Origin of the sequence: Phytoamicus setariae (assembly GCF_016722925.1) — a bacterium.
GTDB lineage: Bacteria > Pseudomonadota > Alphaproteobacteria > Rhizobiales > Rhizobiaceae > Rhizobium_E > Rhizobium_E setariae.
On record NZ_JAEQNC010000008.1, the window covers coordinates 56767 to 113358 of the forward strand.

The window sequence follows — 56592 nt, forward strand, 5'->3', positions numbered from 1 at the left end:
CCCGGGCGAGCAGCCGCTCCTGATAGGCGAGGTCGTCGCCGGAACCGTCCTGGTGGCAGAGAACGAGCTTGTCGATCTCGCCGCCCTCCTCAAGGTAGATGGCGATCAACTCGTCGGTGAGCGGGCGGAACGACGGCAGGATGCCGGACATAACGTGGAGGAAACAGGGCGCCGATGTGCGCGACTGGGCACGGGCGGCGGCGCGCAGGCATTTCAACTCGAGGTCCGTGGCGGTCTCGATGGCTATCTCGCCGATCGCGCCGCGTCGGATACCTTCACGCCCGCCGCGCATGATGTCATCGACCAGATGCTGTGCAAGCTCCTCGGTGCTGGCCTCTCGAACCCAATCCGGCAGGGATGCGTCGATGTAAAGCCCAGTGGCTGCGATGACGTTTACCCCGCTGCGATCGGCCACTTCCTTGAGGCCACTGGCATCGGCGCCCAAACCGACACCAGTGAGATCGACGATGGTGCGCCCGCCGGACTTCTTGAACCAAAGTGCCTCTGCAGCAGACTGGTCGAGATCCGTGCCCTCCAGATTGACCTTGTATCCGGCCGGTGTCCTGAGCAGGCGCCAGCGATCCGCCAGCGCCGGCTGTTGTGCGGACAGCTCGCCTTCATCGGCTGCGGCGACATAGCGGCAGCTGAAGTCGATCAGCAGATGTTCGTGCGGAAGGGTAATGCCCATCTCCGCAGGTCGGATCAATCCGTTCACGGTGATCGCGCATTTTCCACACATGGCAGGCCTCCACCGACGACAATCTGAACTTGCCGCTTGATTATATATAATGTACTGCATTATGCATAGTGCGAAAGCAGACGCAATGGCGATATGCAAATGGACGAGTGCAAAGGAGCAGTAATGCGAATGACGAGGGCCGACGTTCAGGCACTGGACAGGGAAGATCTTTTCGCGCCGTTGCGCAACGCGTTCGAAATACCCGAAGGCGTCATCTATCTCGATGGCAACTCGCTGGGGCCGATGCAGGGCGCCACCCGGCGGCATGTCGCAGATGTGGTCTCGCAACAGTGGGGGGAAGGCCTGATCCGCAGCTGGAACACGCATGATTGGATCGACCTGCCGACCAAGATCGCGGGAAAAATCGAAGGGTTGATCGGTGTGCCCAAGGGGACAGTCGCGGTCTGCGATTCCACATCGATCAATCTTTTCAAGGTTCTTGCCGCGGCCCTTCACGCTCGGCCATCACGGCGTGTTATCCTCTCCGAGCGCAACAACTTCCCGACCGACCTGCATATTGCACAGGGCCTGATCGATTTGCTGGCGGACGGCTACGAGCTGAGGACCGTGGCTACCGACGAGCTGGCGGATGCAATCAACGACGAGGTTGCCGTAGTTTTGCTGACGGAGGTCAATTATCGCACCGGTCGGCGTCTGGATATGGCAGAATTGACACGTCTGGCCCATGCCGGCGGGGCTCTCACGATCTGGGACCTCGCACACAGCGCGGGCGCCTTCAAGGTCGAACTTGCCGCGGCCAACGTCGATTTTGCTGTCGGCTGCGGCTACAAGTTCCTGAATGGCGGCCCCGGCGCTCCGGCCTTTGCCTATGTGGCGCCCCAACATATCAAGGATCTTCGGCAACCAATCACCGGCTGGTTCGGTCATGCGACGCCGTTCAACTTTGTCGACGACTATGCGCCGGCCCCCTCGATCGAGCGGATGCGGGTAGGCACGCCGCCGATTCTGTCGTTGGCAGCGCTGGATTCGGCACTCGATATTTTCGACGGCGTCGACATGCTTGCCTTGCGCGCCAAGGCTGATCGGCTGTTCGAGATTTTTTCGTCGGTCGTGGTGCCGGAATGCCCGGAACTCGAACTGGTAACGCCGCTCGCTCCCAATCAACGTGGCAGCCAGATCGCCTTCCGCTTCGAGGAAGCTTACGCGGGAGTGCAGGCACTGATCGCCCAAAACGTCATCGGCGATTTTCGTACCCCCGACATCATGCGCTTCGGTTTGACGCCGCTTTATCTCAGCCATGAGGATGTCTGGCAGGCAGCCCACGTGCTGGTGAAGGTGATGCGGGACAGGCTTTGGGACCAGCCGGCCTACAGGGTCAGGGCAAAAGTCGTTTGAATGGGAGTGACAACGATGACAACAACCGAAGAAGCTGACGATCGCACATCCGAAACTACCCGCATGCTGGCCTGGGAGCTTCGCCGGTTCGAGGGTCGAACCGCCTTTGTAACCGGTGGCGCCTCGGGAATCGGCCGCGCTACTGCACTGCGTCTCGCTGCGGAGGGTGCAAGCGTCTGGATCGTCGACCGCAACGCTCCGCCTGCAGATGATGCCGTGCTTCAGGTCGCCCGTTACCTGCCGCTTGATGTATCCGACGAAGCGATGGTGGCCAGCACGATCGACAATGTCATCGCAACCGATGGGCGGCTCGATGTGGTGGTCAACGCCGCCGGCATCGCCATTGCCGGCACCACCCAGGAGACGTTGGTTGCCGACTGGAACAAGACCGTTCTGGTTAACCTCAATGGTACGTTCCACGTCACGGCGGCGGCAATGCGGGCCATGCGGGGTCACGGTGGTTCGGTGGTCAACATCGCCTCCGACGCCGGTCTCGTCGGCCAGCACGGGCAGGCGGCCTATTGCGCGAGCAAGGGCGGGGTCGTGCAGTTCACCCGCGCCGCGGCGTTGGACGGTGCAGCCGATGCGATCCGGGTCAACTGCGTCTGCCCTTGTTTTGTGGAAACTCGGCTGGTCCAGGACTGGATCGCCGCGCAGCCGGATCCGGCAGCGGCACGGGCGGCGGCGGAGGCAGACCAGCCGATCGGGCGCATGGGCAAGCCCTACGAAATAGCTGCGGCCGTGGCATTCCTCGCCTCGGACGAAGCCAACTTCATCACCGGCATCGCGCTCGCCGTCGATGGCGGCACGACGGCGCGATAGAACGGAGAAGACGAAAATGGCCAGACGTCTGCAAAATAGAACAGCCTTCGTGACCGGCGCCGGCCGCGGCATCGGACAGGCAATCGCCGAAAGACTGGCGCAGGAAGGCGCCTTCATCATCTGTGCCGACATCGACGGAAGCGCCGCGGCGGCCGTCGCGGCAAGCCTGCCGAATGGCGGAGTGGGGATCAAGGTGGACGTCGCCGACGAGCAGTCCGTCGAGGCCGCGATGGCCGAGGCGGTTGCTCGTCGCGGCGGCCTCGACATCCTCGTCAACAATGCCGGCATTGCCGGGCCGCAAGAGCCGGCAGGCACGACCACGCTCGATGGCTGGCGCCAAACCATAGAGGTCAACCTCACCGGACCGTTCCTTTGCTCGCGGGCGGCACTGCCACATCTCGACAAGAGCGGCGGGGCGATTGTCAACATCGCCTCGGCACTGGCGCTGGTGGGCTGGACGAACGAATGCGCCTATGGACCAACCAAGGCCGGCGTGGTGCAGCTTACGAAGGGGATGGCGCTGGATTATGCAGGCCGGATTCGCGTCAATTGCGTCTGCCCCGGCGCGGTGCGGACGCCGATGATCGTCTCAGTGCTGCCAGACAATTCGGATCTCGAGCCGACGCTGGCTGAGTATGGCAAAATCCACCCCCTGCACCAGCGTCTTGCCAAGCCGCGCGAGATCGCCGACGCCGTTCTCTTCCTGGCATCTGATGATGCGTCGCTGATAACCGGCGCCGTACTGGCAGTCGACGCAGGTTTTACGGCCGGTTAAAGCCGCTGCGCATGGAAACTGTTCATACAGCCCTGCCCAGTCCGGCTTCAACGTCAACAAAATGGCCTTTGCAAAGCGCAAAGGCCATTTCAGTGCGAAGTGGAGCACATTGTTGATAAAGCCCGGAAGGCTTCCAGCGACATCAGCGCCATGGACGCATCACCCCAATGCCAAGACTACTTCGCAGCCCTTGGCTTCAAATCTAGGTTCGGCTTCGACGCTTGTAGATGCGGTCGAGAAAGCCGAGAATTGCATAGTTTACAACCTCGGCGTTTTCGAGGTTCGAGGTGTGTCCGGATTTGGGCACTTTGACCAGCGTGGCATCCGGCAGCTTTTCCAGCATGGAGTAGGCGCGCTCGATGGGAACCGGCATGTCGCCCGCGGCATGGATGATCAGCACCGGCTTGTCGATCTCGCGCAGGCGTTCTGTCAAGTCGGGCTTATGCACCCAGGATGCGCCTTGCGCCCAGACGGCGCGGGACGGGATTTTTGTCGTCCAGTGATCGATCCAGTGGTCAACCAGGCCGGGATTGTTGGCATAGGTATATTCGCCGAAGCAGAATGGCGCGGCCCATTCCGCACGTTCGCGGGATACCATTCCGTCGACGTTGAACTTCTCGAATTCGGCGTCAAAGGCGATCTGCGCATCCTCGGGATAGGCACAAGCCTGGCCCTCGATAATGATGAAGCCATCGGCGCGATCCAGATATTTCAGCCCAAAATCCACAGCCATGAACGCGCCGGTCGACATGCCCGCGACGACGTAGCTGGAAAGGCCGAGCTTTTCACCGAGGGCCGCCGTATCGTCGGCGAGATCAACCAGCGTGTGCGGCGTCGCCTTTCCGAGCAGCACGCGGCTGTTCTGGGAGATCGCCCGGTAGCCGTTGGCGGCAAGGAAGGCGAGCTGCGGATCGAACATCGTGTAGTCCATCAGCGTGCCGTGATTGAAAATCACCGCCGGGCCGGCACCACTTTCCTTGTATTGTTCTGACGTCATCGGCTTTCGTCTCCCTGCTTCTTGCCGTCCAGTCGCGATGCCGGTTTTCCGAGCATCAGTTCGAGCGCCCCGAGCAAACCGCCGGGCCGCAGATAGAGCGTCAGCACCAACACCACGCCCAGAGTCAGCTGCGAGGTGCCAAGCGGCACCGAAAACCCCAGGCCGCCACTTTCCAACCCACGCATGAGCTGTTCCCAGAACGTCAGCAGGATGGTGCCGACGATAGCGCCGGCCACACTGTTGAGGCCGCCCAATACCGCCATGACCATCATCGGGATGACCAGTGCGGTGTAGAAAGATTTGGGCGAGAACGCGGTGAGGAAAAACGCCATCAGCGCGCCGCCGCAGCCCATGACGAAGGCGGACAGCACCCACGGCCATAGTCGCGCGGTCACGAGATTGATGCCGGCCGTCTCTGCCGCAAGCGCATCTTCGCGCACCGCCCGCGCACGTAAGCCTGGCCGGGAGAACTTGAACGCTGCTGCGAGCGCCGCCACCAGGATCACCGCTGTGTACACGCTCCAGAAATCGGCAAGCTTCGGCACGCCGAAAAAGGTCTGGTTGCCGCGCGTCAGGGCGTCGGCATTGCGCAGGAGCTCGTTCATGATCACCAAAAAGCCGAACGTCATGATGCCCGCGGCGGCGCCGGCAAGCCGCATGACGATCGGTCCGATGAGCAGCGCCACGAGTGCCGCCGCCAACCCTCCGAGCAGGATGGCCGGAACCATTCCCAGCTGCGCGGTAGCCAGAAAGGCCGGTAGATGCGGCAGCGTAGCGGCCTTCATGCCGGCAGGCACCGAGACGAGCCCGGCTGCATAGGCACCGACCGCGACGAAACCGGGATGTCCGAATGAAACAATGCCAGTGCTGCCGGCGAATATCTGGTAGCCCATGGTCAGCACGATCGAGATGCCGAGGCTGACGATAAGCGCGCTGTACTGACCAGCGGTTACGATATCCAATACCGCGAGCAGCCCGACAAAGACCCCGGAAAGCAGAACCGCGCCGCCGACTGCGGCGCCATAGCCGGTGCGACCAAGCGGCTTGTCAATTGACAGGAACGGCATCATTTCGACACCTCCAGCGTCTTGCCGGCTATGCCCTGTGGGCGCAGAAGCAGAATGAGAATAACCAGCACGAAGGCCAGCGTCTGTTGGTAGTTGATCAGCGGCGCATCGAGCGTTGCGGACAGAACGCTTTCGAGCATGCCGAGCGCAAGCCCGCCGATGACGGCGCCGCGCACGGTCCCTAGACCGCCGAGCACGACGGCGATGAACGCCTTCAGCGTCGGGTTGAAGTCTGCGCGTGGCGTCACAGTACCCGTTTGCGCGAACCAGACGAACGCCACAATCGCTGCGATGAAGCCGCTGAGCGCGAATACCAGCATCAGCACCCGGGAGGAGCGCACTGCCATCAATCGCGCAGTGGCCGCATCCTCGGCGGCGGCGCGGATCTCGATGCCGTAGCGGGTCTTGTGGATCAGGAAATCAAGTCCGATCAGCACGGCCGCCCCGAGAGCCAAGGCCACCAGTTGGAGGACAGAGACGCGCACGATACCGAGGTCGAGCGAGGTGATCAGCGCCGATGGCGTTGGCACGACGCGGGGACCCTCGCCGAACACCATGACGGCGAGCGCCTGCAGCGCCATCGCGACACCGAACGAAGCGAGCAGCAACGTCGCGCCTGGCGCGCCGACAAACGGCAGGAAGGCGATCCGGCCCACCGCCATCGACAGCAGCATCGCAAACACAACCGAACCTGCAAGGCTGATTGGGTAGGGCAGACCCATCGCGTCAAGCAGGTAGAGCGCATAGCCCGACCAGACGATCAGGCCGCCATAGGCGAAATTGATAAGCCCCATGACGCTGAAGACCAGACTCAGCCCTAGCGCAAGCAGTACATAGAGTGTCCCGCTGCTGAGGCCGTCGACAAACATTTGCAAGAGGTTCATGCAGTTTCCACTCCGAGATAGGCCGAAGCAAGGTTGCCCGATTGCCGAAGTTTTTCGGCACTGTCGCGGCGAACGATGCAGCCGTTGCGCATGACGATCGCATCGTCGGCGAGCGCCAGCGGCCGTCCCGCCGCTTCCTCGACGACGATGATCGTCAGCCCCTGCTTTTTGAGCAGGTGGAGCGTCGCATAGACATCGTCGGCCATTTTTGGTGACAGGCCTAGCGAAGGCTCGTCGAGCAAAAGGAGCTTCGGTCGGGCCATAAGCGCGCGGGCAATTGCCAGCATCTGTTGCTGGCCGCCGGACAGCGCGCCGCCAGAATTTTGCCGACGCTCCTTGAGGATGGGAAAAATCGAGTAGGCGCGCTCAAGGCCGTCCTTGACTGCCCCGGCGAAGCTTCGGCCGAGCTGGCCGCGCAACGGCGTTGCGCCGAGCATCAGATTTTCCTCGATCGACAGTGATGAGAAGATGCGCCGTCCTTCGGGGCAGAGGATAAGTCCGCGCTCGCTGCGTGCTTCGGCCGAAAGCCGTGTGATGTCCGTGCCTTCGTAGAGCACTTGCCCATCCCACAGCGGGACCGAACCGCACATCGCCCGCATCAAGGTTGATTTTCCGGCGCCGTTGGGGCCGATCACCGCCAGCACCCTGCCTTCGCCGAGTTCAAGCGCCAAGCTGTCCAGCACGCGGATGCGACCGTAACCGGTTGCGGCATTTTCAAGTCGCAGCATGCGCGTCTCCCAGATATATCCGTGCGACCTCACTGTTGGCGAGCACATGCTGCGGCTCGCCGCTCAGGATCACCCGGCCATTGGCCAGCACTGTCAAAGTGTCGGCAAGCGCGGTGACGAAAGCAACGTTGTGATCGATGAGCAGCATTGCAAAACCCATCTGCTGCCGCGCGACTTTCAACGATTCAACAAGGCTTTGCCAGTCGCCGGCGCCGAGACCCGCCGCAGGTTCGTCGAGCAGAAGGACACGCGGATGCGATATCAGCGCACGGGCGATTTCGGTCCGTTTCTGGAGTCCGTAAGGCAGCGTGCTGACCGCCTTGTGTGCATGGGGCCGCAATCCCTGAAGGTCGAGCGCTTCGTCGATCAGCTGTCGCCTTGCCTTGCCGCCCAGCGCAGGATCGGCAGCGAACAGACCTGTCTCGACGTTCTCGGCAACCGAGAGCGCCGGAAACAGTCGCAGGTTTTGATAGGTCCGCACCAGGCCCAAACGGGCGCGGCGTTCGCGCGCCAGGTTCTCTATGCGAGTTCCGCCCAGTCCTATGGTGCCCTTGGTCGGTGTCAACACACCGGAGAGGCAATTGACCAGAGTCGTCTTGCCGGAGCCATTCGGGCCGAAGAGGCCGGTCACGCGTCCCGGCTCCAGGGCAATGTCGACGCCGTCGAGAGCCACGACTCCCTGGAAGTGCTTGACGATGCCGGCGGCAACGAGTGTCGTCCCGCCAGCCATATCACCATGCCGCATCGCAGCCACGCTCATTTGAAAGAACGGGGATCGAGCAGTTCGACTTCCTTGAACGCGCCACTCGCGTCAAAGCCGACGACTGTAGCGCTGACCGATGGGTAACGGTCGGCCCAACCATAGTAGATCGCCCCCGGCAGCTTGAGATCCTTCTGTGCAAGCACGGCCTTGGTCAGGGCACTGGCATCGGTTGAACCCGCTGTCTTCAACGCGTCCGCGAGAATATAAGCGGCATAATAGGAAACGATGGCGTTGGTGTTCTCCGGGAAAGTGCCGAATTTGGTTTGATAGGCATCAATCATCCTCTTGAGAGCGGGATTGATGTCCTTGCCTTCATAATAGGCGGAGGCGACATAGTAGACGTCCTGCAAGCCATCGGCGCCAACAACCTGTGGCAGCGTCGTCGAGGAGAAAGTGCCGTTGCCTACCACTGCTGCCTTGATGCCGGCAGCCCGTGCCTGCTTGAGGAAAGTGCCGACATGCGGGAAATAGTCATTGAGAAAGATAACCTTGACCTCGTCACCTGCCGAACGGATCTTGGACACAACGGCGGAATAATCCGACGTGTCCTCATTGACTGCATCCTGGCCGACTATCTTGCCTTTATAGACAGTGCGGAAGACTTTTTCCTGCTCGGTGAAAAAGCTGTAGGCCGTATTGGTGACGATATAGGCGCCTTCCCAGCCCTTCTTATTGGCGAAGCCCCCGATGGTGGCTCCAAGGTCGCCCTCGGTCATGCCGCCGACGAAGAAATTAGGCTGTACGGCCTGGGTCCAGGCCACGGATGACGCTTCCGGTGAAATTGAAAACAAGCCGGACGCCTGCGCAGCGATAGAGGCGCCAACGCCTGCATCGAAATCAGACGGCGCAATGATGAGCTGCGCACCCTGTTTGATAAGCTCGTCCGCCACTTGGCCAGTCATCGCGGGATTGGACTGCGTGTCGCCCTGGATGAGTTTGATCTCGCACCCTTCGATGCCGCCAGCCGCATTGATCTCGTCGATGCCGACTTCCAGCCCGCGCGCGCCCGCAACGTCGAAGAATGCAAATCCACCCGTCTTGGCGCGCGCCACACCAATGGTGACGGCGCCGTCCTTGCAATCGAAAGCCGCATGAGAGGTCGTCGCGTAAGATCCCGCGCAAAATACTGCGGCCAAGACAAAGAGCTTCTTCATATCCGTTCCCCGCTTTTGTTTGCTCCGGAGTGCCTACTGTAGGGCGGCCCGGTTAGCGTTTGAATCTATTTGCCGGCGTGTCATGTCGGGTCGAAACTCCCTTGCGGATCGATGCCAGCGAGATAAAGCTAGCAGCGCTTTGCAAACTGCGCAACAATTATGTATAATCTGCGCGGTTAAATATAATGAGGACGATATGACCGAAGTGTCCACCATGCGCAGCGGGGAAATTTCCAAGGCGGAAAAGGCGTACGAACTGCTACGACGAGACATTCTCGACGCCCATCTCGCACCGGAAACTCCGCTGACTATATCTTCGCTCAAGGAGCGTTATGAGCTCGGCTGGACGCCGCTGCGAGAGGCCCTGTCCAGGCTCGAGACCGAAAGGCTGGTCACCTTCTCGCCGAACCGAGGCTACCGCGTCGCTGGCGTGTCGCGAAGCGAGTTGCTCGATCTGCAGAGGGCCCGTGTGACGATCGAGTCTGATTTGTTGCGCGAGGCGATCCACGCCGGCGATGAAACCTGGGAACAGCAACTGGTCGCCGCCCACTATGCGCTGAAGCAGGCAAAGCCTCTCAGGGCGAACATGCCCGAGACCGAACTGATACGCTGGGAACAGCGACACGATGCTTTTCACAACGCGCTGCTCAACGGCAGTCCTTCGATCTGGCTAAAGCGTTTCGCCGAGCAGATCAGCACCCAACTTCATCGTCACCATCGCAATCTCGTATTCTCCCCCACATTGATAGCCGGCGGCGGCGCCGATCTGATGGGCGAGGAACACTACAACGCGCTTCTGGAACGTGCGTCGAATGTCGATCACCACACGGCGCTGATGGAAGCGACCCTGCAAAGAGACGAGAAGCGGGCTATAGAATTGCTGGTGGAGCACATCGGGCTGACATTGCTTACCTATGAGGGGGTGCAACCGAGGTAGCGGTGGAACGGAGCCGTGAGATTTGTCGCAAATCTCTGTGCTTAGCTGTCTGTTGACCATCGGCAGGGAAATTCCCGCTCCAGATGGTGTGGAGCTTAACGATGATTCTAAATGCCTTTGCCGAAAACCCGGCATGCCCGTCGTTCGGACACACCCAATCCAAGTGACATGATTCACGATAGCTCGGGGGCACCGTAACGTTCACCGAGTATGGATCAAGATGTGGGATCTGCGTCGCCACCGATATCCTGTGGAAGTGACTGCCCATGCCGTTTGGCTCTATTTCCGTTTTCCGCTCAGTCTGCGCACGGTCAAGGATATGCTTGCGGCGCGTGGAGTCATCGTCTCCCACCAGACCGTCAGGCTCTGGGCGGAGAAGTTCGGCCGGCATTTCGCCAATGTTATTCGGAAGCGATCAGCCGGCAGGCTCGGTGACAAATGGCACCTCGATGAGGTTGTCATCACTATCGCCGGCAAGAAACACTGGCTCTGGCGTGGCGTGAGAGAATCATGAAACGCTTCAAGTCAGCGAGGCAGCTTCAGCGCTTTGCTTCCATCCACGATCCGATCGCCAACCTCTTTCATATCCCCCGCCACGACATACCATCCGCTCACCATCGCGAACTGGGAGCAACAGCCATGCAGATGTGGAACGAGATCGCTCATATCGCAGCCTGAGCAGGCATCTTCTCCTCCTTTTCCGTAAAAAGAACTTTTAAGTTTAGTGCTGTGACAAGCCCGAGCTAATCCTAGTCACATCTGGCTAGAAAGAGTATTCTCTAATACGCCGCCACCCCCGGCCACGACATTGGGTTTATGCGCGCCCGAACCGTGGAGTGTAGAGGCTCGTGGCAGAACTGGTCGCCTGGAGAACGCTGTAGTGAGGGGCGTAAGGTGGAGGAAACAAGCGTCAGTCTCTGTCGTCAGGTCGAGTTGCTGAAGCGGGAGCTCGGCGAGGCGATCGAACAGCAGACGGCAACAAGCGAGATACTTCGCGTCATCTCGTCTTCGCCCACCGATGTACAGCCGGTGTTCGACACGATCGCGCAGCGTGCCGCCCGACTTTGCGGCGCTCAATATTGCCACGTGTTTCGCTATGATGGCGAATTGTTGCATTTCGTGGCGCATCACCGGCTGGAACCCGAAGGCGCAGTGCCTGCAGCCCCACCGCATCGAGGCAGTGCCGCCGGGCGTTCGATCCTTAGCCGATCGGTGGAGCAGATAGAGGACTGGCTCATCGATCCCGAATACACGGCCCATACCGTCATCGGTGCCCAATCCTCGAACTACAGAAGCTTGGTAGCTGTACCGATCATGCGCGAGGGTGTTCCGATCGGAACCATTGTGGTCGCACGTCCCGATCCGGGGTTGTTCCCCGACCGACAGGTCGCACTTCTTCAGACATTCGCCGACCAGGCAGGGATCGCCATCGAGAATGCTCGGCTGTTTACCGAACTCGAGACGAGCAATCTCGAACTGAAAAATTCGCTGCAACAGCAGACGGCAACGGCGGATGTTCTCAAAGTCATCAGCCGGTCGGCCTTTGACCTTCAAGCCGTGCTCGACACCCTTGTCGAGTCCGCGGCACGACTCTGCGAAGGTTACGATGCGGTCATATTCTTGAAGGACGGAGACACTCTTTACCGGAGGGCGCATCACGGGCCGATTCCAATCGATTTTCCTGGCTGGCCAATATCGCGGAGCTGGGTTACCGGGCGAGCCGTGGTGGACCGAAAACCTGTCCATGTTCCTGATCTGACCGTCACGCCCGACGAGTTTCCTGATGGCCACAGCATGGCCATCAGGATGGGTCACCGCTCAATCGTGGCAGTTCCTTTGCTGCGGCAGCAGGAAGCAATTGGGGGACTCGCCATTCGCCGGACGGAAGTCAGGCCGTTCACCGAAACGCAGATCGAACTCGTCCAGACCTTTGCCGATCAGGCCGTCATAGCGATCGAGAACGTGCGCCTTTTCGATGAAGTGAAGGCGCGGACTAGCGAACTGACGGAAGCGCTTGAGCAGCAGACCGCGACGGCTGAGGTGCTGAAGGTCATCAGCCGGTCAGCATTCGACTTGCAAGGGGTTCTTGACACTCTCGTAACGTCTGCTGCCCGCCTTTGCGAGGCGGACATGGCAACAATGACCCGTCCCATGGGAGACGCGCACTATCCTGTCGCAAGCTACGGCTTCTCGCAAGAATTCGGCCAGTATCTTCGAGCTCTCCCGCTGGAGCCGGGACGCGGCACCATAGTTGGGCGAACCCTGCTCGAGATGCGGCCGGTCCAGGTCGCCGACGTTCTCGATGATCCGGAGTACGAGAGGCGCGAGGGGCAAAGACTTGGCGGGTTTCGGACGGTACTCGGGGTGCCACTGTTACGCGAAGGCAGCCCGATCGGCGTGCTCGCACTAACCCGCTCGACCGTGCGTCCCTTCGCCGAAAAACAGGTCGAGTTGGCGTCTACCTTCGCCGACCAGGCAGTGATCGCCATCGAAAATGTGCGTCTGTTTGAGGAGGTGCAGGCGAGAACCGAGGAGCTGTCGCGCTCGCTCGATGATCTGAGAACTGCGCAGGACCGTTTGATCCAAACGGAGAAGCTCGCTTCGCTCGGGCAGCTGACAGCAGGGATCGCGCACGAGATTAAGAACCCCTTGAACTTCGTCAACAATTTCTCGGCGCTTTCTGTGGAGTTGATCGAAGAGTTGCAGCAGGCGCTCGACGGCGCACTCGGCGATGGCGTGACGCGCGCCCAGATCGAGGAGCTAGCTTTGATGCTCAAGGGCAATCTCGAAAAGATCGTCCAGCACGGCAAGCGCGCCGACTCGATCGTCAAGAACATGCTTCTGCACTCGCGCCAGGGGGCTGGCGAGCATCGGTTGGCCGATATCAACGCCATCGTCGAGGAAAGTCTCAATCTAGCCTATCATGGTGCCCGCGCTGAGAATCAAGGATTCAACGTCACGCTCGAGAAGTCGCTCGACCCGACGGCCGGGGAGGTTGACCTATACCCGCAGGAGATCACGCGCGCGCTTCTCAACCTCATCTCCAACGGCTTCCATGCGACGAGCAAGCGTGCGTCTTCAGAGCCCGGCGACCGTTATGAGCCGACGTTGGCCGCAGTAACTAGGAACCTCGGCGACAGCGTTGAGATCATTATCCGCGACAATGGACCCGGCATCCCGCCGGAGGTGAAGGAGAAGATGTTCAACCCATTCTTCACCACCAAGCCTGCAGGCGAGGGAACAGGTCTCGGCCTTTCCCTCAGCCACGACATCATAGTTAAGCAGCATGCCGGTTCGATCGAGGTGGACACAGAACTCGGTCACTATACCGAGTTTCGCATCCAATTGCCGCGCATGGCCGCTTTAGTCTCAAAGACGGAGGGCCGACTATGAGCCTTCTTATCCTGGTAGTCGACGACGAGCCGGATATCGAGCTTCTTTTTCGACAGCAATTCCGCCATGACCTGCGCGCTGGCCGCTTCGTGATGGAGTTCGAACATTCGGCACCGGCCGCACTCGAACGTATCGCCGATGCGGCCGGCGTCACGCTCATTCTCATACTGTCGGATGTCAACATGCCAGGGATGAGCGGACTCGAACTCCTCCCGAAGGCGAGGAGCATTCGGCCTGACGTGCCAGTAATCATGATTACCGCCTATTGTGATGCGGAAACGAAGCGGAGAGCTATGGAAAGCGGCGCGGAAGCGTTGCTCACCAAGCCGATCGACTTCGTCGCGCTGCGAGAAGTAATCGACATGCGAGTTGGGGGCACCGCATGAGCACCAGTATACTCGTTGTCGACGATGAAACGGACCTGGAAATCCTTCTCGTCCAGAAATTCCGCAAGCAAATCCGCGAGGGCACACTGCGTTTTCTGTTTGCCCATGACGGGATCGAGGCTTTGGCCATGCTTGCGGCCAACCAAGACGTGGACATGGTGCTGAGCGACATCAACATGCCGCGCATGGACGGTTTGTCGCTGCTGGCAAAGCTCCAGGAGAAAGACCAGGACCTGTCCACGATTATCGTCTCCGCCTACAGCGATATGGCCAATATTCGCACGGCGATGAACCGAGGCGCCTATGATTTTGTGACGAAGCCGATCGATTTTCCCGATCTGGAGGCGACGATCGTCAAGACGATTCACCACATGGAGGCGCTACGCGAAGCGCAGCGCCGGCAGGCGGCGGCCGAGCAGGCGCGCGCGTCGCTTTCCCGTTATTTTTCGCCCAATCTCGCCGAACGCTTAGCCAGCAGTGCCAATGTCCTCGACCTTGGTGGCACGCGGCGAGAGGTTGCCTCGCTCTTTACCGATCTGGCGGGTTTCACTTCGCTGGTGGAGACGATCGAGCCGAAGGTTCTCGGGCCGCTCCTCAACGATTACATCGTTGGCATGACCGACATTGTATTTGCTCATGAGGGTACGGTCGCAAAGATCATCGGTGATGCGCTCCACGTGCTTTTCGGGGCGCCTTCCGATCAACCGGACCATGCCAGTCGCGCGATCGCCTGCTCGCTTGCGCTTGACGCGTTCGCGGAGTCTTTCCGTGAACACTGGAGCAGGAAGGGGATACCTCTCGGCCACACCCGGATCGGCGCGCATGCCGGCACGGCTGTGGTCGGCAATTTCGGGGGAATAAGATTTTTTGACTACAGCGCCTATGGCGACACTATCAATGTTGCCGCGCGTCTGGAAGCAGCCAACAAAACGTTGGGCACCCGCATTTGCGTGAGTGGCTGCGTGGCTGGGAAAGTTCAGGGGTTCTGCGGTCGACCCGTGGGCGACCTCCTCCTCAGAGGCCGTACCGAGCCGATCCGCGCATTCGAGCCGCTTGATGCCAGCAGATGTGCCAGCCCAGAGACACAGGCCTACATTGAGGCCTTCGAAAAACTGGAAGCCTGCGATCCTGGTGCGATTGCTTCGTTCGCCGCGCTGGTTGGTCGCAATGCGGAGGACCGGCTTGCCAGTTTTCATCTGAAGCGACTGCTAAACGGCGAAACGACCATGACAGTCATCCTGTAAAATGGGCAGCCCGATTTTCCCGCTGTCATTGCCCATGCGGTCTGGCTGTACGTTCGATTTCCGCTGAGAAAACGGGAACGCCAGATGCAAGGGTGCCGATCAGCCAGAGGACTGCAACGGTTCATCTCGATCTTTTCGGCGCTTCGCAATCTATTTGTTGCACCGCTCGCCACTCACATTCATCGCGTCCGCACCATGGCGCACTGGAAAGTCGTGACCGGCGCCGTAGCCTGATCTCGGGAAACGGCCGAATTGATCGCTCTCAGCCCGATAATGTGACAACTCCCTTCAATCTCGTCTTCCGCTAACAAGGTGACAACGTCACTGAATCGCATTTGAAGAGTTGTGGTATTTATCTACTGCCGCAATCACAGAAACGCATCTACAGGTTTGCTAAGTAGAAAACGGAGGGCGACACTATGGCGAAGACAATTCACTCGATGATCCGGGTTCTCGATGAACTGCAGTCGGTCGAATTCTATCGTCAGGCCTTCGGTCTGACTGTCGCCGATCGAATTGACTTCGAGACATTCACCCTCCTGTATCTGAGCAATCCAGAGACCACATTCGAACTGGAATTGACCGTCAACAAGGATCGCGCCGAACCTTATGCGCTCGGCGATGGCTATGGACATCTGGCGGTTTCGGTTGAAGATATCGACGCCGAGCACCAGCGTCTGACCTCGCTCGGGCTCGCCCCCGGCAAGCTGGTGGATTTCAAACACGATGGCAAAACGCTGGCCCGGTTTTTCTTCATAAGCGATCCCGACGGCTACAAGATCGAAGTTCTACAGCGCGCGGGGCGCTACCTTTAGGATGTATCGCGGACGTGTTTGTAAACGGTGGTTCGGGAGAGCCCGAGCTCGCGTGCCGTCCGTGATATGTTTTCGTCCGTTCTATGGTAGAGCAACCGGATTTCCTGGCATTTCGCCCGACTGAGGGGCCGGCTGCGGCAATCGTCGCAGCAATCCGACGAAAGTTGGACGACTGGGGTGTCGTCGTCAAAGCAGCCTTCATCAATGTATTCCGCGCGTCTGCGCGCCAGTGCGCGTTGCAGCACTGTTCTCAGCTCGCGGATATTGCCGGGCCATTTCCTTTGCGCAAGCGCTGATATCGCCGCATCTGTCACAGGGGTGCCGGGCGCCATTTTCTCCATCAGATGGCGGACGACACTGGCGAAATCGGTACGGCTGCGCAATGGCGGCAGGCGGATCAGGAATGCGTTCAGCCGATAATAGAGATCGGCGCGGAACAGTCTTTGCGCCACCATGTCTTCGAGATCGCGATTGGTTGCCGAGACGATTTGCACATCGACCTTCTGTGCCTTCTGGCCACCGATGGCACGGATTTCCATACTGTCGAGAAAGCGTAGCAAAGATGTCTGCGCTGCCAGAGGAATGTCGGCCACCTCGTCGAGGAACAGCGTGCCGCGGTCGGCCGCACGTGCCAGCCCCGGTGAACCTTCCGCGCGGGCGTTGGTGAATGCCCCGCGCTCGTGGCCGAATATTTCGGCGATGAACAACTCCTCCGGCACCGCGCCGCAATTGACCGGCACGAATTCGCCCTTTCTGCCGCTCAGTCGATGGACGTGGCGCGCCATCAGTTCCTTTCCGGTGCCGGTTTCGCCGGTGACGTGCACCGGCATGCAGAGCGCGGCAGCCTCGGCCAGATCGTTGAGCGATCGCTTGATCGCCGGATCGTCCGAGACGAAATCCGGTGCGTCCTCTTTCCTGACCAGCGCCGGAAGGGAAGGCGAGGAGCGCTTTGGCAACACTGTCCGGCGCTCGCCGATCTGGCGGCAGACCATGAAGACGCTACTACCGGCACGATCGCGAATGCGGACGACGCCGCCTTTGAGCAGACCGTCGACGGCTGGCCCGAAACCCGCCTCAAACAGGCTGTCGAAATGATTGCCGGATACCAGAGGCAGCCCCTGCAGCAAGGCCTTGCCCGGACGGTTGACCGACAACACTGCGCCATCGAGCGAAACCGAAATAAGCCCCGCCGACAGCGTGTCGAGATATTCGACGCGCGGATGAAAGGCGAACACAAAGCTCTTGGATGCATCTTGGTAGATCAGGCCGTTCTCGATCTGGGCGGCGGCCATCCGCACCAATGCATGCGTGTGTTCCTGGCGCGCCTCATGGGCGCAGGATGCGTCGAGGAGCCCGAGAACCTCACCGTCTGAATTGAAGATCGGCGCCGCCATGCAGCTGAGATGCCCATGGCAGGCGAAATAATGTTCCCTGCCATAGATCGCCACCGGCTTACCGGCCATGGCAGCGAGGCCTAGCGCATTGGTGCCGCGCTCGCTCTCATTCCACATGCTGCCGGGAATGATCGACCGGCCGGCGTCGCTGTCGGCGAAATGCTGGTCGCTGATCGTGTCGAGCACGATGCCCTCGGCATCGCCGAGCGCGATCATGAAATTCGAACCGGCGATCTGCGAATGAAGCAATTGCATCTCGGCCAAAGCCAGCAGCCGCATTGCGGCATTGGCTTCGCGTCGGCGCTTGACATCGGAAAATGCGACGACGCTGTGGCGCGGCGTTCCGCGCGGATCGAGATCGATATCGCGACAACGCTGCCAGCTGTCGGCCACGATCGGCTGCAAGGCGCCGACAGGAAACCTGTCGCCTTTTTCCAGCGCATTGCGGGCGCGGACTATTCCGGAAAGATGCTGCATGTCTCCTCCTCATGCATCATTTTCCTCACAGTACCAGCATTGGATTAACGCGTGCAATAGACAGAAACTGAACAGTCCGGCTGTACATATCGTCCAGTGGGTGAACGGTTTGGATCAATTCCATTTTGTCTATCGTGTTGATTCGACGACGTATTCCTGTCTGGCACAGTGCTTGCCTCTTTCTATCGTAACGGGCTGGTTCCCGCCGATGGAGGAGACTGAACATGAAGGCGCAAGTGCTAACGAAATACGACGACAGCCTGACGGCGGATCTGTGGGTGTCGCAGCAGGAGGTCGCCGATCCGGTGATCAGCAAATCGACCGACGTCATCGTGAGGATCGGTGGAGCCGGGGTCTGCCGGACGGATCTCCACATCATCGAAGGCGTCTGGCGGCCGCACATGGACCCTGCCGGCAACAATCTCCTGCCGCTGATCATGGGCCATGAGAATGCCGGCTGGGTGGAGGCGATCGGCAAGGAGGTCGAAGGCATCAAGGTCGGCGATCCGGTCATTGTCCATCCCAAGATTTCCGGAGGGACGTGCCTGGCCTGCCGGCGCGGCTTCGACATGCACGGGCCGGGCAAGTTTCCAGGTCTGGACAGCAATGGCGGTTACTCGGAATATCTCTGCACGTCCGAGCGCAATATCGTGCCGCTGCCCAAGACCCTGTCGCCCAAGGAAGTCGCGCCGTATGCCGATGCCGGCTTGACCGCCTATAGGGCGGTCAAGAAAGCCACGCGGCACCTGCTGCCCGGCGAAACCTGCGTGGTCATTGGTGCCGGCGGGCTGGGCCATATCGGCGTGCAGTGCCTGAAAGCCATGTGCGCCGCCGACGTGATCGTAGTCGACAAATCCGAAGCGTCGCTGGCGCTGGCCGGCAAGAACGGCGCCGACAAGCTGGTCAAGGCCGATGGCAACGAAGTCGAAGCGGTGCTGCAGCTGACCAATGGCCAGGGCGCGGAAGCAGTGATCGATTTTGTCGGCGAACGCGGCACGACGACCAAGGGCCTCGCCATGACCCGGCCGATGGGCAGCTATTATATTGTCGGCTACGGCGAGGACATCCGTATTCCGACCGTCGACATGGTGATCAGCGAGAAGAACATCATCGGCAACCTGGTTGGCACCTGGGCCGAGCTGGTTGAACTAATGGCGCTCGCCGATCGTGGTCTCGTCGACCTGACGACTGTCGAATACAAGCTGGCCGATGCCAACCAGGCGCTCAAGGACCTGCATAATGGCAAGATCCACGGCCGCGCGGTGCTTATCCCCTGAGGCGAGCGACGCGCATCGCCATGGTGGCTGAGAGAACATTTGCTCCCCGCGACGACGCGCAGCGGGGAGCATTCGGCGTGAATCTGACAAACCACGGGAGGAGAGGAGAGATGATGTGCAGGGTTTTGACCGCGCAGAGCACGCAACGGTTTAACAAAGTCAGCCGTTCGGTGAGGATATCGGGGCATTCGACCAGTGTCCGGCTGGAGGCGGCCTTCTGGCAGGTGCTCGAGGACATCGCAAGAATGGAGGGGCTTTCGACCTCCAAGCTGATTTCGGAACTTTATGACGAAGCGCTGGAACTGCATGGCGGCATGTCCAACCTCGCATCCATGCTACGCACCGTCTGTCTTATCTATCAGGAAGAGTGCCGCGCAGTCGTCGCTTTGCCGCGTGCGGGCTGATACGAACATCGGCCGTAGTTATGAGGCTGCGGCCGATATCTTCGCTTCTCAGTTAACCTTTCGGTCGGGCACGGCGTCGGCGCGGCCTTCAGCAATCCAGCGCGCGCCGAGCACCAGTGCGCCCGCGCTGAATTCCTTGCCATGCGCGGCGACCATCTCCTCGGACAGTTTCGCTATTTTCTCGAAGAAGGCGTCCTTGCTCTTGTCTTCGGCGGTAAGTTCGGTCTCCATTCTATCCTCCATTGTCGGCTACGATGATTGCTATTTGAAGATCTGTTCGGGGAAGGTGATGACGGCGGCGCTGCCGAGTACATCACCGGCGGCGAGATGGCGGCCATCGGCCGACCAGCGAAGCACGGTCACCGGCCCGCCCGCGTTGCGGATCGTCAGTTCCTCGGATGAACCGATTCTGGCGACGGCGATCCGGCCGTTCGCATAGCCCGCCGCCACCAGTGGCTTTTGCGGGTGGGCGGCGATTGCGTTGGCGATCACGAAGCCGGCGCGGCCAGCCGCCAAAGCGCCGGTAGCGCTATTCTCGAATGGCGGCGTCTGCATCGACCATCCGGCGATACGGTAGGCGCCCGAGGCGAAAAATCCGCTGGATGGCGGGCTCCAGCCCAGCGAGGCGACCGGGCCGGGAAAGTCACCGAGCATCACCTGGCGCCCGGTCTCCGTGTCCATCAGGCAGAACCCGCCGCTCAGCAATCCGCACGCCAGCCATCTGCCATCCGCACTCCAGGTCAGTGATAGCGGTCTGGCGGAGAGCTGGATCGCATGAAGCCGCTGGCAATCGCTATCCGTGCGGCGGACGGCTAGCATGTCCGTTCCGGCCAGCGCGATGCGTGCACCGTCATCGGAGATGGCGATGATCTCGGCGGTCGTGACGCCAAGGTCCACTTCATTGATCTGGCCGCTTTCAATGGATTGCAATCTCAGTCGGTCATGGACGATGGCTGCCGTCAGATCAGTTCGCAGACAATGGTCGAAGGCAGAGATCGGGGTTTTGTCCGCCAGTACCTTCGCATCGATCTCGCCGGAGCGGTTGATGCGCAGCAATTCGCCGTTGGCAGTGAGGATCATGAAGTCCCCGTTGCCACCTGCCGAAAGGCCCTGGCCACCTTCTATGCGGGTCTTGATCAGCGGCGACGGCCGACCCTCGCGCGGCCTGATCGTCGTCTGGCGGTCGTCGACCACGATCCGCGAATCCGGCGGCTCGTTGTCGGCCAGGCGTGCCAGCGCCACGCTGCCGTCGGCAGACGATATCGCCAGCAGCGTATCGTCGCTGTTGAAGAAGAGCCGCTCGATGGCTGCGCGGCTCTGCCAGGTGCGCGCCAGGAGATCGAACAGGGTTATGTTGGGTATGGTCTGCTGGTTCATTCTATCCTCCACGTGCCGCCGCGATCAACCTGTCGAGCACCGCGACATCTTCTTCCGCTGCCGCGATTTCCTCTGCGCAAGCGGCCTGGGCCTCCCGCATCGTCTCGACACTGTCCTCGATCTGATGCAATTCCTGCGCCAGTTGCGCATTGCCAGGATTTCGGCCGATCTCGAGTTCGATCCGCAGCACGTCCATCTCCATCCCGGAGGTGGCCTGACTAAGCTTCATGGCCTTGGCGGTGAGGGCGGAAACTTCCGCGACGCGCTCGACGCGGCGACGCAGCAGATCCAGAGCATCTAGGTCCGGGGCGCTCATGACCAGCCCTCCGGAGACTTCCAGGCTTCCAGAATCTGAGGGAGTTCAGGCAGTTGCGTCCGGAACTGGCTTTCGGCCATGCTGATATGGTTGCGGAGCTGGTCCCAGACATCGACCCGGATCATCGTGTCTCCGGTCAGCTGTTCGATGTCCTCGACGCGAAACTGCCGCGACAGCGACACGCCGGAGAACACGAATTCGCGCAGCATCAGCGCGTGTTTTTCCGCGAAGGCATGCAGCAACGGGTGGGTCTCGGGCGTTGCCCCCGTGATCGCCAGTTCTTTCAGGATGAATTGCTGAAAATGGTTCTGCATCAGGTGCTGGCTTTCGCCGATGAAGCGCATCACGAACACCAGGTCGCGCTGCATGAGTCTGGCCAGCACCGTGGTGACGTCACCCTCCACTCCGCCAAGGGGGATCGGATTTTCCTTGCTGTCTGTCATGATGTCTTCCAGATTCAGTATGCGGCTCGATTGAGCGATTGAGAAAATATAATTCAAGAATAAAAAATGTCTATCGTGATTTATTCATAATTCTCAATCAAGTACTTCTGAAGTTTCAAGGTATATGTAATGTTGCATTTGTAAATTACGATTGTAACGTAAATTTACACTCACGGAATTTCGACTGTTGTCAAATGCCGGAAGTAACGTGCTTTCAAACTGGCACGCCCCTTGCATCGTCTCTGGCATAAGAAGCCATCGCGTTGAAGCGACGCTAGAAGAACGAAGGAGTGGGAGAGCCGTTTCGATAATCCGGGCCGAGGAGTGCCCGGCTGCTTTTCCAGATTACCTTTGCCGTGATCCACTTGAATGGTCCGACCATCGTCGCGCCCTGGCGCAACCCTTTGTCGTGCCGTTCCAACTTTCGCTCGCGGTGCGCACGGCGCCGTTCCAGCCGGGGCCGGGAGGCCCGCGGTTCAAACACAGTGGAGGCTGATGACGATGTCGTCTTTGACACTCAACAAGATCACCTCGCAGCGCGGTATTTCCGTTGGCGAGGCAACCAAGAAGATCTCCGACCTCGGTTGGAATCCCACCTATGTCCAGGAAGCGATGACGTTTCCGACCGACTACAAGATCACCAAGGCGCCGCGCGATCCGATGAAACAGGTGCTGCGCTCCTATTTCCCCATGCAGGAGGAAAAGGACAACCGTGTTTATGGTGCGCTCGATGCTGCCCTGCGCGGCGACATGTTCCGCAATGTCGAACCCCGCTGGGTCGAGTGGATGAAGCTGTTTCTGGCGATCATTCCGTTCCCGGAAATCTCGGCCGCCCGCTCCATGGCCATGGTGGCGCGTATCGCGCCTGGCGAAGACCTGCGTACAGGTTTCACCATGCAGATGGTGGACGAGTTCCGTCATTCGACCATCCAGATGAACCTGAAAAAATGGTACATGGAAAACTATATCGACCCGGCAGGCTTCGATATCACCGAGGAAGCGTTCGGCAAGTGCTATGCCACGACGATCGGCCGGCAATTCGGCGAAGGCTTCATCACCGGCGATGTGATGACCTCCGCCTGCATGTACCTGACTGTCGTTGCTGAAACCGCGTTCACCAACACGCTGTTCGTCGCCATGCCCTCTGAAGCCGCTCGCAATGGCGACTATGCGCTGCCGACCGTATTCCTGTCGGTTCAATCCGACGAAAGCCGTCACATCGGCAATGGCCACTCGCTGCTGATGGCGGCGCTGAAAGAGCCGGAGAACCACCTGCTTCTCGAGCGTGACCTGCGTTACTCCTTCTGGCAGAACCACGCGATCGTCGATGCCGCCATCGGTACATTCATCGAATACGGCACCACCAATCGCGACAAGAACAAGGAATCCTATGCGGAAATGTGGCACCGCTGGATCTTTGAGGATTACTACCGCACCTACATGCTGCCGCTCGAAAAATACGGCATCAAGGTTCATCATGACGATGTTCATGAAGCCTGGAACCGCATCACCAAGAAGCACTATGTCCATAAGGTCGCACAGTTCTTCGCGGTCGGCTGGCCAGTCAATTTCTGGCGCATCGAAGCCCAGCGCGACGCCGATTTCGAATGGTTCGAGCACAAGTATCCGGGCTGGTATGCCGAGTTCGGCGATTTCTGGAAATGGTATGACAAGCTCAGCCATCGCGGCGAGAAGATCATCACCTTCAACGAGGAAACCGGCTACGTCTACCCGCATCGATGCTGGAGCTGCCTCGTTCCCTGCCTGATCCGCGAGGACATGGTGGTCGACGAGATCGACGGACAGCTGCACACCTTCGCCCATGAGCTCGACCGCTGGACCGCCGTCGAGGCCTTCGCCGACGAATATCAGGGCCGTCCGACACCGGCGATGGGCCGCTTTAGCGGCAAGCGCGAGTGGGAAACCCTCTATCACGGTTGGGATCTCGCCGATGCCATCAAGGATCTCAACTTCGTGCGTTCCGACGGCAAGACGCTCGTGCCACAGCCGCATCTGCGTTTCGACGGCAAGGACATGTGGACGCTGGACGACGTGCGTGGCCACACGCTGCAATCGCCGCTGAAGATCCTGCGCGACATGTCGCCGGACGCGCGTGAAAAGCACCTCGCCGAATACCGCGCGGGCTTCACCATCACGCCTTTCAATTGAGGCGTCGATCCGCGGAGGCCGGTTCCGGCCTCCGCGACATCAAGGGAAGAGGCCGTTTTCTTCCAACGAGGGGAACGCGCAGCAATTGGGAGATTGCGTACATGGCTGACGCACAAAAAGCACATCAGCACGCGCACAAGGTGCGCCTCGAACCGGTCGGCGTCGAATTCGAGGTCGAGAACGGCGAAACGGTTCTGAACGCCGCATTCCGCCAGGGCATCGCTTTGCCGCATGGCTGCAAGGAGGGACAGTGTTCTGCCTGCAAATGCGTGCTGCTCGATGGCGAGGTCGACTTGCTGAAATACTCGACTTTCGCGCTCAGCGAAATGGAAAAAGATTCCGGACATATTCTGCTCTGCCGAGCCATCGCCTTTTCCGACATGGAAGTGGAACTTCTCAACTACGATGAGGAGCTGCTGGCAAAGGCGATTGCCGTCAAGAGTTACAACGGCCGGATCTCTCGTTTCGAGAAGCTGACCCACGATATCAGAGGCATCGAAATCGAACTCGGTTCCCCAATCAAATTTTGGGCGGGACAGTATGTCGACATCACGGTCACCACGGAAGAAGGGGAGACGATTACGCGCTCGTTCTCCATGGCAAATACGCCGAGCGAAACCCAGAAACTCTCGTTCATCATCAAGAAATACCCAGAAGGAAAGTTCTCCGGCGAACTTGATTCCGGAGGTATTCGGGTCGGAGCCGAGGTCTCCGTCGTCGGACCCTACGGAACCTGCTTTCGACGGGAAGACCGACAGGGACCATTAGTATTGGTGGGTGCCGGCTCGGGCATGTCGCCGGTCTGGTCGATCCTCAATGATCACCTCGCCAGCGGCGAAGAGCGTCCGGTCTATTTCTTCTATGGCGCCAAGACGGAGGACGATCTTTTCCACCTCGACAGGATCGCGGACCTGATCGCTCGCTATCCCGACGTGACCTTCATCCCGGTCCTTTCGCATGCCGACGAGAATGGTGGCTGGACCGGCGAGCGCGGCTTCGTGCACCAGAGCGTCGACGCCAAGCTCAAGGAGTTGGCGGTGGATGGCGAGGGCGACGTCTATGCCTGCGGCCCGCCGCCGATGATCGATGCGCTGCAGCCGGTGCTATTCATGAACGGCTTCGAATCCGAGCGCATCTTCTTCGACAAATTCACGACTTCGTCCGGTGGAGGAACGCCGGGTCACTAGGTCAAGGTCACCAGATCGGGACCATTGGGGCTGGACGAAGCACGGACAGCAACATCAGCAACTGCAACAAGGGAGTGAGAACTATGGCAGCAATATCGAGTTCGGTCGGGTCGGGTGCGGCCGGGGCCGCCATCTTCGCCGATTCCGACAGCCGGAAATACCGATATTTCGACCCGAAGGGTCAGCGGGCCACCCATTATGAAGACGTTACCGTCGATGTCCAACCGGACCCGGAACGCTATCTGATCCAGAACTGGATCATCTCCTTCGCCAACGGCAAAGGTGCCTATGTCAAGGAGAACACAGCGGCCCAGAGCTCCAACTGGCACGCCTTCCGCGCGCCGGATCAGGAGTGGGAACGCACCCACTATCAGCGCCAGTCGAAGATCGAGACCATGGTGCAGAGCGTCATCACCAATGCCCGCCGCGCTGGCGCGCCAAAAGCCTTCGACAAGGTCTGGATCAAGATACTGCAGGCCCATCTTGGCGCATGGAAACACGCCGAATTCGGCCTCGGCACCTCGCTGATGCAGGCGCAGCGCTATGGCTATACCCAGATGATCAACAACGCCACGCTGACCAACTCGTCCTATAAGCTGCGCCTTGCCCAGGATATCACGCTCTATCTCGCCGAAATTGGCATGGATATTCCGGGCTGGGACGACGAACTCGGCAAGAAGCATTGGCTCGAGGACGGCATCTGGCAAGGCACGCGCGAAGCCATCGAGACGATCATGGGCACCACCGATTATCTCGAACAGTATTTCGCCATCAATATCATCTTCGAACCGATGGTCGGCGAACTGTTCCGCTCCGGCTTCTTGATGCAGGCGGCGGCGGCGAACCACGACTTCATCACCCCGCCGGTGATTTCGGCTGCCGAGGCCGACTACGAGCGCAATCTCGCCAACACGATCGACCTCATCTACCTGCTTGCTAACGACGAAAAGCATGGCGCCGCCAATCGAAAACTTTTCCAGGGCTGGGTCAGCAAGCATGCCGCACTCGCGGACAAGGCGGCGCTCGGCCTTCAGCCGATATGGTCGATGCCGCATTCCAAGCCGATTTCGTTTCCCGATGTTCGTGCCCAGTCCGAAGAGCGGGTTGGCCAGATTCTCGGCGAACTCGGCCTCAAGCGTTAAATCCAGGAGATATCAACATGTCATCAGTCGCACGCGACGCGTCGCAGTCTAACATCTTCAAGTCGATGAAGGAAATCACTTTCGAGCAGACGATTTCCCACCAGTGTGGCGTCACCATGAGCGACTCGGTCGAGGCTCGCGCCATCGCCGAATTCATGGGCACGAAGCCGGGGGTCACCGTTACCTACGCGCCGGCAATGATCCGCATCGACGGCAACGGCAAGCTGATCTTCCGGATGGACGAGATCAGCGAATATCTCGGCCGTGAGATGACCGCCGAGATCTTCGAGGTCAACACGTCCACCCACTATGGCCGCATGGTCCGGATCGACGACAACGAGGTCATCCTGTTCGGCGATATGGACGAGGTCTTCGAATATATTTGAGGACGTCGGGAGGGCGGCGCGCCGATAGAGCGGCGCGCCGGAAATTTCAATCATTGCAGCGGAGGCAACAATGTTCATCACACCAGAAGGCAAGGAAATATTCATCGTCGACGGCCACACCCATTTCTGGGACGGCAGTCCGGAGAACCAGCGCAATATTCACGGCAAGCAGTTCGTCGAGTGCTTCTACGGCTACCACACATCGCTGAGCCCCAAGGAACAGCTATGGGAAAAGAGCAAGTTCGAGAAATACAGCGCCGACGATCTTTATCGCGACCTGTTCATCGACGGCCCAGATGACGTGGCCATCATCCAGTCGACATACCTCAAGGACTTCTACAAGAACGGCTTCAACACGATCGAGCGCAATGCCGAGGTGGCCAAGCGCTACCCTGAACGCTTCATCGTCAATGGCTCGTTTGATCCGCGCGACGGCGACAAGGCGCTGGAATACATCCACTGGATGAAGGAGACCTACGACATCAAGGGCGTGAAGATGTACACGGCCGAATGGAACGGCGCTTCGAAGGGATGGCGGCTCAATGATCCCGCCGCCTACAGGTGTTTCGAGCTTTGCGAAAAGCTGGGTATCAAGAACGTCCATGTCCACAAGGGGCCGACGATCATCCCGCTCAACAAGGATGCGTTCGATGTTCATGATGTCGACTACGTAGCCACCGATTTCCAGAACCTCAACTGGATCGTCGAACATTGCGGATTGCCACGGCTGGATGACTTCTGTTGGATCGCCGTGCAGGAAACCAATGTCTATGGCGGCCTGGCAGTAGCGCTGCCGTTCATCCATTCAAGGCCGCGCTACTTCGCCGAAATCATTTCCGAACTGTTGTTCTGGGTCGGTCCGGAAAAGATCCTGTTCGGGTCTGATTATGCGATCTGGACACCGCGCTGGCTGGTGGAAAAGTTCTGGGCCTTCGAATTGCCTGAGGACATCAAGCAGGAGAGGGGCGTCGATCTGACGCCGGAAATCAAGGAGAAGATCCTGGGTCTCAATGCGGCGCGTCTCTACGACATCGATATCGCCGCGAAGAAGGCCGCACTCGCCGGTTCATCCTTCAACGTTGCGGCGGAGTAAGGGTGATGAACGCCGTCAATCTGTCAGAAAGCCGCCAGGGGGAACTCTGGCGGCGCCTCGAAGGGGTCAATGATCCCGAGCTGGATGAGCCGGTGACGGATATGGGTTTCATCGAGCGCGCCGAGATTGCCGCCGATGGCCGGGTCGATGTCGGGTTCCGGCTGCCCACATACTGGTGCTCGCCGAATTTCGCCTTTCTGATGCTCGATGATGTCAGGAATGCGCTCGACGCCCTCAGCTGGTCGCCGGCCTATCGTCTCACCCTGCATGACCACATGTTTGCCGAAGAGGTGAACTCGGGCATTGCCGAGGGCAGGAGCTTCGCGGAGATTTTTGCGGGACTTGCGGAGAACACCGACCTTGAGGATTTACGGGAGAAGTTTCGGCTCAAGGCGTTCAAGCGTCGGCAGGAAGCGGTCATCCTCGACCTCAAAAAACTCGGGATCGCAGACAGCGAGATCGTCAGGGTGACGTTTTCAGTTTTTGACGCGATCATCGCCGGCAGCGACGAGGCCAGAAAACGCAAGGCACGCTATCGCCAGGCTCTGCTTCAGCGGTGGCCCGATTTACGCGCACAGGATACCGCAATCGTCGATTACGACGGCGAGCGCATCGCCGCTGCGGGGCTTTCCGCCCATCTTGCCGATCTCCGCAGCGTCCGGATCAACATGGAGTTCAACGGCGCGCTTTGCCGGGGGCTCAAGCAGACGCGCTACAAGGAAATGGAAATGGTCGATGGTGAGCCGACGCTGGTCGATTTCATCCTGGACCGGGTTCCTGCATCCGGCGAGCGGGCGCAGTCAAGCAGCAACTAATCACAACAGCCTTCTCAGCATAAGGCCCCAAATCAACAAACCGCCCGTCAGGCGGAAGGAGGAGTCATGCCCAAACTGATGTTACACAATTCCGAAGCGCGTCGCGCGCTTGCCCGGGGCGTCGCGAAGCTGGCCGCCGCGGTGGAGCCCACTCTCGGCCCGAAAGGGATGAACGCGATGATCGACCGACCGCTCGGGACACCGATGGTGACCCGCGACGGCGTCTCCATCGCCTCGGAAATCGAACTGCATGACCGCTTCGAGAATATGGGTGCGCAGGTGGTGCGCGAGGTCTCCATGCAAACCAACGAGATCGCCGGCGACGGCACGACGACAGCCATCGTGCTTGCCAATGCGCTGGTACAGAAGGGCATCGAAGCCAATGAGCGCGGCGTTAAATCCGTCGATCTCTGCAAGGGGATCGACCTTGCCGTGGACAGGGTGGTGAAAGCACTGAAGGCCGGTGCCAAACCCGCGAAAGGCAATGGCGCGCTTGCAGCCGTCGCCAACATCGCCGCCACCGACCCGAAGCTGGGTGCCTTGGTGGCGGAAGCCTACGAACGGGTCGGTGCCGATGGCATCATCACCACCGATTTCAGCGTGACGATCGAGACGACGCTGGATGTGGTCGAGGGCATGTCCTTCGAACGCGGCTATCTCTCGCATCACATGGTCACCAACCAGGAGAAGATGGAGGCCGTGCTCGAACGCCCCCTGATCCTGATGACGGATCTCAAGATCAGGGAGCCGTCGGCTCTCGATGCGGTACGCCGCATTGCCGACAAGGCCGGTCGGCCGCTGCTGATCGTGGCGGAGGAAGTGTCGCCCGAGGTGGTCGTCACATTGCTCGGCAAGCAGGGACCGGGGAAATACCTGGTCGTGCATCCGCCGGAATATGGCCATTGGCGAAAGGCGATGCTGGAGGATCTGGCGATCCTGACCGGCGGCCGGGTGATCGCCCGCGATCTCGGCGGTCAGATCGAGGATGTCACGGCAGAAGATCTCGGCTCCGCTGAGCGCGTTCGGACGAGTTCGACCTATACCACGATCGTTCGCGGCGGTGGTGATCCCGCAGCCATCATCGCACGCAGGGCACAGGTGCAACGGCAGTTCGAGGTCGCCCCGCCCAATATCGAGCAAGACAAGCTGCGCGAACGCCTGGCCAAGCTTTCGGGCGGCACGGCGGTGCTCTATGCCGGCGGGGTGACGCCGGTCGAACAGAAGCGGACGATCCAGCTGATCGAGGATTCGCTGCACGCGGTCCGAGCGGCTGCGGAGGAAGGCGTGGTGGCCGGTGGCGGCTCCGCCCTTGCCCAGATCGCGCCGGTGCTCGATGCCTTGATTGCCACTGCGGATCATGATGTGGCGGAGGGCATCCGCCTCGTGCAGTCAGTGCTGACGCGGCCGCTCTGGCGGATCGCCACCAATGCCGGCGGCGATCCCGAAGCGATCATCGCCGAAGTCACGCGCGTCAACAGCGGCCATGGCTTCAACGCATCGATCGGAAAGTACGAAAACATGATCAATGCCGGCATTATCGATCCGGTGCGCGTGACCTACACCGCGCTGTGCAATGCAGCTTCGGTCGCCAAGCTCATTCTGACAACCGAGACGCTGATCGGCGATCTCGCGGAGAACGAGGATCCGACTGCAGGCCCCGCACTCGGTGGCGGCGCGGAGAGGCTTGGCCGCGCGTGAACCTTTTTGGAGCGCCGTGGGTCCCTTTGGACGCATGGCGCCCCAAGTCTTTGAATCTACGCATCGTGCTTTCCGAGAATAGTTTCCGATTTTCGGGCCGATGCTGTAATGCCTGATCGACAAAACCCATGGCGCGAATGCCATGGGTTTTCCATATCTGCTCCGATGGGGTAAGGCCTGTGGGATCAGACGAAGCTGCGTTTGATACCGAATTGCTCCAGCTTGCGGTACAGTGTCGGGCGCGAGACGCCGAGACGCTGGGCGACCTTGCTGAGATTGCCGCGCTCGGCTGCAAGCGCATTCCTGATTGCGTGCCGTTCCGCATCATCGAAACTGAAGATTGGAATTTCCGCTTCGGCGACTGCATTCGGCGAAGCCGGGATGGCAACACGGTTCTCAGGCGGGTCGATCATATCCGCCGGCAAGTCATGAATGCCGACGACACCATTGTGCGAGAGGACATGTAGCCGTTCGACGAGGTTTCGCAGTTCACGGACATTGCCCGGCCAGTGATAGGCAAGCAGCGTGTCGAGCGCCTCGTTCGAGAAATGCAGCGGCACGCCTCCTTTGCGAGACGCCAGCTTTCGATTGAAATGTTCGACCAGCAACAGGCTGTCGCTGCCGCGCTCCCTGAGCGGGGGAACATGGATCGACACCGTGCTGATCCGGTAGAAAAGGTCCCGACGGAAGCGACCGGCCGCCACTTCTGCCTTGAGTTCGCGGTTGGTGGAAGCGACGAGCCGGACATCGACCGGCCGCGAACGGCTGTCGCCGAGGCGGTGGACCACCCGCTCCTCAAGCACGCGCAACAGAAACGGCTGGATATCCAGCGGCATCTCCCCGATTTCATCGAGACTGAGGACGCCACCACTGGCGAGCTCGAAGACACCGGGCTTGCCTTCCCTGGAGGCGCCAGTGAAGGCGCCGCTGACATGGCCGAACAGTTCGCTGCCAAACAGCTCCTTGGTGATGGCGCCGCAGTTGAGGGCGATAAAGGGGCTGCTGGCGGATTTCTGGCTTGCGACGTGAATGAGTCGAGCGAACAGCTCCTTGCCGACGCCGGTTTCGCCTTCGATCAGCAACGATGTCACATCTTCGGTCTCGCCGACCCGGCAGGCGATATCGATGGCCGAGCGAAGAGCCTCGCTCTCGCCGACGATCAGCGCACATTCATCCTTCAGGCGTTGCGATGTGCTGCTGATGCCGGAGGAAGCCACCCTGCCGCTGCTGGTCTTGGGGAAAACCAGCGCCGCGCCGCGCACGTCTCCATCCAGCTCCAGCGGGCAGACGTCACAGGACTGCATGTCCTGGGGCAACGCTGTCGTGACACTGTCGAGAAAGCCGGAGTTGGTCAACTCCGGCAATCGACAGCTGCGGGTTCCCTGGCGGATCGTGTCACCGAACCGCTTTCTTGCGGCGATCGGCACATTGTTGCTGTAGATCGCGCGGCCGTGCCGGTCGATGATCATGACACCATCGCTCGAACGGTAGTTGCGTGCCGATGCGATAAAGGCCTCCAGCAGCCGCATCCGCTCTTCGTTCTGTGAATCGGCCAGCGCCCGCTCGATTTCCCGCGCTGCTGCGGCGACGAGCGCGATATTATGCGGCCTGAAAATGTCCGGGTGTCCGGAAAGATCGACGACCCCGATGACCTTGCCGTCGAACGGGTCGCGGATCGGAGCACCGGCGCATGTCCACGTCTTAATGCCCGCGCAAAAATGCTCTGCGGCGTGGACAATCACGGGTTCGCCCGTCCAGAGAGCCGTGCCGATACCATTGGTTCCGACAACGTCCTCGGTCCATTTCCCGCCGACCCCCAGATGGATGTCCATGCCGTCATAGATCGTCTTCTTGTCACCGATCACGTTGATCAGCACGCCTTCGCTATCGGCGAGAGCCAGCATTGCCCCAGTGCCGTCGAGCAGTTGTCCGATGGCCGCGAAGGGTCGGGTGGCGGCGGCCAAAAGTTCCCAATTGCTTCTGGCAAGCGCAGCGACGGCGTCCTTGTCGGTTTCGAGCGGTGCCTCGTTTCGCTGGGCATCTATGCCGCCATTCGCGCAGCGATGCCAGGAATCATGAATTGTCGATCTCACCGGCAACGACGACCGAGCAGGCTCCGTCTTGCCTTCCAGCAGGGTTTCCCACGCGCGCATGGTTATCAGTTCATCATAGGCCGAGTGTAACGTGAGATCGCCGGACATGAAGCCGCCAATCTGCGGCGGTCGAACCGGAGCAGGACTTCCCGGCGTATATGAACCTTGTTTCATACGGCTATCACATCCACGCTCGAGGGAACTGACGTCAAACATCGTATTCTGCAAGTGAGAGGCGCTGTGCTTATCGCGCTTACGTCTCGGGAGGAATATCGAGCCGGAGACCGATGTCGGTCGCCAGGTCTGCGCCTGAGTAGGACGGGCCCAGCACGACACCGTCAATATCGGCCAGCGCCTCGGTCTTCGCCTCGTCCAACGGTGCGATGAAGCCGTTGGCCGTCGTCGCCAGAACGAAAATCTTCAGGCCTCGCCGGTCGCGGATGTCGCCGAAATGCTGCAACTGGCGCCCGGAGGGAACATCGACGGCGATGACGCGGCCATTGGTGGTGAGCCGGATTTTCGGCTCCGGTTCGGGAGCCGGTTTAGCAGAACCGCCTATATGGATGATCAGCCCTTCGGCTTGGGGCAATTGCTTCGGTTTCTTCGATTCCGAATAGCGGCCGCCACTGAACTGGTCCGCGAGCTGCGTGATCACGCCCCGGTTCTGCTGCAGTAAGCGCCTGACTTGCGCGTCCTCCCGACGCGGGCCGTCATGCTTAGAAAAAATCTCGACCATGAACCCTCCCAGATCCTGTTCGCATCAAACATGCATCAGCTGTAAGAGGCAGCCTAGCATATTTAGCCACATTCACTAGGGATAACATAACATCAGATATCGCGGGGCTGGTGGTATATCATAGCGACGGTCGCATAATCTGAAACGATGCTTCGGACGGTTGTGGTGGCCCCACGCGGCAATGCGACGAGCACGAGACAGGGTTGATGTCTACCAGGCTGCTGCAGAACGACTTGATTGGTTGTTCTTTGGGTTTTGCGGTTGTGGATTGTCGGTGATGCGAATTCGTTGAAGTGACAACTCCCTGAACATCAGTCTTGCTCCCGTGTCTCGGAGGAATCGGTGCCTTCGCCTGGCTTTGCCTGCGTCATCGCCAGCAGGCGCTTCAGAAAAGCCTTGCGATCGTCGGGTTTAAACTGAGGCAGCCCAATGGCCTCACTGAAGTAGAGACCGTCAACTGCGAGGCGTATCACTTGAGCATAGAAATAATCCAACCCGTCAGCTTCCAGTCGGCTAGACCACTTGGCGTTTTCCATTCCGTAGTCCTCAAGCAAATCGCGATCTGTCGCGATGCCAGCAATCATCGCGGCGGCGATGTCGTCGGCGCCTTCGGCAGGAAAGCTCGTCGTAATATAGGCACGAAGATAGGAGCCAGGCGTCGGGTCCGTGGCCACCATCGCCATCGTCTTCTCCTCGAACGAATCCAGGCCGGCCGTGATCATGGCCCGGATCAGATCATCCTTTGAGCCAAAGTAATGCAACAATCCCCCTTTGCTGATACCGGCTTCCGTAGCAACGTCAGCCAGCGTCATTCGCGCGGCTCCACGTTCCATCACGATGCGGGTGGCGGCACCGACAATCAGCGCTCTGATTTCGTTGCCGCTTTTGCGAACCTTTCGTGCCAGTTTCACTTGATTCATTGTCTTTTCTAGCTCCGTAAGCCCGCGCCCATGGCGAGACATAGCAAATCACCCGCAAGATAAAACCCTACAGATGAAAAATTTCGACCGGCTGGACGGTTTGTTATAGACCGGCTGGACGGTTTGAATTACATATACCATCAAAAGCGGGAACACAAAGGAGATTGCCATGAAGAGCGTTCGATCCATTTGCTTTGCGACAGCTGCGTTAGTGACTGTGGCTTTCGGGCCAACCCTGGGTGCGGCGGCGCCGCTTGGCGATGCAGACGCCCCTATTCGAATTGCATTGAACGAATGGACCGGGCAGAATATTACCGCCCATCTCGCTGGCCAACTCCTCGAAAAGCTCGGATACAAGGTTCAATACCAGACCGCCGGCGCGTTCCCGCAGTGGATCGGCATGCAGGACGGCTCGATCGACATGACGCCGGAACTGTGGACCAATAACCTCGGCGATATCTATCCCAAGATGCTTGCGGCAAAAGAGGTCGAAGTCGTTGGCGATCTCGGCCTCAATGCGCGCGACGGCTGGGGTTACACGGATGCGACCAAGGAGGCTTGCCCGGGCCTGCCGGATTGGAAGGCCTTGCTGGAACCTTCTTGCGCCGCTGCATTGGCAACAGCCGAAACGCTTCCCAACGGTCGCCTCCTCGACTATCCGGCCGATTGGGGTACGGCCTCAGCCAATGAGATTGCAGATTTCAAGCTCCCAATGACGGCTGTACCGGCTGGTTCGGAAGGTGCCCTTGTCGCCGAACTCCAAGCGGCTGCTGCGGCCAACAAGCCTCTGCTGATGCGGTTCTGGGCTCCGCATTGGATTCTGACAAAGGTCAAACTCAACTGGCTCGACATGCCGCCGTGCGACGCGAAAGACGGCGCACGCTGCATCCTGCCGTCGCCGGTGATCAAGGTGGTTCGTGCAGACTTCGGCAAGAAATGGCCCGCCGCCTATGATTTCATGAAGCTCTACCAGCTCGGCGCCGACGATCAGCAAAAAATGATTGCAGAGGTCGACCAAGACAAGAAAGAGATCGGCGCCGTTGTCGCGGCATGGATCGGTGCGAATTCTGCTCGTTGGTCCCCCTCGATTGATGCTGCGAAAAAGTAAGCCGATCGCAATCATCGGAGAGCCGCTATGAAATCCGCGCATATACCGGCAGGCCCCGTGAAGCTTGCCTGCCAAGACCTTTGGAAAATCTACGGAGTAAAGCCTCGGGAGGCCGCGGAAATCGCGCGCGCCTCTCGGGATAGCCAGGGAAAGCCGGGAGCGGATCGGGCGGCGCACCAGCATATCGCAGCTGTCGCTGGCGCTACACTCGATATCCACGAGGCGGAGATCTTCGTGCTGATGGGCTTGTCCGGATCGGGTAAGTCCACGCTCCTGCGCTGCTTGACACGATTGATCGAACCGTCCTTCGGCAGTGTAACGTTGGATGGAGAGGACCTGCTGATGGCCGACCGCCGACGGATGACGGAAGTCCGTCGTAAGGCCATGGGGATGGTCTTTCAGAACTTTGGCCTTCTGCCCCACCTCACCGTTCTCGACAACGTTGCCTTTCCGCTGCGGGTTCAGGGCATCGATAGGGCGACACGAGAAGCTCGGGCCCGGGAAATGACTGAGCTGGTCGGGTTGAGGGGCCGTGAGGCTCAATACCCAAGCCAGCTTTCCGGCGGACAACAACAGCGCGTCGGAATTGCCCGGTCGCTTGCTGCCGAGCCGGAAATCTGGTTTCTCGACGAGCCGTTTTCGGCTCTGGATCCACTGATCCGTCGGCAAATGCAGGACGAGTTCATCCGCCTGCAGAAGATTCTGAGAAAGACGATCGTCTTCGTCACGCATGACGTGCAGGAGGCATTCCGGCTAGCTGACCGGATCGCCATCATGCGTGACGGCGCGATTGTCCAGATCGGTACGCCGGCTGAAATCGCCCTTGCCCCCGCCAACGACTATATTGCCGAGTTCCTGCGCGACGTACCGCTTCTGAAGGTAATCCGGGCCGGCGAACTGATGACGCCCTCCTCCGACAGCGAGCGGCCGTTGAGCGTATTTTCGGTCGATGACACCTTGGAGGAGCTCCTTCCGGACTTGCTTGGCGGGTCGGGCACCGTGGGCATACGCGACGCAGCGGATAAAATTGTAGGGAGGATATCCGCGTCCGATATTACCCGCCTGTTGCGTGGCGATCGAGCGGCATTGGCATGAGGCGTTCCAATATGACCTTCAATGGACCCGCCTTTTTTAAGGTGGCGGCAATGCCTGCCCTTGTCCTGTTATGCTTGGCCGCCGGAAAGATGTCGCCGGAAGTCGCCGCCTTTCCACAGGCTTGGGCCATTCCTGTGCCGGCGGCCGTCAATGCCATGCTCGGCTGGTTTGTCCCAGCGATATTGCCCCTTACCTCCGTTGCGAGCAAGGTGGCGTCAGCTCTGCTCGAAGCGCTCATCGGCGCGCTGCAATTTCTCCCCTGGCCGGCGGTTGCCTCAGCCGTTGCGTTAATCGCTTTCAAGGCCGGCGGCCTTCGGATGGCCGCTCTCAGCCTCGGCGCCATCGCCTATATCGTGCTTGCCGGTTTCTGGCAGCAAAGCATGGCGACGTTGTCTCTCGTTATCCTTGCTGTTCCGCTTTCGGTCACTATAGGCTTCCTGCTTGGACTGGGCGCATTCTTCCTGCCCCGAATTCGGCACGCACTGGAACTGGTCTTCGACTTCATGCAGACCTTTCCGGCCTTCGCCTATCTGCTGCCGCTGCTTCTCCTGTTCGGCTTCGGCCCGATCGCCGGCCTCGTTGCGACAGCGATCTATGCGATCCCGCCGATGGCGCGGTGCACCCTCAGCGGCCTTACCGAAGTGCCGGCGGAACGTGGCGAGGTCGCGGAAATGAGCGGCTGCACGACCTGGCAACGACTTGTCTGGGTCGAGCTCCCTTCGGCCCGCGGCATGATGGGCCTTGGCTTCAACCAAACCACCATGGCCGCGCTGAGCATGGTCATCACGGCATCGATCATCGGCGGCTTCGACGATGTCGGCTGGGCGGTGTTGAGCGGACTACGGCAGGCCGATCTTGGAAAGAGTCTGCTGGCAGGACTGGTCATTGTGATGATTTCGATCGTCATCGACCGGATCACCGGCAGCCTCTTCGCAACCGTTCCTGCGAACGATACTAGGCTGCGGAAAATTCGCTGGTTGAGGGTGCTGTTTGCCGCAGCAGCGGTTATTGCTGTCGGCGCGGTCGCGCGCCACTTTTTCCCGGATACACTGAGAGCCTGGAACGAAGGCCGGGGTGTCGTCGACTTTCAGGTTCTTAATGAGGCGCTTCTGGCTTTCGTGGCACGCTATAGCGACGTACTCGACGCCATAAAGAATGCCGTCCTCTATTATCTCGTGCTGCCGTTGCGCGTCGGACTGTCCGGAGCTGTGCTGCCGATCACCTGGGGATTTTCGATGACCCCTGCCGTGACCGCGACATATGCCGTGTTCGCAACTTTGTTCTCGCTTCGACAACTGATGCGGGGCAGACCGTCGGCCGCCGCCGCGACCCTCTGCCTTGCCATGCTGCTTTATACAGGCCTGGTTGCGTTTCCTTGGCCCGCGGCGATCGCCCTCGCTGTCTGGAGCGCATGGCGCGCATCGGGCATGAGGCTGGCGATCTTTACCGGTCTGAGCCTTGCCTTTGTCCTCGTGACCGGCTTTTGGGTGCCTTTCGTAAAATCGTTCTACCTCGTGATCGTGTCGGTGGTGCTCTGCGCATTTGTCGGGGGACTGATCGGAATCATCGCGGCGCGTAGCGATCGGTTTTCAGCCGTCATCCGGCCGGTCAACGACGCTCTTCAGACGATGCCGCAGTTCGTCTTTCTGATCCCGGCTCTGATGTTCTTCAAAGTCGGGGAATTCGCGGGTCTGATCGCTATCTCGCTTTATGCCGTCGTGCCGGCCATCCGCTATGCCGAGGCAGGATTGAGAAGCGTCTCGGCGAATCTGCTCGAAACGGCAACACAGCTCGGCTGCACGCCGCTGCAGAGCACGGTGCTTGTGCAGCTGCCCACGGCGCGTCCCGCCCTGCTGCTTGGTCTTAACCAGGTCGTGATGGCCGCCATCACCATGCTCCCCATAGCGGCCACGGTCGGCACGGCCGAACTCGGGCAGCAGATCTACATCGCTTTGGGAAAAGCCGATGCCGGGCTCGGCATCACCGCCGGTCTGGTCTTCTGCCTCCTTGCCATCAATCTCGATCGTGTCCTGCGTGGCGTCGCCGAACGTCTGCGCGGCGCGCACTAATCAAAAAGGAAGATTCAATGTCCATGTCCGAATCCTATCGACTTTCAATGCTTGCGCCGCGATCCGGCAAACGCCGCATTGTCATCGATACGGACACCTACAATGAAATCGACGACCAGTTCGCCATCGTGCATGCACTGCTTTCTCCCGAAAGCGTGGATGTCGAGGCGATCTATGCGGCTCCATTCGTCAACGAGACGAATGACGATCCTGGCGGCGGAATGGAACTCAGCTATGAGGAGATCCTGGCGCTTCTGCAGCGCCTGTCCATTCCTCACGAAGGCTTGGTCTATCGAGGCGTGACCAACTATGTAGGGCCGGGAAAGCAGCCGGTGAGCGCCCCGGCGGTTGATGACTTGATCGCTCGGGCGAGGAATTCGTCTTCCGGCGATCCGCTCTATGTCATCGCGATGGCTGCGATCAGCAATGTCGCTTCGGCGATCCTCGCAGCGCCCGATATCATCGATCGGATTGTCGTCGTCTGGCTTGGCGGCCATGCAATCGACTGGCAGCATCAGAACGAATTCAACCTCGAGCAGGATATCGGTGGAACGCAGGTGCTGTTCGATTCCGGCGTCCCGCTGGTGCTCGTGCCCTGCGAAGGCGTCACCTCCATATTGCACAGCACCGTCCCGGAGATCGAACGCTACGTTGAACCGAGCGGTGAAATCGGCCGGTTTCTCGCGATGCGTTTCAAGGGATATTGTGACGACCATGTCGGCTGGGCAAAAGAGATCTGGGATATGGGTGCGACGGCATGGGTCCTGAATGCTGATTGGGCACCTTCGGTTCTTATGCCCACACCCATACTCACGGATGACATGCATTACAGCCTGGACCGCTCGCGCCACATGATGCGCTATGTCTACGCGATAAACCGCAATGGCATCATGAAGGACTTCATCGTACGGCTTTCGGCGGTAAACGCTGCTGCTGGCGAACAAATGGTTTCGCCCGCAGCGTAGCGATCGTCGAAAGATAGCCCTCGAAGGCCTCCCACCCACCTTTGAGGGTCCGGCGAGGGACCTTTAGCTAATGTGGCGGGCCTTGGCTATTTGGCCCCTCGCTTTGCCTTTGATGGAATGGAACTATGCCCTGGCAACCGGCGGAAAACCGCTACGAGACGATAAAATGGAGTTGTCACATTATCGGGCTGAGAGCGATCAATTCGGCCGTTTCCCGAGATCAGGCAACGGCGCCAGTCACGACTTTCCAGTGCGCCATGGCGCGGACGCGATGAGTGTGAGTGGCGAGCGCGGAGCGATGGTGAAGCGGTGTAACGAATAGATTGCGAAGCGCCGAAAAGATCGAGATGAACCGGTGATAGCTCGTTTACGTGACAACGCCCCCACGGCGCTTGTCGAGAAGAAGGGCAAGATCTCTGACAGCGTCGAGGCACACGGCTATCGCCGCTGGAAGCGCGGCATCGTCGTCAACCACAAGGAGATGAAGCGGCTGGTGCGCGAGCATGATCTGCATGCTGCCGTTCGGGCGTGGTGACCCTCAGGCCATCGCAATCCTCCGAAACCGCGATCTGGCAGGAAAGGCGGGAGTTGGGGCGAATGCCTTCGGCGAACTCCAGCATCGACAATTCTATGTCCGCCAGCGCCGGAAGTCGGTCGAGGAACGCCGCATCGACGTAGACATGGCAAGTGGCGCAGGCGCAAGCGCCACCGCACTCGGCATCAATGCCGGGCACGGCATTCTTGACGGCAGTTTCCATAACGGACTCGCCAACGATTCCTTCAATGATGCGTTCCTCGCCGTCGTGGCTCGTGTAGATGATCTTAGGCAACGCACTGCTCCTCATTCCCGGCCTGCTCGGCGATTTGCTTCATGGACATCGAGGTGTCGGCAACAAGTTCCCGCGCGACCGTCGTTCCCGCCTCGATCCATCGCTTTGCGACGACAAATTCGGGCGGCGCGTTTACGGCATCGACCGCCAGCAGCCGGCCAGCCCCGAAGTAGAACGCGGCAAACTTCCGGTCAGCGGGGTTGCCGCGCAAGATGACTTCATCGTGCCCTTCCGAGAGTCCGGCGATCTGAAGCTTGAGATCATACTGATCGGACCAGAACCATGGGCATTCGTCCACCGGGCGAGGGCTCCCTAAAATGGCGGCCGCCGCCTGCTTGCCCTGCTCGATCGCGTTGTGAACGCTCTCCAGGCGCCCGCTGCGTGCATAGCGGACGATCGGACGGCGCGTGCAGTCGCCACAAGCGAAAATTTGGGGATCGCCGGTGCGCGCATTCTCATCGACTACGATGCCGCCGTCGAAATCGAGGCCGGCATCCGCAGCTAGTTGTCCGTTCGGCACGATGCCGATCCCTCCAATCACGATGTCGGCCGGTACCTCATCGCCATTCGCCATCCGCACAGCAGCAACACGGCTGTCCCTGCCGACGATTTCATGCAGTTGGGTGCGGGTACGGATCTCAACGCCATGTCGGCGGTGCTCCTGCGCGAAGAATTCGCTGATGAGTGGGCTGGTCACGCGGGCCAACGCCCGGTCCGCCTGCTCAATCACCAATACCTCCAGGCCCATCACACGCAACGCTGCTGCCGTCTCCAGACCGATGTAGCCGGCGCCGACGATGACGACCCTTGCAGATGGCACCAGAAACGGCTTCAGTCGGGCGACGTCGCATAAGCTGCGCAGGTTGAACACGCCGCGGAGTTCGCTACCCGGCACAGGCAGGGTACGGGGTCGTGCGCCCGTGGCGATGACGAGGCGCTCGAAGGAGATTTCAGAACCATCGTCCAATTCCACGATGCGACTCCGCCGATCGATCTTCACAGCCTTGCGCGCAAGATGGAGGTGGACATTGTTGGACGCGTACCAAGCCTCCGGCCTCAAGCGCAAGCGCTCGGCCGATATCGTGCCGAAAAGGACGGCCTTCGAGAGGGGCGGACGCTGATAGGGGGGCTCGGGTTCCTCTCCTATCATATGGATTTCGCCGGGAAATCCACCTTGGCGCAAGGAGAAGGTAACCTGTGCGCCGGCTTGGCCTGCGCCAAGGATCACGACTTTCGCCGCCGTCATCTGTTGCCCCACCGCTGGTTCGGCACGGAAATGCATGAAACGGTAGTCATCAAGATACGTCCTCCGATCATGTTGATCCTCCTCTCCGGAGGGCGGCCTCCGGTATGTTCGGTACGATTGACAGTGCGTTCGATATAACATACATTTCGGTCGTTTCAATAGCCTTATCCATCAAAGAATCCGAAACGGCTGGTAAACGAACAGGGAGGGAAGAGTTTTGCAAACCGATTCAATGGACCGGCAGGTCAATATTTCTGTAGGGGTCACGGGCCTCGTATTCGCCATCGGCATCTTGGGCGCGTGCAGTTTCATGCTGGCCCCATTCTATGTGGCCGGCCTCGTGGTCATCGAGCCATGGACGGCGTCGAGTGCCGGCTTCTCCGTCGCGATCGAGCTTTGGGGAGCCGCCTTGGGATCGCTCGCCATGGCGCGGGCGCGCCCGGCAGCTTTGACGGGGCTGGGGCTGCTTATGTTGTCTATCGCAAATGCGTTGGCTGGGTTCTTCCTGATCGATCACGGCGCGAGCGTACCGCTCATCTACGCGCTGCGTTTCGTTGCCGGCCTAGGCGGCGGCGCCTGCCTTGCCGCCGCCTATGTGGCGCTCGGCAGCACCCGTGACCCGGACCGTTACTTTGGGCTGCTGCTGGCCGTCGCCCTGGCCGTGTCGGGTGTTGCCTACTTCACCTTGCCATGGCTGCTGGAGCGGATCGGCATCGCCGGCATCTTCTTCGGTCTCGCCGCAATCGCCGTTCTGCTGATGGCCGCTTATTGGCGGGTAGCAGACAGCATCCATTTCGCGCGTTCGTCTTCCGGGGCGGGAAACCTCGCCGCTTCGAGCGAAATTCTCATCGCGATTGTGCTTCTGTATACGGCGCAGGGTGCTGTCTGGACTTTCGTCGAGCGCATCGCGGTGGTGTCCGGCATAGACCCGTCCGTCTTCGGATTGAGCCTTGCGGCCTCCAGTGCGACCGGCTTTCTCGGAGGCCTCGTTAATGCGATACAGGGCAAACGGGGTGGGCGCCGTATACCTGTAGCGATTGCCCTCATCGCCACTGTTGCCCTGCTCTACATGATGATCCTGCCGGTTAATGCGCTCTATTTCGCCATTGCCGTCTGCGGCCTCCAGTTCGCCTGGTGCTACGTGACGCCGTTCCTGATGGGCGGCCTTGCCGAAACGCTCGACGACATGAGGTCGCTCTCGGTCGGAGTTTTCACGCAGTTGGCGGGACTCGGCCTCGGTCCATTCGTGGCTGCGACACTTCTGGAAACCGGCAGCGACATCTCGATGGTACCCTGGGTCGCGATGGCAGCCACCTTGCTGGCGGTATTGGCCGCTGTTCGCGCGATGAAGCACCGTTGACGTGGCCGGCGAATCTCGTTCAACCTATTGCGTGAACAACGCAGAGAGTGAACGAGATGAGTCGCATTGCACAAGTGACGAACCCGCCCGCCCAGACGGGAGCCGATCAAGTTGCGCTGACCGTCGGAGAAAACCTGCGCCGCCTGCGCCGTGAGAGGCGGCTCTCGCTTTCCGAAGTCGCACGGATGTCCAACATCGCCAAGGCGACGTTGTCCAATCTGGAAGGCGGCAGCGGCAATCCCACCATCGTGACGCTGGCGGCGCTCGCCAGTGTCCTGGGCGTAATGCCAGGCGACCTTCTCGCCAGTCCCGAGCCCCGCGTCATGCGGGCCGCGGACGGGCTCTATGTCCATGGCCCTGCCACCAGGGGCCGGCTGGTCACGCGTCATCATAACTCATCGGTGGATCTGCACGAGGTGGTGTTTCTCGCCGATACGCCGTTCGATTCAGTCCAGCCGGAAAGCGATGCCATCGAGCAGATCTACGTCGTCGAAGGCGACCTGCGCATCGAAATCAAGACCGAGAGTTATGTGCTGGGCAGCGGCGACATGATCCAGTACCCGCTGCATGAGGGTGCCCGCATCACCGCACTCGGCAAGGACGCCAAGACGATCGTCATCATGGCCTACACACTGCGTGGCGCACGGGGCCAAACGCCCTTTTCCTAGGTAAATATAACGAACTATTTGTACGTTTTACTGTACAATATAGAGACTTCCGCTATGCTGGCTGTTGCCAACATGGGGAGGAGCATATGATGACCCAACTGAACAAGGAGCGGGAAAAACAGTTCCCGATCGGCGCATCGATCGATCTCGATTCGCTGGACCGCGATCCCAATCCAATCTATGCGCGGTTGCGCCGCAGCGAGCCGGTTACTTGGGCTGCCTGCCTGCAGTCATGGCTGCTCACACGATATCAGGACATCGCAACGGTGCTCCGCGACAGTGTCGCGTTCACAGTAGCGGATCCACAGTCCTTGCTTTCGGTGATCTTCGGACCGCAGATCCTGAGCGTCGATGGCGAGCAGCACGACAAGTACCGTCGGCCGCTGCACCAGTATTTCACGCCGACCTCCGTTCGTGCGACGATGACGGAAAGCATCAGGCAGCGCGCTGCCCAACTGCTCGGCCCGTCTTTGAACGACACAAAGATCGAACTTCGCTCGTGCTTCGCCTCGCGCTATCCGGTCCTCAACATCCTTGACTTCATCGGCCTTTCTGACACGCTCGAACCGTCGATGCGTCAATGGTACGACGACTTCGAGCGGGCGCTGTCGAATTTCGGCGGCGTCGCCGAAATCGAGGCGCGCGGCAAGACGAGCAGCGCCGACTTCATGGAGATGTTCAAGGACCGGCTTGCCCGACCGGACGCCGGCGGCTTCATCCGAGCGCTGAAAGGTGACGGCGGCACGGCCGCCGATGACGTGGCGAGAAATGCGCTGACGATCTTTTTCGGCGGCATTTCGACGGTCGAGGCGCTAATCCTCAACGCGACCTGGGTCTTGTGCGCCGACAAGAATCTGCAGGAGCGCCTGCGCTTGGACCCTACGCTCATCAAAGCGCTGCTCGAAGAAACTATGCGGTGGGCGTCTCCAGTTCAGTCGTCGATCCGGCTTGCGACCCGCGATTTCGAGATCGCCGGCATCCTCATCCGCAAGGGCGAGAGAGTGAGCTGCATGCTGGGCGCCGCCAATCGCGACCCGGCTCTGTGGCCGGACCCCGATACCTTCGACATCGACCGCCCCAATATAGGCCGTCATATTGGATTTTCCATGGGTCGGCACTTCTGCCTGGGATCGCATCTGGCGCGGCTGGAGGCCGAGATTGCTATCGCCGCATTGCTCGCAAAATTCGGACACATAGCGTTCGCCCCGAATGTTCCTTCGCCCATCACCGGCAGCGAATTCAGGCAGCCGCGTGCGCTGCACATAATCGGCTGCAGTCGGCACTGAGCGTCAAACCTACGCCGCGCGTATTTCCACAAGCAAAGGCGGCCGGGGCTTGAAGCACCGGCCGCTTGTCTCCGACAGCGCGACGTTACGCTGTCTCGTGCCGGACCATCACATGCTTGATGTGCGAATAGTCCTCCAGGCTGTACATTGACAGATCCTTACCGTAGCCAGAGCACTTGACGCCTCCATGCGGCATTTCCGGCGTGACCGCATCGTGACAGTTCACCCATACGGCTCCCGCTTGGATGTCGCGCGACAGCGCCATCGCGCGGCCGACATCCTGCGTCCACAACGATGCCCCCAAACCGAAGTCGGTGCCGTTGGCGAACGCGATCGCCTCTGCTTCAGTCCCGAACTTCTGCAAGGTCAGCACCGGACCGAAGACCTCGTGCTGGACGAGTTCGTGGTTCTGTTCGACGTCGGCAACGATCGTTGGCGCGAAGAAATAGCCTGATGGGTCACCGGGCAGGCCGCCGGTCAGCACATTGGCTTTGGTCGCGCGTGCTCGATCCATGAAGCCGCTGACACGCGCGAGCTGCTCCGCCGAGACGAGCGGGCCCATCTCGGTGTCGTCGGTGTCGGGATCGCCGACGCGGACTGCCTTGGCCATTTCGACAACCGCGTCTCGCAAACGATCATAGATCCCCGCAGCGGCGATGACACGCGTCGCCGCAGTACAGTCCTGACCAGAGTTATAGAAGGCACCCTTGCGCAGTCCTGCGACGACGGCGTCGAGATCGGCATCGTCCAGCACAACCACGGGCGCCTTGCCGCCGAGCTCGAGATGGACCCGCTTGAGGTTCGACGTGGCCTCACGGGCGATGATACGGCCGGTCGCGGTCGATCCGGTCAGGGACACCAGCCGGATATCGGGATGGCGCACGATAGCCGCTCCCGCTACCTCGTCACCGGTCACGACATTAAACACGCCTGGCGGCAATATCTCCGCGGCGAGTTCGGCCACCTTGAGTGTGGTCAATGGAGTCTGCTCGGCGGGCTTCAGGATCAGCACATTGCCGGTCGCCAGGGCGGGACCGAGTTTGTAGGCCAACATCACGATCGGATAGTTCCAGGGTGTGATCCCGGCGACGATGCCGAGTGGCTCGCGGCGGATGAAGGAGGTATGCCCCGGCAGGTATTCGCCGGCAGCCTTGCCTTCCATGCAGCGTGCGGCTCCGGCACAGAACCGGATCAGATCGATGGCAAAGCGGGTTTCCTGGTGGGCGTTTCGGCGCGGCTTGCCAACATTCAACGTCTCGATCGCCACGAGCGTCTCGATCTCTGCCTCCATGCTGTCCGCAAGCCGGTAGAGCAGCCGCGAACGCTCGGACGGCGTCGTCAGCGCCCAGGAGCGCTGAGCACGGCGCGCGGCTGCAACGGCCGCTTCGACATCAGCCGCCGTACCGCGCGGGATCTCGAAAATCGGCTCTGCCCTGGCTGGGTTGAACACTGCCAGCCTGTCGACGGCGTGGCCAGCGGTGAAAACGCCGCCGATGAAATGCTGCATGGGCAGCTTGCTTATCGCGTACGGGTCCATTGCTCCTCCAATTGGGTGAATCTATCAGAATGAACGAAATGTTCGGCATGAATATACGCCGGGCCCGCCATTGACACAATGAAAAAGTTCGGTATATTGAACGAACCGTTTGATATAAAGAGAGGTAGCGATGTTGAACACCGAATTGAAGTCGCGTGACCGTGTCTTCGACATGTCGGTCCGTCTCCTGGCGGACGCCGCACGCGTCATTCCCGGCGGCGTTACCAGCGCGGCCAGGGCTTCGACAAAACCGTCGCCGCTGATGGTCGAACGCGCCGAGGGTGCGTGGTTGTTCGATGCCGATGGTCAGGACTATATCGATTACGTCATGGGATTCGGGCCACTGTTGCTTGGACATACGCCGGCCGCCGTCATCGACGCCGTGACCGCGCAGTTGTCGCGTGGATTTTTGTACGGCGCCCCGCATCGGGCCGAAGCCGAATTCACGGCGCGATTGGTGGACTGCCTGCCGTGTGCGGAGGGGGTGATCCTGTCCAACACCGGCAGCGAAGCCGTGCACATGGCGTTGAGGCTGGCCCGCGCCTTCACCAACCGGGAGCTGATCGTCAAGTTCGAAGGCAACTATCATGGTTGGTTCGATCCGATGTGCTACGGCACGCCCGGCCAGCCGCCGATCAACCAGGCTTCGCCAGCTCTGCGCCCGCATTTGCCTGCCACGGCGGGGATCGCGCCGAGCAATCCCCACCTGTTGATCCTGCCGTTTAACGATCCGGAGGCGCTCGAAGCCGTCTTTGCTTTGCACGGCAGGTCGATCGCCGCCGTCATCATGGAAGGCGTGCCGCAAGCGGGGGCAATCCGCCCGCAAGCTGATTTTCTGGATGCTGTCCGGCGCCTCACTAGCGAGCACGGAGCGGTGTTCGTCATGGATGAGGTTGTTACGGGGTTTCGCATGGGTCTCGGCGGCGCCCATGGCCTCCTCGGCATCAAGCCTGACCTATGCGTGTTGGGCAAAGCGATCGGCGCCGGTTATCCGGTCTCGGCAGTCGTCGGACGCGCCGACATCCTTTCGCTCACTGCGAAAGGCCGTCTGCCCCATATGGGAACGTTCAACGGGCACGCGGTGAATCTGGCTGCAGGTTTGGCGGCGATCGATTGTTACAGTGAGGATGGCTTTTATGCACAGCTCAATGAGCGTAGCGAAAGGCTCGCGCTTGGAATTCAGGCGGCAATCGACGACGCCTGCCTGGCTCTAAAGGTCTGCCATTTCGGTGCGTTGATCAGCATCGTCGGTTTGCCCAAGGATCGAACGATCGAACGCTACTCCGATCTCCATGGCGCCGACGGCGCTTTGGTCTCCGAGTTTTCCGAGGCGCTGTTGCGACACGGCGTCCACACCCAGGCCCGCGGCACTCTCATGCCCGCAAGCGTTCACGATGACCGCCTGATGGACGAAACTCTTGCGCGCATCCAACAGGCATGTGCCTGGCTCAACACGCATTCCAGAGGCGCCTGATGTCGAGTTCAAGCAAAGTCATTGTCGTCGGCGCCGGGCACAACGGACTGGTGGCGGCAGCCTATCTGGCGAAAGCTGGCCTCGAGGTGACCGTTGTCGAGGCGCGGGACGTGGTCGGCGGCGCCGCGGTCACCGAGGAAATTATTCCGGGGTACAGGATGAGCGTGGCCTCTTTTGTGGTCGGCCTGCTCCGACCGGAAGTGATCGAGGACCTGCAGCTGTCACGGCACGGGCTCGAACTATACGCCTCCAACCAGGCGATCAGCTGCACGATCTTTGACGACGGTTCCAACTTCCTGATGTGGAAAGACCTTGATCGCACTTTGAAGGAGATCAGGGCGAAATATGGCAAGAACGATCTCGAAGGTTTCATGCAGTTCGGCATGGACATGCAGCGGCTAGGCGAGATCATCGGGCCGACGATCATGTCGCAGCCGCCGAGCCTATCGTCCTTCGTCAAATCATTCGAGGACGCCAGCCAGCAGGCCCTGTTCGAACGCTTCATAACCGGCAGCGTGCGTGATCTCGTTGAGCGCTATTTCACATCCAGGCAACTGCAGAGCCACTTCGTCTTCCCCGGTCTGGTCTCGATGTATGGCGGGCCAGCGACGCCGGGCACGGCCTACCTGCTGGCGCATCACTGCGTCGGCGAGTTCATGGGTCAGTTCGGCATGTGGGGATATGCCCGCGGCGGAATGGGATCCATCACCCGCGCCCTCGCCGACAGCGCGACAGCCGCTGGCGCGACGGTCCGCACCAACGCCGCCGTCCGGCGAATCGTGACCAGGCGTGGTGAAGCGACTGGCGTCGAGCTCGAAGGTGGCGAAATCGTCGCTGCGGACCTGGTTATCTCGAACGCCGATCCCCATCGCACATTCTTCGGTCTGGTCGGCGAGGAAAATCTTCCGCCGGTCCTGTCGAAATCCATACAGGACTACGACATGCGTGGGACGATGGCCCGCGTCTATCTCGCGGTCGACCGCCTGCCGGAGTTCATCGGCTTCGGCTCGTCGCAGCCAGGGCCGGAACATGAGGGCCATTTGTTCCTGGGGCCATCGATGGACCTTTTCGAGGATGGCTGGGATGCTCAACGGCGTGGCCGAATTCCCGAGCAGTTCGCACTGGAAGCACTGATCGACACGGTCCGAGACAACAGCTTCGCGCCGTCCGGCCATCACGTCATCACGCTTGGCGTGCAGCAGCTTCCTTTTGCCCTGCTTGGTAGCGACTGGGACAGCGAGAAGGAGCGGTTCACCAAGCGGGTCGTCGAAACCTTCCTGCACTACGCTCCGAATCTGCGCGGGCACATCCTGGCGGCGGAATGCCGTACCCCACTGGACTGGGAGCGCACCTACCGGCTGACGGGCGGCAACATCTATCAAGGCGCCATGTCCTTGTCTCGCCTCATGGGAGGCAGGCCTGGCGAGCTGCGCAAAGGCTATGCTGCGCCAATCGGGGGGCTCTATCTCTGCGGAGCGGGCACGCATCCCGGCGGCGGCGTCATGGGTGCCAGCGGGTTCAATGCCGCTATGGCGGTGCTTACCGATCTCGGAATGGACACTCCGCGCCCCTGGCTGCCGCGACAGGACGACGTGCGTCAACCGCAACAACGACGATCGCTGGCAGCGATGGCCTTCGACAATGAATATCTGAGGCCGCTGATGGCCAGCCTGGCGACGACGCCCTTGGCTCGTCCGATCGGCAAGCTGCTCACTCGTGGAAGGACAAAACGAACATGACTACGCGTCCTCGCAACCCCCGTAGCCGTCACTGGTTCGACGCACAGGACCTGCCCGGCTTCGTGCACAGATCCACCCTAACGCCGACGGGTTTGCATCGGCGCGATTTCGGCGGGCGGCCTGTCATCGGCATCGTCTCGACATGGTCAGACATCAATCCGTGCAACCTCAACCTTCGCTACCTGGCGAAGGAAGTGCGCCAAGGGGTGCAGGAAGGCGGTGGCATTGCCTTCGAACTTCCCGCTATGTCGCTCAGCGAAAACCTCATCAAGCCAACGTCCTTCCTGTTCCGTAATCTGCTGGCGATGGAGGCGGAAGAGATGATCCGCGGCTATCCGCTCGACGGAGTGGTGCTACTCGGCGGCTGCGACAAGACGATACCCGGTCTGCTGATGGGGGCTGCAAGCGCCAACGTGCCGACCATCGTCGTGACCAGCGGCCCGTCCATCCCGCGCGACACACCCCAAGGCGTGCAGGGAACCGGAACGACAGTCTGGCGGTTCGTCGACAACCTGCGTTCCGGCGCAGCCGGTTCGGATGACTTCGTTCGCTTTGAAGACGAGATCATGACTACGGCCGGCCATTGCAGCGAGATGGGAACCGCCTCTAGCGTTGCAGCGGTCTGCGAGGCGCTCGGGGTGGCGTTGCTGGGCAGTACGATGATCCCGGCTCCCGACGGTCGGCGCGCACAGGTCGCGCGTCAGGCCGGCAGGCGCATCGTTGAGGCTGCGGGTCAGAACGGCATGCGACCGAGCGATATCCTTACCAAGGCGGCGTTCGACAACGCCATTACGACGCTCTGCGCGCTTGGTGGGTCTACGAATGTCATTCTTCACCTGCTGGCCTTGGCAGGGCGCGTCGGCGTCGACCTTACCTTGGATCGTTTCGATGCGATCGCACGACAGACGCCTCTGATCGGCGATATACAGCCGTCCGGCGTGCATTTGACATCACGGCTCTATTCGGCGGGCGGCATTCCAACGGTATTGCGCCGGTTGGGAGACCTGATCGACCGTGGGTGTAACACGATTGAAGGCGTCGAACTCGGCGATTTGCTCGGTGGAGACCGAACTGAAGACACCGACGTAGTCCGCCCCCTCGACCGACCGATCAAACCGGGACCTGGCCTGGCGGTGCTGCGCGGCAGCCTCGCTCCTTGCGGTGCGGTATTGAAGGCAAGCGCGGCGGACGGCGCCTTGTTCAGCCACCGGGGACCAGCGTATGTGTTCGAGAGCGTGCAGGAAATTTCCGATCGGATCGACGATCCGGCCCTGGCTATCACGCCGAATACAGTTCTGGTCCTGCGGGGGGTAGGGCCTGTTGGTGCGATGATGCCAGAGTGGGGCATGTTGCCGATCCCAAAGTACCTGATGGAACAAGGTATCCGCGATATGGTGCGCGTATCCGACGCCCGTATGAGCGGCACAGCCTATGGCACGGCCGTCCTGCACGCGGCCCCGGAAGCGGCAATCGGTGGCCCACTCGCGTTGGTCGAGACTGGCGATATAATCGAGCTCAATGTCGACGAGCGCCGGCTTGACCTTCTGGTCGAGGAGGACGAGATGGCTAGACGCCGCGCCGCTTGGATGCCATCTTCACAGCGGTTCACGAGAGGATACCGCGCGCTCTACGGCCGCCATGTGCTGCAGGCGGATCGCGGATGCGACTTCGACTTCCTGGTCGGCCTGGACGATGACACCATGCCGGAAGGCCTGTTCCGTGGCTGGGTCGGCGGTTGGTAGGGAGGGACAGATGAAACTGGCAACGCTTCGGATCGGCGGCGGCACCCGTGCGGCGATACTTCGAGACCAGGCTTTTTATGCCCTGGACTGGCCTGATGTAGGCGGGGTCCTTGTATCAGGCGTTGCGCTTCTGGATTTGAAGCCCGGTCCATACGTCTGCTCTATCGCCGACGCTGACTACGCGCCGTTAGTTCTACGCCCGCCGAAAATTTTCTGCGTCGGCATCAACTACATTTCGCATCTGCAGGAACTTGCGATGGAACAGCCCTCCCATCCCACGCTTTTCTCCAAATTTCATACATCCCTGGCCGGGGCGAACGATGACATTGCCCTGTTCGGCATGTCGTCAGCCATCGACTGGGAAGCGGAACTTGTTGCGGTGATCGGAAAGTGGACGTCAAAGGCCGACCGTGACCAAGCGGCAACGGCGATTGCCGGGTTCTGCCTGGGTAACGACGTCAGCGCACGCGACCTTCAGACTCGCACCCCCCAATGGTTGGCCGGCAAGACCCTCGATGCCAGCACGCCGCTCGGTCCCTGGCTCGTGTCCACGGACGAGATCGGTGTGCGCCCCGATCTGGAACTGTCTTGCTCTGTGAACGGCACCATCATGCAACACGGGCGAACCGGCGACCTGCTTTTCGATGCGGCTGATCTCGTCGTCGACATTTCCGCCTTCTGCACATTGGAGCCGGGAGACATCATCTTTACCGGCACCCCAGGCGGTATCGGAGCGGCCCGTCAGCCGAAGCAGTTCCTCAAGTCCGGTGATATCCTCATGACGGAGATCGACGGACTCGGCCGCTGCGTCAATCGGTTGGTGGCATGATGAGTGAAACCGACAACCTTGTCAGAAACTATCCACATCTGGACGCGGCGACCGTCGGCAGGTTGGCGATGCTTACCGATGGCCCGCCCTTTGACCTGGCGTCCGTCCCGGTGGCAGTCGCCAGGGAACTGGCGTCAAGGTATCTGACGGAAATGGGGAACGGCTGGGCGCCGACCGAGACGTTGCGCGAAGTCCACCAGTTTCAAGCCGGATTGGAGGCACATGTTTTCCAGGCCCGGCAAACGCTTACCGACGCAGCCCCGCTGGTGATCTGGTTTCATGGCGGCGGGTGGGTTTTTGGTTCCGCCAGCCTTCATGCGCCGTGGGCGCGCGAAATCGCGAAGCTGGCTAACTGCCTGCTGGTGGACGTTGACTATCCGCTGGCGCCAGAGGCTTCGTGCGGCGAAATGCTCGAAGCGTGTGTAGCAAGCGTGCGGTGGTGTGCCGAGACAATCAGTTCGAGGTTCGGCTCGACCGGCCGACGGAAGATTCTGATCGGTGGCGAGAGCTCCGGAGCGCATCTCGCACTGCTGACCGGCGCAGCACTCGGCCCGTCCGAGGTCGATGGCATTGTTGCCGTCAATCCGATCACCGATCTTCGTGCTAATCGGGGGGTTGTTTCCGCGCTTCGGAACGCCAAGTAGGAGGCCGTCTATCTCATCAGGCCCGTTGAGAAGCAGCCCTGGCCCGAACGAGATCTCGCATAGCCTAGTGACCTTGGTCAGGAACCCCGACCGCTGTGAGCTCGCCGGCCCTCAATAGCCGGGCGAACGCAAGCGCGTCTCGACGGTTCGACTTCACCCGGTCGCCAGGCTTCTTCGGGATCAATGACGGGGCGACAACCATACAGTCATGGCCAAGCGACCGGATCAGCCGATGGAGGCCGTAACCGGTGGGGCTGGCCTCGTAGCAGAAATGCAGGCGATCAAACTTTGCTGTGATTCGCTGAATTATGCGGCACATGCCGGCATCCGATGCCTCGACCTCGCCGAAATAGCGGACCTCTCCGTCCCGGTCAGATTCGGCAATAGCAATCGCATTCTTCAGCTTGGCGACATCGATTCCGACAAAAGCTTCTCCATAATCTGCCACGGCTCGCCCTCCTGTGATGAGGATCGGCTCGGCCCGTCCGGGCAACCCTCGGAAGACCAGTGTAGGGCAGCCACCTCAGGCGCGAAGACGGACATACGGTCTTACGTGTTGTCCGAGGCGGCACGAAGAGATTACGGACCGCGGAGAAAGCTGAGAGGAACCGTTGAAGGCTTCCCGATGATCGAAATGCCTGCATCGCCCGCTCCCGTTTTCGCAGCGGCAGAGGCGAGTTCTCCGCTCGATTGTTTAATCCTTCGTGGGAACGGTGCTTGAGAGTCGGCATGATCTGGCGTTTTGCGGCGGCGTAAGATCGTAGCTTGTCGGTGATCATCCGCTTTGGCGCTAAGCCGGCGTTGGTGCATCTGTGGACCGACGCCGATCACCGCGCAAAAAAGTTGTCGGCCTACTCGCTCTGGCGGAAATTGCGGATCCGGTCGAAGAGCACGGCGAGAATGATCGCGCCGCCGATAAAGGTGCCTTGCCAGAAGGCGTTGATGCCGAGCAGGCCGAGGCTGTTGCGGATCACCTCGATCAGGGCGGCGCCGATGATGGCGCCGAAAGCGGTGCCCACACCGCCCGCCAAGTGGGCACCACCGATGACGGCCGCGGCGATCACCTGCAATTCCATCCCCGCGCCGATATTGGTCGTCACCGCGCCGAGCCAGCCTGTCTGGATGATGCCGGCGACCCCTGCCGAGAGCGCGGACATCATATAGACGAGAACCTTGATCTTGCGGACCGGCACCCCGGTCAAAGTGGCCGCGTGCTCATTGCCGCCGATCGCGAAGACGTAACGCCCGAAACGCGTCCACCGCAGCACGAAGCCGGTTATAAGGGCAAGCGCGATCATGTAGAGCACCGGATTGGCGATGCCGAAAAGCCATGCGCCGCCACCGAGCGAAAGCAGCTGGTCGTGATCCGGGCCGAACTGAAAGACGACTGTGTTGTTGGACGCGACCATCGCGAGGCTTCGTGCAATCGACAGCATGCCGAGTGTCACGACGAAGGGCGGAAAGCCAAGATAGGCGATCAATACACCGTTAAAGCCGCCGATCAGCAGGGCGCATCCGATGGAGGCGGCGATCCCGACTTCGATGCCGTAGCCGGCATGCATGACGACCGCCAGCACCATGCTGCAAAGACAGAGAACAGAGCCGACCGACAGGTCGATGCCGCCGGTGATGATCACCAGCGTCATTCCGAGCGCGATAATGGCGACGAAAGTGGTGTTGCGCGTGATGTTGTAGAGGTTCGCAGATGTTGCGAAGGAGCTCGTGGTCAGCGACAGGAATATGCAGGCGAGGATGACCGCGATCAGGACCCAGAATGTCTGGCTGGCGAGGATCGAAGAAATCCAGCTCTGCTGCTTCTGCTCGATTGTCTGGTCAAGGGTAATTGCCATCGTCGACCTTCGTTTCCTTGTAACATCGACGGGCGGTGTCGGTCACACCTGTTCGATGGCGCCAGTGATGAGACCGGTGACTTCCTCCGGCGAACTCGCCGCGATATCCTTGTCGGCGACCTTGCGGCCGCGCCGCATGACGATGACCCGATCGGCGACCGTGAAGACATCAGGCATGCGGTGGCTGATCAGCACGACGGCGATGCCGCCGTCGCGCAACTCGCGGATCAGGTTTAAAACTTCGGCGACCTGGCGCACCGAAATAGCGGCGGTCGGCTCATCCATCAGCACGATCTTGGCTTCGGACAGCATCGTGCGAGCGATTGCCACCGCCTGCCGCTGTCCGCCCGACATCTGCTTGACGAGATCGCGCGGCCGGGTCTCGGATTTCAGTTCCTTGAAGATCTCGCCGGCGCGTTTGTACATCTTCTTGTAGTCAAGGACGCTGAATGGCCCGATGCCGCGCCTGAGCTCGCGACCGAGGAAGACGTTTGCGGCGGCGGTCAGATTGTTGCAGAGCGCCAGATCCTGGTAGACGATCTCGATGCCGTGCTGGCGGGCTTCCACCGGCTTGTGCAGGACGATTTCCGCGCCATCCAGGCGCATGGTGCCGTGGCTCGGGCGAAAATTGCCGGCAATCATTTTGACAAGGGTTGATTTGCCGGCGCCATTGTCTCCCATCAGGCCGACCACCTGGCCCGCTTCGAGCGCAAGCGAAACGTCGCTGACCGCCTGGATGGCGCCGAAATGTTTTGAGATGTTGGTGAGTTCGAGAACCGCCACCAGCCTTCTAGCCTCCCAAAACCGAAAGGCTCTCTACCCAATCGAGCTGTAGTCGCTCCCGCGGGTTTCGCGCCTCCGCTTGCCGGTTTCCTTCGAGCCAAGCGATAGAGTTAATCTACTCAAAAGCAGTCGATACCGTCAATCATTGTCGGATGGCTGGGACGAATACGCGGTCACGCCGACCGAACTGGGGATTTTGCGCTCACGCCTGCAGATCCTCCATGACGATGAAATGCTGCGGATTAGTCCGGACCGCCCCGAGATGCTGCGTCGGCGGATCCAGAACGGCCTTGAGGTCGCTCTCGATTTGTCCGGAGAAACGGAGGTCGAGGTGATCCGGATGTCTGCGGTCGGCGGTGGAGGCCCGCCGAGCTGACCGGCACGTCCGCGGGGACTGAAATTCCAGTCCCCGCGGACAATACTGCCGCCGTTGGCAGTTACAAAATTGCATTTTGTAGTACAATTGCGATCGACGACCGAGCTGATGGTCATTTGCTGGGGCGGAGAGAGGGTTATGCTTATCCTTGTGACCGGTGCGACGGGCAAGGTCGGGCAGCACTTCATCGCTGGGCTGCTTGACGAGCCGCGTTTTGCGCAGGCGCGCGTGCGCGCGCTGTGCCACAACCGCGTGTGTGAGGAAACCGACCGTGTCGAGGTGATGCGCGGCTCGATCGCCGATCGCGATGTCGTTGCGGCGGCGCTGTCCGGCGTCACCCACGTCGTCCATCTCGCGACCTGCAAGGAAACGCCTGCAGACGTCATGGACGTGACGGTCAAGGGGCTCTTCTGGCTGCTGGAAGCATTTCGCCAGAGCCCCACCGCGCGGCAATTCATCTTGATTGGCGGCGATGCGGGCATTGGCCACTTCTTCTACCGCAATGAAAAGCCGCTGACCGAGGACGCGCCGCACCGCGCCTATCCGGGATGCTACGCGTTGTCGAAGGTGCTGGAAGAGGTGATGCTGGAGCAGTTCGGCATCCAGTACGACATCAACGCCTGCTGCCTGCGGGCGCCGTGGATCATGGCGAAGGACGATTTCAAGTACACGCTTTCATTCGGTGACGATGTCTTCGGCGGCCCCGAGTGGAAGACGATGGTTCCAGCCGAGGACGCGCGCCGCTATGCCAGCGACGGCACGATACCGCTTCTGCTCGATGCGGACGGACTGCCGCTGAAACGCAATTTCGTGCATGTCGAGGATCTCGTTGCCGCGATCCTGACGACTATCGACAACCCGCGCGCCAAAACCCAGCTCTTCAATATCTGCATGGACCGGCCCGTCGATTATGGCGAGGTCGCTGGCTATCTGGCCCGCACCCGCGGGGTCGGCTCGGTCGTCATTCCGAGCCGGTTCCATTCGAACTGGATGGACAATGCCAA

Annotated in this window: 51 protein-coding genes and 5 pseudogenes (2 of these 56 cut by a window edge); 33 read left to right on the forward strand and 23 right to left on the reverse strand. The window is 60.3% G+C overall.

What is annotated here, in order from left to right; all coding sequences use genetic code 11:
• Nucleotides 1-739: the 5' portion of a phosphotriesterase family protein gene (locus JJB09_RS15325; protein ID WP_201659842.1), read on the reverse strand. Its footprint begins 329 nt before the window's first position; the window shows 739 of its 1068 coding nt (coding positions 1-739); it begins with the start codon at nt 737-739; its stop codon lies off the left edge, out of view.
• A 123-nt stretch (nt 740-862) separates the two neighbouring features.
• Between JJB09_RS15325 and kynU the strand changes: the two genes are divergently transcribed.
• Genes kynU through JJB09_RS15340 form a run of 3 tightly spaced genes read left to right on the forward strand, consistent with a single transcriptional unit; the run spans nt 863 to nt 3692 of the window.
• A complete protein-coding gene (gene kynU / locus JJB09_RS15330; RefSeq protein ID WP_246748745.1) occupies nt 863-2095 on the forward strand; it encodes a kynureninase in 1233 nt (410 codons plus the stop codon).
• 15 nt (nt 2096-2110) lie between these two features.
• On the forward strand, nt 2111-2917 hold the full coding sequence (locus JJB09_RS15335; protein ID WP_201659845.1) for an SDR family NAD(P)-dependent oxidoreductase: 807 nt from the start codon (nt 2111-2113) through the stop codon (nt 2915-2917).
• A gap of 16 nt (nt 2918-2933) precedes the next feature.
• Complete coding sequence (locus tag JJB09_RS15340) at nt 2934-3692, forward strand: SDR family NAD(P)-dependent oxidoreductase (protein ID WP_201659847.1); 759 nt, start codon at nt 2934-2936, stop codon at nt 3690-3692.
• Between the two features lie 202 nt (nt 3693-3894).
• Here JJB09_RS15340 and JJB09_RS15345 read toward each other — a convergent pair whose 3' ends face one another.
• Genes JJB09_RS15345 through JJB09_RS15370 form a run of 6 tightly spaced genes read right to left on the reverse strand, consistent with a single transcriptional unit; the run spans nt 3895 to nt 9285 of the window.
• A complete protein-coding gene (locus JJB09_RS15345) occupies nt 3895-4689 on the reverse strand; it encodes an alpha/beta fold hydrolase (protein ID WP_201659850.1) in 795 nt (264 codons plus the stop codon).
• Nucleotides 4686-5759, reverse strand: a complete 1074-nt coding sequence (locus JJB09_RS15350) for a branched-chain amino acid ABC transporter permease (protein WP_201659852.1) — start codon at nt 5757-5759, stop codon at nt 4686-4688. The genes JJB09_RS15345 and JJB09_RS15350 overlap by 4 nt, the downstream gene beginning before the upstream one ends.
• Nucleotides 5756-6640: a branched-chain amino acid ABC transporter permease gene (locus JJB09_RS15355; protein ID WP_201659854.1), complete on the reverse strand. Its 885-nt coding sequence runs from the start codon at nt 6638-6640 to the stop codon at nt 5756-5758. The genes JJB09_RS15350 and JJB09_RS15355 overlap by 4 nt, the downstream gene beginning before the upstream one ends.
• On the reverse strand, nt 6637-7368 hold the full coding sequence (locus tag JJB09_RS15360; RefSeq protein WP_201659856.1) for an ABC transporter ATP-binding protein: 732 nt from the start codon (nt 7366-7368) through the stop codon (nt 6637-6639). Before JJB09_RS15360 ends, JJB09_RS15355 begins: the two co-directional genes overlap by 4 nt.
• Nucleotides 7355-8113 carry an ABC transporter ATP-binding protein gene (locus JJB09_RS15365; protein ID WP_201659858.1) on the reverse strand — a complete coding sequence of 253 codons (759 nt, stop codon included), beginning with the start codon at nt 8111-8113 and terminating at the stop codon, nt 7355-7357. Before JJB09_RS15365 ends, JJB09_RS15360 begins: the two co-directional genes overlap by 14 nt.
• An 11-nt stretch (nt 8114-8124) precedes the next feature.
• On the reverse strand, nt 8125-9285 hold the full coding sequence (locus tag JJB09_RS15370) for an ABC transporter substrate-binding protein (RefSeq protein WP_201659860.1): 1161 nt from the start codon (nt 9283-9285) through the stop codon (nt 8125-8127).
• Nucleotides 9286-9481: 196 nt separating this feature from the next.
• Here JJB09_RS15370 and JJB09_RS15375 point away from each other — a divergent pair, with 196 nt between their 5' ends.
• The 7 genes and pseudogenes from JJB09_RS15375 to JJB09_RS15405 all read left to right on the forward strand — a co-directional run bounded on the left by JJB09_RS15375 (nt 9482) and on the right by JJB09_RS15405 (nt 16060).
• Complete coding sequence (locus JJB09_RS15375; RefSeq protein ID WP_246748746.1) at nt 9482-10222, forward strand: GntR family transcriptional regulator; 741 nt, start codon at nt 9482-9484, stop codon at nt 10220-10222.
• Between the two features lie 220 nt (nt 10223-10442).
• Nucleotides 10443-10900: pseudogene (locus tag JJB09_RS15380) on the forward strand (hypothetical protein).
• Nucleotides 10901-11116: 216 nt separating this feature from the next.
• Nucleotides 11117-13615: a GAF domain-containing protein gene (locus JJB09_RS15385; RefSeq protein ID WP_343229037.1), complete on the forward strand. Its 2499-nt coding sequence runs from the start codon at nt 11117-11119 to the stop codon at nt 13613-13615.
• Nucleotides 13612-14001, forward strand: a complete 390-nt coding sequence (locus JJB09_RS15390) for a response regulator (RefSeq protein ID WP_201659863.1) — start codon at nt 13612-13614, stop codon at nt 13999-14001. Before JJB09_RS15385 ends, JJB09_RS15390 begins: the two co-directional genes overlap by 4 nt.
• On the forward strand, nt 13998-15245 hold the full coding sequence (locus tag JJB09_RS15395) for an adenylate/guanylate cyclase domain-containing protein (RefSeq protein ID WP_201659865.1): 1248 nt from the start codon (nt 13998-14000) through the stop codon (nt 15243-15245). The genes JJB09_RS15390 and JJB09_RS15395 overlap by 4 nt, the downstream gene beginning before the upstream one ends.
• A 60-nt stretch (nt 15246-15305) precedes the next feature.
• Nucleotides 15306-15479, forward strand: a pseudogene (locus JJB09_RS15400) (IS6 family transposase); the annotation flags it as partial.
• 185 nt (nt 15480-15664) lie between these two features.
• Nucleotides 15665-16060 carry a VOC family protein gene (locus tag JJB09_RS15405; protein WP_201659867.1) on the forward strand — a complete coding sequence of 132 codons (396 nt, stop codon included), beginning with the start codon at nt 15665-15667 and terminating at the stop codon, nt 16058-16060.
• Here the strand turns inward: JJB09_RS15405 and JJB09_RS15410 are convergent.
• Nucleotides 16057-17931: a sigma-54-dependent Fis family transcriptional regulator gene (locus JJB09_RS15410; protein WP_201659869.1), complete on the reverse strand. Its 1875-nt coding sequence runs from the start codon at nt 17929-17931 to the stop codon at nt 16057-16059. The genes JJB09_RS15405 and JJB09_RS15410 overlap by 4 nt on opposite strands.
• A gap of 224 nt (nt 17932-18155) precedes the next feature.
• On the opposite strand from JJB09_RS15410, the gene JJB09_RS15415 reads away from it, so the two are divergent.
• Nucleotides 18156-19208 carry an NAD(P)-dependent alcohol dehydrogenase gene (locus JJB09_RS15415; RefSeq protein WP_201659871.1) on the forward strand — a complete coding sequence of 351 codons (1053 nt, stop codon included), beginning with the start codon at nt 18156-18158 and terminating at the stop codon, nt 19206-19208.
• A 110-nt stretch (nt 19209-19318) separates the two neighbouring features.
• Nucleotides 19319-19612 (forward strand): ribbon-helix-helix domain-containing protein, encoded by a 294-nt coding sequence (locus tag JJB09_RS15420; protein WP_343229038.1) that lies wholly within the window; start codon nt 19319-19321, stop codon nt 19610-19612.
• A 48-nt stretch (nt 19613-19660) separates the two neighbouring features.
• On the opposite strand, the gene JJB09_RS15425 is transcribed toward JJB09_RS15420, so the two are convergent.
• From JJB09_RS15425 to JJB09_RS15440, 4 genes are read right to left on the reverse strand one after another with little or no spacing between them, the layout of a single operon-like run.
• Nucleotides 19661-19843 carry a hypothetical protein gene (locus JJB09_RS15425; RefSeq protein ID WP_201659873.1) on the reverse strand — a complete coding sequence of 61 codons (183 nt, stop codon included), beginning with the start codon at nt 19841-19843 and terminating at the stop codon, nt 19661-19663.
• 30 nt (nt 19844-19873) lie between these two features.
• Entirely contained in the window at nt 19874-20989 is a 1116-nt protein-coding gene (locus JJB09_RS15430; protein ID WP_201659875.1) for a WD40 repeat domain-containing protein, read from the reverse strand.
• 1 nt (nt 20990) lies between these two features.
• Complete coding sequence (locus JJB09_RS15435) at nt 20991-21305, reverse strand: hypothetical protein (RefSeq protein WP_201659877.1); 315 nt, start codon at nt 21303-21305, stop codon at nt 20991-20993.
• Nucleotides 21302-21748, reverse strand: coding sequence for a hypothetical protein (locus JJB09_RS15440; protein WP_201659879.1), 447 nt, complete (start codon nt 21746-21748; stop codon nt 21302-21304). The genes JJB09_RS15435 and JJB09_RS15440 overlap by 4 nt, the downstream gene beginning before the upstream one ends.
• A gap of 495 nt (nt 21749-22243) precedes the next feature.
• On the opposite strand from JJB09_RS15440, the gene JJB09_RS15445 reads away from it, so the two are divergent.
• From JJB09_RS15445 to groEL, 7 genes are all read left to right on the forward strand, one after another.
• Nucleotides 22244-23917: an aromatic/alkene/methane monooxygenase hydroxylase/oxygenase subunit alpha gene (locus JJB09_RS15445; RefSeq protein ID WP_201659882.1), complete on the forward strand. Its 1674-nt coding sequence runs from the start codon at nt 22244-22246 to the stop codon at nt 23915-23917.
• Nucleotides 23918-24018: 101 nt separating this feature from the next.
• A complete protein-coding gene (locus JJB09_RS15450; protein ID WP_201659885.1) occupies nt 24019-25104 on the forward strand; it encodes an NADH:ubiquinone reductase (Na(+)-transporting) subunit F in 1086 nt (361 codons plus the stop codon).
• 83 nt (nt 25105-25187) lie between these two features.
• Entirely contained in the window at nt 25188-26246 is a 1059-nt protein-coding gene (locus tag JJB09_RS15455) for an aromatic/alkene monooxygenase hydroxylase subunit beta (RefSeq protein ID WP_201659888.1), read from the forward strand.
• A 17-nt stretch (nt 26247-26263) separates the two neighbouring features.
• Nucleotides 26264-26632 (forward strand): MmoB/DmpM family protein, encoded by a 369-nt coding sequence (locus JJB09_RS15460; RefSeq protein WP_201659891.1) that lies wholly within the window; start codon nt 26264-26266, stop codon nt 26630-26632.
• Nucleotides 26633-26702: 70 nt separating this feature from the next.
• Nucleotides 26703-27725, forward strand: a complete 1023-nt coding sequence (locus tag JJB09_RS15465) for an amidohydrolase family protein (RefSeq protein WP_201659894.1) — start codon at nt 26703-26705, stop codon at nt 27723-27725.
• A gap of 5 nt (nt 27726-27730) precedes the next feature.
• Nucleotides 27731-28540 (forward strand): iron-sulfur cluster assembly protein, encoded by an 810-nt coding sequence (locus JJB09_RS15470; RefSeq protein WP_201659897.1) that lies wholly within the window; start codon nt 27731-27733, stop codon nt 28538-28540.
• Nucleotides 28541-28606: 66 nt separating this feature from the next.
• Complete coding sequence (gene groEL, locus JJB09_RS15475) at nt 28607-30238, forward strand: molecular chaperone GroEL (protein WP_201659900.1); 1632 nt, start codon at nt 28607-28609, stop codon at nt 30236-30238.
• Nucleotides 30239-30423: 185 nt separating this feature from the next.
• Here the strand turns inward: groEL and JJB09_RS15480 are convergent, their stop codons facing one another.
• From JJB09_RS15480 to JJB09_RS15490, 3 genes are all read right to left on the reverse strand, one after another.
• Entirely contained in the window at nt 30424-32505 is a 2082-nt protein-coding gene (locus tag JJB09_RS15480) for a sigma-54-dependent Fis family transcriptional regulator (RefSeq protein WP_201659903.1), read from the reverse strand.
• Between the two features lie 79 nt (nt 32506-32584).
• Nucleotides 32585-33067 (reverse strand): hypothetical protein, encoded by a 483-nt coding sequence (locus JJB09_RS15485; protein ID WP_201659906.1) that lies wholly within the window; start codon nt 33065-33067, stop codon nt 32585-32587.
• A 311-nt stretch (nt 33068-33378) separates the two neighbouring features.
• Entirely contained in the window at nt 33379-33987 is a 609-nt protein-coding gene (locus tag JJB09_RS15490) for a TetR/AcrR family transcriptional regulator (RefSeq protein WP_201659908.1), read from the reverse strand.
• A 169-nt stretch (nt 33988-34156) separates the two neighbouring features.
• On the opposite strand from JJB09_RS15490, the gene JJB09_RS15495 reads away from it, so the two are divergent.
• The 4 genes from JJB09_RS15495 to JJB09_RS15510 are packed head-to-tail and all read left to right on the forward strand — an operon-like array spanning nt 34157 to nt 39224.
• On the forward strand, nt 34157-35095 hold the full coding sequence (locus JJB09_RS15495) for an ABC transporter substrate-binding protein (protein WP_201659911.1): 939 nt from the start codon (nt 34157-34159) through the stop codon (nt 35093-35095).
• A gap of 27 nt (nt 35096-35122) precedes the next feature.
• On the forward strand, nt 35123-36190 hold the full coding sequence (locus JJB09_RS15500; RefSeq protein ID WP_201659914.1) for a quaternary amine ABC transporter ATP-binding protein: 1068 nt from the start codon (nt 35123-35125) through the stop codon (nt 36188-36190).
• 50 nt (nt 36191-36240) lie between these two features.
• The gene (locus JJB09_RS15505; protein ID WP_201659917.1) at nt 36241-38259 is read left to right on the forward strand and encodes an ABC transporter permease; all 2019 of its coding nucleotides are present in this window, start codon (nt 36241-36243) and stop codon (nt 38257-38259) included.
• Nucleotides 38260-38276: 17 nt separating this feature from the next.
• Nucleotides 38277-39224 (forward strand): nucleoside hydrolase, encoded by a 948-nt coding sequence (locus tag JJB09_RS15510; RefSeq protein WP_201659920.1) that lies wholly within the window; start codon nt 38277-38279, stop codon nt 39222-39224.
• Between the two features lie 220 nt (nt 39225-39444).
• Here the strand turns inward: JJB09_RS15510 and JJB09_RS15515 are convergent.
• The 3 genes and pseudogenes from JJB09_RS15515 to JJB09_RS15525 form a co-directional block, all read right to left on the reverse strand.
• Nucleotides 39445-39579, reverse strand: a pseudogene (locus JJB09_RS15515) (IS6 family transposase); the annotation flags it as partial.
• A 112-nt stretch (nt 39580-39691) separates the two neighbouring features.
• Nucleotides 39692-40054: a 2Fe-2S iron-sulfur cluster-binding protein gene (locus JJB09_RS15520; protein WP_201659922.1), complete on the reverse strand. Its 363-nt coding sequence runs from the start codon at nt 40052-40054 to the stop codon at nt 39692-39694.
• Nucleotides 40047-41336 (reverse strand): NAD(P)/FAD-dependent oxidoreductase, encoded by a 1290-nt coding sequence (locus JJB09_RS15525; protein ID WP_201659925.1) that lies wholly within the window; start codon nt 41334-41336, stop codon nt 40047-40049. The genes JJB09_RS15520 and JJB09_RS15525 overlap by 8 nt, the downstream gene beginning before the upstream one ends.
• A gap of 181 nt (nt 41337-41517) precedes the next feature.
• Between JJB09_RS15525 and JJB09_RS15530 the strand changes: the two genes are divergently transcribed.
• From JJB09_RS15530 to JJB09_RS15540, 3 genes are all read left to right on the forward strand, one after another.
• Complete coding sequence (locus tag JJB09_RS15530; RefSeq protein ID WP_201659928.1) at nt 41518-42660, forward strand: MFS transporter; 1143 nt, start codon at nt 41518-41520, stop codon at nt 42658-42660.
• Between the two features lie 56 nt (nt 42661-42716).
• A complete protein-coding gene (locus JJB09_RS15535; RefSeq protein WP_201659931.1) occupies nt 42717-43328 on the forward strand; it encodes a helix-turn-helix domain-containing protein in 612 nt (203 codons plus the stop codon).
• Between the two features lie 86 nt (nt 43329-43414).
• The gene (locus JJB09_RS15540) at nt 43415-44614 is read left to right on the forward strand and encodes a cytochrome P450 (protein WP_201659934.1); all 1200 of its coding nucleotides are present in this window, start codon (nt 43415-43417) and stop codon (nt 44612-44614) included.
• Nucleotides 44615-44699: 85 nt separating this feature from the next.
• On the opposite strand, the gene JJB09_RS15545 is transcribed toward JJB09_RS15540, so the two are convergent.
• Nucleotides 44700-46151, reverse strand: coding sequence for an aminobutyraldehyde dehydrogenase (locus tag JJB09_RS15545; protein WP_201659936.1), 1452 nt, complete (start codon nt 46149-46151; stop codon nt 44700-44702).
• Nucleotides 46152-46281: 130 nt separating this feature from the next.
• Between JJB09_RS15545 and JJB09_RS15550 the strand changes: the two genes are divergently transcribed.
• Genes JJB09_RS15550 through JJB09_RS15570 form a run of 5 tightly spaced genes read left to right on the forward strand, consistent with a single transcriptional unit; the run spans nt 46282 to nt 52579 of the window.
• Nucleotides 46282-47625: an aspartate aminotransferase family protein gene (locus JJB09_RS15550; RefSeq protein WP_201659939.1), complete on the forward strand. Its 1344-nt coding sequence runs from the start codon at nt 46282-46284 to the stop codon at nt 47623-47625.
• On the forward strand, nt 47625-49364 hold the full coding sequence (locus JJB09_RS15555; RefSeq protein ID WP_201659942.1) for a phytoene desaturase family protein: 1740 nt from the start codon (nt 47625-47627) through the stop codon (nt 49362-49364). The genes JJB09_RS15550 and JJB09_RS15555 overlap by 1 nt, the downstream gene beginning before the upstream one ends.
• Nucleotides 49361-51106 (forward strand): dihydroxy-acid dehydratase, encoded by a 1746-nt coding sequence (locus tag JJB09_RS15560; protein ID WP_201659945.1) that lies wholly within the window; start codon nt 49361-49363, stop codon nt 51104-51106. Before JJB09_RS15555 ends, JJB09_RS15560 begins: the two co-directional genes overlap by 4 nt.
• A gap of 10 nt (nt 51107-51116) precedes the next feature.
• Nucleotides 51117-51935 (forward strand): fumarylacetoacetate hydrolase family protein, encoded by an 819-nt coding sequence (locus JJB09_RS15565; protein ID WP_201659947.1) that lies wholly within the window; start codon nt 51117-51119, stop codon nt 51933-51935.
• Nucleotides 51935-52579: an alpha/beta hydrolase gene (locus JJB09_RS15570; RefSeq protein WP_201659950.1), complete on the forward strand. Its 645-nt coding sequence runs from the start codon at nt 51935-51937 to the stop codon at nt 52577-52579. The genes JJB09_RS15565 and JJB09_RS15570 overlap by 1 nt, the downstream gene beginning before the upstream one ends.
• 67 nt (nt 52580-52646) lie before the next feature.
• Here JJB09_RS15570 and JJB09_RS15575 read toward each other — a convergent pair.
• The 4 genes and pseudogenes from JJB09_RS15575 to JJB09_RS15590 all read right to left on the reverse strand — a co-directional run.
• Nucleotides 52647-53027: pseudogene (locus JJB09_RS15575) on the reverse strand (IS110 family transposase); the annotation flags it as partial.
• Nucleotides 53028-53142: 115 nt separating this feature from the next.
• A pseudogene (locus tag JJB09_RS15580) lies at nt 53143-53376 on the reverse strand (DDE-type integrase/transposase/recombinase); the annotation flags it as partial.
• A 54-nt stretch (nt 53377-53430) separates the two neighbouring features.
• Nucleotides 53431-54429, reverse strand: coding sequence for an ABC transporter permease (locus tag JJB09_RS15585; protein WP_201659952.1), 999 nt, complete (start codon nt 54427-54429; stop codon nt 53431-53433).
• Nucleotides 54430-54471: 42 nt separating this feature from the next.
• Complete coding sequence (locus JJB09_RS15590; RefSeq protein WP_201660324.1) at nt 54472-55215, reverse strand: ATP-binding cassette domain-containing protein; 744 nt, start codon at nt 55213-55215, stop codon at nt 54472-54474.
• Nucleotides 55216-55357: 142 nt separating this feature from the next.
• On the opposite strand from JJB09_RS15590, the gene JJB09_RS15595 reads away from it, so the two are divergent.
• Both JJB09_RS15595 and JJB09_RS15600 read left to right on the forward strand, forming a co-directional pair.
• On the forward strand, nt 55358-55588 hold the full coding sequence (locus JJB09_RS15595) for a DUF1062 domain-containing protein (protein WP_201659955.1): 231 nt from the start codon (nt 55358-55360) through the stop codon (nt 55586-55588).
• 138 nt (nt 55589-55726) lie between these two features.
• On the forward strand, nt 55727-56592 hold the 5' portion of the coding sequence (locus JJB09_RS15600; RefSeq protein ID WP_201659957.1) for an NAD-dependent epimerase/dehydratase family protein. Its footprint extends 115 nt past the window's final position; 866 of the gene's 981 nt are visible here — the first part of the coding sequence; its start codon is at nt 55727-55729; its stop codon lies beyond the right edge, outside the window.

What these genes read in the sequence shown, in the direction of transcription:
- JJB09_RS15365 (WP_201659858.1), bottom strand. Translation starts at nt 8,113, where the DNA reads ATGCGGCATGGTGATATGGCTGGCGGGACGACACTCGTTGCCGCCGGC.
- JJB09_RS15360 (WP_201659856.1), bottom strand. Translation starts at nt 7,368, where the DNA reads ATGCTGCGACTTGAAAATGCCGCAACCGGTTACGGTCGCATCCGCGTG.
- kynU (WP_246748745.1), top strand. Translation starts at nt 863, where the DNA reads ATGCGAATGACGAGGGCCGACGTTCAGGCACTGGACAGGGAAGATCTT.
- JJB09_RS15345 (WP_201659850.1), bottom strand. Translation starts at nt 4,689, where the DNA reads ATGACGTCAGAACAATACAAGGAAAGTGGTGCCGGCCCGGCGGTGATT.
- JJB09_RS15545 (WP_201659936.1), bottom strand. Translation starts at nt 46,151, where the DNA reads ATGGACCCGTACGCGATAAGCAAGCTGCCCATGCAGCATTTCATCGGC.
- JJB09_RS15460 (WP_201659891.1), top strand. Translation starts at nt 26,264, where the DNA reads ATGTCATCAGTCGCACGCGACGCGTCGCAGTCTAACATCTTCAAGTCG.
- JJB09_RS15420 (WP_343229038.1), top strand. Translation starts at nt 19,319, where the DNA reads ATGATGTGCAGGGTTTTGACCGCGCAGAGCACGCAACGGTTTAACAAA.
- JJB09_RS15390 (WP_201659863.1), top strand. Translation starts at nt 13,612, where the DNA reads ATGAGCCTTCTTATCCTGGTAGTCGACGACGAGCCGGATATCGAGCTT.
- JJB09_RS15565 (WP_201659947.1), top strand. Translation starts at nt 51,117, where the DNA reads ATGAAACTGGCAACGCTTCGGATCGGCGGCGGCACCCGTGCGGCGATA.
- JJB09_RS15340 (WP_201659847.1), top strand. Translation starts at nt 2,934, where the DNA reads ATGGCCAGACGTCTGCAAAATAGAACAGCCTTCGTGACCGGCGCCGGC.
- JJB09_RS15465 (WP_201659894.1), top strand. Translation starts at nt 26,703, where the DNA reads ATGTTCATCACACCAGAAGGCAAGGAAATATTCATCGTCGACGGCCAC.
- groEL (WP_201659900.1), top strand. Translation starts at nt 28,607, where the DNA reads ATGCCCAAACTGATGTTACACAATTCCGAAGCGCGTCGCGCGCTTGCC.
- JJB09_RS15540 (WP_201659934.1), top strand. Translation starts at nt 43,415, where the DNA reads ATGATGACCCAACTGAACAAGGAGCGGGAAAAACAGTTCCCGATCGGC.
- JJB09_RS15440 (WP_201659879.1), bottom strand. Translation starts at nt 21,748, where the DNA reads ATGACAGACAGCAAGGAAAATCCGATCCCCCTTGGCGGAGTGGAGGGT.
- JJB09_RS15445 (WP_201659882.1), top strand. Translation starts at nt 22,244, where the DNA reads ATGACGATGTCGTCTTTGACACTCAACAAGATCACCTCGCAGCGCGGT.
- JJB09_RS15535 (WP_201659931.1), top strand. Translation starts at nt 42,717, where the DNA reads ATGAGTCGCATTGCACAAGTGACGAACCCGCCCGCCCAGACGGGAGCC.
- JJB09_RS15370 (WP_201659860.1), bottom strand. Translation starts at nt 9,285, where the DNA reads ATGAAGAAGCTCTTTGTCTTGGCCGCAGTATTTTGCGCGGGATCTTAC.
- JJB09_RS15450 (WP_201659885.1), top strand. Translation starts at nt 24,019, where the DNA reads ATGGCTGACGCACAAAAAGCACATCAGCACGCGCACAAGGTGCGCCTC.
- JJB09_RS15435 (WP_201659877.1), bottom strand. Translation starts at nt 21,305, where the DNA reads ATGAGCGCCCCGGACCTAGATGCTCTGGATCTGCTGCGTCGCCGCGTC.
- JJB09_RS15490 (WP_201659908.1), bottom strand. Translation starts at nt 33,987, where the DNA reads ATGAATCAAGTGAAACTGGCACGAAAGGTTCGCAAAAGCGGCAACGAA.
- JJB09_RS15335 (WP_201659845.1), top strand. Translation starts at nt 2,111, where the DNA reads ATGACAACAACCGAAGAAGCTGACGATCGCACATCCGAAACTACCCGC.
- JJB09_RS15560 (WP_201659945.1), top strand. Translation starts at nt 49,361, where the DNA reads ATGACTACGCGTCCTCGCAACCCCCGTAGCCGTCACTGGTTCGACGCA.
- JJB09_RS15510 (WP_201659920.1), top strand. Translation starts at nt 38,277, where the DNA reads ATGTCCATGTCCGAATCCTATCGACTTTCAATGCTTGCGCCGCGATCC.
- JJB09_RS15455 (WP_201659888.1), top strand. Translation starts at nt 25,188, where the DNA reads ATGGCAGCAATATCGAGTTCGGTCGGGTCGGGTGCGGCCGGGGCCGCC.
- JJB09_RS15470 (WP_201659897.1), top strand. Translation starts at nt 27,731, where the DNA reads ATGAACGCCGTCAATCTGTCAGAAAGCCGCCAGGGGGAACTCTGGCGG.
- JJB09_RS15485 (WP_201659906.1), bottom strand. Translation starts at nt 33,067, where the DNA reads ATGGTCGAGATTTTTTCTAAGCATGACGGCCCGCGTCGGGAGGACGCG.
- JJB09_RS15425 (WP_201659873.1), bottom strand. Translation starts at nt 19,843, where the DNA reads ATGGAGACCGAACTTACCGCCGAAGACAAGAGCAAGGACGCCTTCTTC.
- JJB09_RS15415 (WP_201659871.1), top strand. Translation starts at nt 18,156, where the DNA reads ATGAAGGCGCAAGTGCTAACGAAATACGACGACAGCCTGACGGCGGAT.
- JJB09_RS15480 (WP_201659903.1), bottom strand. Translation starts at nt 32,505, where the DNA reads ATGAAACAAGGTTCATATACGCCGGGAAGTCCTGCTCCGGTTCGACCG.
- JJB09_RS15430 (WP_201659875.1), bottom strand. Translation starts at nt 20,989, where the DNA reads ATGAACCAGCAGACCATACCCAACATAACCCTGTTCGATCTCCTGGCG.
- JJB09_RS15395 (WP_201659865.1), top strand. Translation starts at nt 13,998, where the DNA reads ATGAGCACCAGTATACTCGTTGTCGACGATGAAACGGACCTGGAAATC.
- JJB09_RS15585 (WP_201659952.1), bottom strand. Translation starts at nt 54,429, where the DNA reads ATGGCAATTACCCTTGACCAGACAATCGAGCAGAAGCAGCAGAGCTGG.
- JJB09_RS15525 (WP_201659925.1), bottom strand. Translation starts at nt 41,336, where the DNA reads ATGCATTTCCGTGCCGAACCAGCGGTGGGGCAACAGATGACGGCGGCG.
- JJB09_RS15355 (WP_201659854.1), bottom strand. Translation starts at nt 6,640, where the DNA reads ATGAACCTCTTGCAAATGTTTGTCGACGGCCTCAGCAGCGGGACACTC.
- JJB09_RS15350 (WP_201659852.1), bottom strand. Translation starts at nt 5,759, where the DNA reads ATGATGCCGTTCCTGTCAATTGACAAGCCGCTTGGTCGCACCGGCTAT.
- JJB09_RS15550 (WP_201659939.1), top strand. Translation starts at nt 46,282, where the DNA reads ATGTTGAACACCGAATTGAAGTCGCGTGACCGTGTCTTCGACATGTCG.
- JJB09_RS15495 (WP_201659911.1), top strand. Translation starts at nt 34,157, where the DNA reads ATGAAGAGCGTTCGATCCATTTGCTTTGCGACAGCTGCGTTAGTGACT.
- JJB09_RS15570 (WP_201659950.1), top strand. Translation starts at nt 51,935, where the DNA reads ATGAGTGAAACCGACAACCTTGTCAGAAACTATCCACATCTGGACGCG.
- JJB09_RS15505 (WP_201659917.1), top strand. Translation starts at nt 36,241, where the DNA reads ATGCCTGCCCTTGTCCTGTTATGCTTGGCCGCCGGAAAGATGTCGCCG.
- JJB09_RS15375 (WP_246748746.1), top strand. Translation starts at nt 9,482, where the DNA reads ATGACCGAAGTGTCCACCATGCGCAGCGGGGAAATTTCCAAGGCGGAA.
- JJB09_RS15500 (WP_201659914.1), top strand. Translation starts at nt 35,123, where the DNA reads ATGAAATCCGCGCATATACCGGCAGGCCCCGTGAAGCTTGCCTGCCAA.
- JJB09_RS15410 (WP_201659869.1), bottom strand. Translation starts at nt 17,931, where the DNA reads ATGCAGCATCTTTCCGGAATAGTCCGCGCCCGCAATGCGCTGGAAAAA.
- JJB09_RS15405 (WP_201659867.1), top strand. Translation starts at nt 15,665, where the DNA reads ATGGCGAAGACAATTCACTCGATGATCCGGGTTCTCGATGAACTGCAG.
- JJB09_RS15555 (WP_201659942.1), top strand. Translation starts at nt 47,625, where the DNA reads ATGTCGAGTTCAAGCAAAGTCATTGTCGTCGGCGCCGGGCACAACGGA.